The following is a 57250-nucleotide window of genomic DNA, read 5'->3' as shown; positions in this document are numbered from 1 at the left end:
GCCGACATCTTCGAGGGCCGATCGCAGTTGATCACCTACCACCACATGTGGCACCCGGGCGCCGAGTGGCAGTGTGGCGGCTGCACCGGGTTCACGTCCCAGTTCACGCGTCTGGACGCCCTGGCCGCCTACGACGCGCGCTTCGTCATCGTCACCCAGGGCCCGATCGACGACGCCCTCGCCTACCGCGAGAGGGTCGGCAACCGAATGGCGTGGTACTCGACCGCCGACAGTCCGTTCGGTGCCGACGTCGACGCGCCGGCAGGCGGCGGGTTCGCCGTCAATGTCTTCCTGCGCGACGGTGACACGGTCTACCGGACCTGGCACACGAACGGCCGCGGCACGGAGCAGCTCAGTCACTTCTTCCCGCTCCTCGACATCCTTCCGTGGGGACGGAAGGAGGAGTGGCAGGACTCACCGGAGGGCTGGCCGAAGGGCCCGGCCTACGCCGGCTGGCTCGACTCGCCGGACATCGCCCGGCTGTACGGCCCGGGGGCAGCGAGCCATTGAGCGGGGCCACCGAGTTCGGCCTGCGGCTCGAGCACCTGCGCGCGGACGGCAACCGGGTTCCGATGCGGGAGGTCTTCGCCCTGGCCAAGGCGTTCATCGACACCGATCCGGCCGAGATCGAGACCATGCTGGAGTCCCCCGACCACCTGATGCGCGTCGGCGCGGTCAGCATCATGGACTTCCAGGCCCGGAGTCGGCGCACGCCCCCGGAGCGCCGCCGGGAACTGTATGAGCTCTATCTGCGTCGCCATGACCGGATCAACACGTGGGACCTGGTCGACCGTGCCGCCCCGCACGTGGTGGGTGGCTACCTGGCCGACCGGCCGCGGTCGCCGCTGTACGCACTGGCCCGGTCGCAGGACTGGTGGGAGCGCCGCACCGCGATCGTCGCCACCTACTTCTTCATCCGCAACGACGACCTCGGCGATACCTTCGCGATCGCCGGCCTGCTCGCCGACGACCCCGAACCCCTGGTCCAGAAGGCGGTCGGTGGATGGGTCCGTGAGGCCGGCAAGCGGGACCCGGACCGGCTGCTCGCCTTCCTGGACGTGCACGCCGCGACCATGCCACGCGTGGCGCTGCGCTACGCGGTCGAGCGCCTGGACACCGGGACTCGGCAGCGCTACCTGGCCAGGGCCTGACCGCCGGCTGTGCCGTGCCCGCCCCGCATGGCGAGGCACGGCACGGCACGTCAGGCGGTGACGTGCGCCAGGTCGGTGATCTCCCGCAGGAAGCGTGCCCGCACCTGGGCCTTCTCGGCCTCCGGAAGCCAGCACGCGTCGACCCCGGCGAGGGCCATCGCGGTGAGCTGCTCCCGTGACACCCCCACCTGATCGGCCAGGATCCGGTACTCGCTGGCCAGGGTCGTCGGGAACAGGCCGGGGTCGTCCGAGGCGGGCACCAGGTTCAGTCCGGCGTCGAGCATGGCGCGGATCGAGGCGCGTCGCCACGGCCGCCAGGACCGGCGCGAGGTGGTGGAGGCCACCGTGAAGGCGATGCCCTCGTCCCTCATCCGGGCCACCACGGCGTCGTCCTCGAGGACGAAGTACCCGTGGTCCAGGCGGTCGCAGCCGAGGACGTCGAGACACGTGAGGGCGTTCTGGGCCGCGGGCACGTGCTCGGATGTGTGCGCGGTCCGCTTCAGATCGGCCTGCCCGGCCAGCGCGTAGGCCTCGGCGAACCGCTCCGGCGGGCCTGCCGTCTCCAGATTGTCCAGCCCGATGCCGGCGACGTACGGGTGCGGATTCGCCACGACGGTCCGGATCCACTCCAGCGCCTGCTCCCCCGTGCCGGACCGGTCGATCGCGGCGAGCATCCGTCCGGTCATGCCGAAGTCCCGCTCGGCCATCCGGATGCCCTCGGCGTACGCCTCGACGGTTCCTGCGTATCCCAGCGATGCCAGATGCTCCGGCACCATGTCGAAGGAGAACTCCAGGTGCCGGGTATTGCTCAGCCGATCCGCGTCCTCGAATGCCTCGTACACGATCCGGGTCAAGTCATCGGCGTCCCGCAGCACGTCCCGGATCCAGGTCGAGACCTGGAACAGCGAGTACGAGACCTCCGGCTCGTCCGGACTCGGCCCCTGGGGCATCGGGATCCGGGTGTGCCGGTACAGGTCCGGGTCCGGTGGCCGCGAGTTGATGTCGGCGAACACCCGCTCGGCCGGGACCGGCAGCTCGAGACCCTCCCGGCGGGCCAGTTCCGCGAACGTGGCGGAGCGGACCGTGCCGAGCAGGTGGCAGTGCAGGTCGACCTTGGGGAGGGCGTCGAGGTAGGCGTGCGGCACGAGGGCGTCAGCCACCAACGACCTCACGCGCGAAACGCTCGACCCACTCGTTGCGGTTCGGCACGATCTCGTTCGGGTCCAGCGTCTCGTAACCGGCGGCCGTCGGGTCCAGCGCGACGTCGCCGACCACGGCGGTCAGCTCCTCCGGGATCTCCACGGACAGGTTGACCGGCAGGTCACCGACCAGCGCCGCGGACGCCGTCTGCGCCTCGGCGGAGAGCAGATAGTCGATGAACTGGTGCGCGCCGTCGAGGTTCGGGGCGCCGGTGGGGATCATGGCGCGGTTGGTGGCCATGTACCGACCCTCGGCAGGCGGTGCCCAGCCTATCGGCTCCCCAGCCGCGATCAGGTCGGTGGCGAACCCGTTGAGGGCCGCCCCGGCCACGATCTCGCCCTGCGTCAGCAGGTTCGTCAGCTCGGTCGTGGAACTGTAGAACTGCAGGATGTTCGGTGCCCACCCGGCCATCGTCGCGAACGCAGTGTCGACGTCGAAGGGTCCGTCGCCGTACGTCGACGCCACGCCGGAGACGGTGAGCTGGCCCGCCGTCACCGCGATGTCCGGCAACGCGAGGCGGCCGGCGTAGTCGGTGTTCGCGTACAGCTCCCAGTCCGCGGCCTCGTCGGCGCTGAGCTCGTCGGTGTTGTACATGGTGCCGTTGAGCTGGTAGCTGTACGCCGGCCCCGAGTAGGCGTCCTCCACGGCGAACGGAGCGATCTCCTGCAGGTTCGGGACCGCCTCGGCGTCGACCTGCTGGAACAGGCCCTCGGCGTCCGCGATCGCGGCGTACGTGTCCGAGATCAGCATGACGTCCACCCCACCGTCGCCCTGATCCAGCTGGAGCTGGGAGAGCCGGTCGGCGTTCGACCCTGTATCGAGGACCACCTCGATGCCGGTGGCCTCGGTGAACGGGTCCACCACCGCCTCGGTGAACTCCTCGACCCCGAACGGGAAGGTGCTCACGACGATGCTCTGCGCATCACCGTCACCACCGCCGGCATCGTCGGAGCAGCCCGCCAGGACGAGCGCGACCGCGGTCAGGCCGGTGGTGGCGAGGAGGGTGCGGCGCCGCAGCGCCGAAGACTTCGGGTTCATGGTTGCCTCTCGTGGTGGGGATGGTCGACGGCGGAACTTCAGTCGCCGGTGAGCGGGACCAGGTGCGTGGTAGGCACGTGTACCCAGACGTGTGTGCCCTGGGTCAGGTCGGGGGCGGATTCGGCGCGCAGGTCGGCGAGCAGCTCGATCCGTGCACCCGAGGCGTCCGTGGCCGCGACGGTGACCAGCAGGTCCACGCCGCGGTAGGCCAGGTCCATGACCACACCGGACACGACCGCGCCGGCGGAGGCGGACGGCGCCTGCTCCCCCACGGTCAAGGAGAGGTGCTCCGGTCGGATCGTGGCAAGCCCACCGCCGGTGTCGGTGAGGAAGTTCTCGTAGCCGAGGAACTCCGCGACGAACCGGTTCGCGGGCGCGGGAAAGACCTCCTGCGGGGCTCCCTGCTGCTGGATCCTCCCATCCTTCATCAGCACCATCTCGTCGCTCATCTCGAGCGCCTCGTCCTGGTCATGGGTCACGAGCACCACCGCGAGACCGGTCTCGGCCTGGATCCGGCGGATCTCTGCGCGCATCTGGATCCGCAGCCGCGCGTCGAGATTGGACAAAGGCTCGTCCAGGAGCAGCAGCTTGGGCCGGATCGCGATGGCCCGGGCCAGGGCGACCCGTTGCTGCTGTCCGCCGGACAGTCTCTTCGGCTTGCTCGTCGACAGGTGCGCCAACCCGACCAGTTCCAGCGACTCGGCGACCCGGCGGGCCCGCTCGGCGGCCGGCACCCGGCGCATCTTGAGCCCGAAGCCGACGTTCTCGGCGACGCTCATGTGCGGGAACAGCGCGTAGGACTGGAACACCATGCCCAGGTCCCGTTTCTCCGGCGGGGTACGCGTGGAGTCCACCCCGGCGATGCTGATCGTGCCGCGCGAGGGGGCCAGGTAGCCGGCCAGCATCCGAAGGCTGGTGGTCTTGCCGCAGCCGCTGGGGCCGAGCAGGGTGGTCAGCTTGCCGTCGGGGATGGTCAGGTCGATGTTGTCGACGGCGGTGAAGTCACCGAAGACCTGGCTCACCCCGCGGAACTGCGCTGCGTCTGTCATCGGTTGATGCCTCCAAAGACCTTCGCGAAGCCGACGGTGCGCTCGGCGACCACGGCCACCAGCACGGTGGCGGCCAGGATCACCACGGAGATCGCCGCGACGATCGGGTCGTAGTTCTGCTGCACGTAGTCGAGCATCACCACGGGCAGGGTGCGGAAGTCGCGGCTCTGCAGGAGCAGGGACAGCGGCACGTTGTTGAACGAGGTGATGAAACTGAGCAGCGCCGCGGAGAACAGGCCCGGGCGCAGCAGCGGCAGGGTGATCGAGAAGAAGGTCCGGCCCGCCGAGGCGCCGAGACCGCGGGCGGCGTCCTCCACCGCGGGGTCGATGAGCGCCAGCGAGGCGCCGGTCACCCGGACCGCGTACGGGAACATCAGCACGGTGTGCCCGAACAGGAGGGTCTGGAAGTTGTCCAGACCGAAGCCGACCATGAGCTGCTGGTACAGGGCCAGGCCGACCACGAGTTCCGGCACGATCAGCGGAGACAGGAACAGACCCTCGACCAGGGCCTTGCCAGGGAGCTTCCCGCGGTGGATCGCCAGCGCCACCGGCACGCCGAGCGCGAGTGCCAGTGCCGCTGAGATCACCGCGAGGATCAGGCTGGAGACCAGTGAGCTCGTGAACGGGGTGTACGTGAGCGCCGCCTCGAACCACCGGAGCGAGAAGCCCTCCGGCGGGAACCGCAGCGTCGAGCCCGCCGTGAACGCGGTGATCACGACGAACAGGATCGGCACGAGCATGACGACGTAGCCGAGGACGGCAAGGCTCGCGGCGATCGGGTGGCGGGTCCTCATGAGGTCGCTCCACGACGTGCCGCGAGAGCGGACAGACCGGAGACGGTGAACACCAGCACCGTCATGATCAGCGCGGTCGCGCTGGCGGCGGCCCAGTCGATGGTGGTGGACGAGTACGTGTACAGCTGGGTGGAGAGCATCCGCTGCCGCGAGCCCCCGAGCAGGTACGGCGTGGTGTAGGCGGTCACGGCACCGGCGAACACCAGGGTCGCGGCCACTACGACGCCTGGCCCGGAGAGCGGCACCACCACGGCCCAGAACGTGCGGGTCCGGCTCGCGCCGAGCCCACGGGCCGCCTCGTCGAGCCCGGCGTCGACCTGAGCCAGCGCGGAGTACGAGGCCACCACGGCGAGCGGCAGGAAGATCTGGGTCAGACCCAGCACGATCGCGAGCGGGGTGTACAACAGCTGCGGCGCGGTGTCCACGAGACCCAGGCGCAGGAGCAGCTGCGGGATCGCTCCCTGCGATCCGAGCACCACCAGCCACCCGAACGTACGCACCACCGAGGACAGCAGCAACGGGAAGATCGCCAGCGCCAGCAGCACCCCGGCCCACCGCGACGTCGACCTGGAGAGCAGGTAGGCGATCGGATACCCGAGGCCGATACAGATGACGGTGACGATCAGTCCGAGCCCGAGCGTGCGCATCACGATGGCCTGGTCGTAGGGATCGGTCAGCATCCTTCCGAGCCGTTCGAACACCTCGCTCGGGCTGACGCCGGGCGGCGCGAAGAGCATGGCGACCGACGGGATCAGGAATCCGATCAGGAGCACGGCCAGACCCGGCAGGACGAGCAGTGCGGTGCGGCCACGCATGAGCACTCCTCCCGTCGTCCAGAGTCATCACAACCGGTTCCACAACCGGTTACATTGGGGAGTGTAAACGGGTGGATCCCCCGTTCGGCAACTTCGTCCGCAGATTGAACGTCAGAAGAACGGGAGGCACGGGTATGGCCACGCTCTCCGATGTCGCGGTCCGAGCGCAGGTGTCCAAGGCCACCGCCTCACGGGCCCTGAGCCGCCCAGAGCTCGTCGCCCCGGCCACCGTCGCCCGGGTCCGAGCCGCCGCGGCGGACCTCGACTTCGTGGCCAACCGGGCCGCGCAGCACCTCGCCCGCGGCCGAACCGGAATCCTCGGACTGCTGGTCCCGACCCTCAGCAACGCGTTCTTCGCGCCGATCATCGGCGGCGCCCAGATCCGGGCCGAGGAGGCCGACCTTCAGCTCTCCGTCGCTGTCCTGCCCCTTGAGGACCCAGCCGAGCTCGGCCGGTTCGACCGGCTCGCGACCGGCGTGGACGGGTTCCTCGTCGTGGCACCCCGGGGGCCGGACTCGCTGGTTGCAGAGGCTGCCGCACGCAAGCCCGTCGTCCTGGTCGACCGCGAGGTGGACGGGCTCGGGTCCGTGGTGGCGGACACGGCCGGTGCGTTCGCAGAACTACTGCGCGGCCTCGCAGCGGCGGGGCATCGCCGCATCCTGTACATCGGTGGCCCCGATCGTTCCTGGCAGAACGCCCAACGCACCGCGACCCTGCACCAGGCAGCGACCGCCGTCGGCGTCCTTCTCGATGTGCTCGGCCCGTATCCGGCGACGTTCGACGCCGGCGCCGGCCTGGTCGACCGCGTCGCCTCCTCCGACGCCGATGCGGTACTCCCCTATGCCAGCGACCTCGGCCTCGGCCTGCTCCTCGGTCTTGTCGGCCGAGGCCTCGCCCGGGTGGGCGACGGGGTGCCCACGGCCGGCGGCGACCGGTTGATCAGGGTGGTCGGCGTGCCCGGCACGCCGCGCGTGGACGTCGACGGCGAACGGCTCGGCGCGGCCGCCCTCGGCCAGTTGATCTCGGCGCCGGCGGGCACGGGCGAGCCGACCCGAGCGCGTCTGCACGTACCCATCTCGTGGGCCGGCGAGGGGCCTGGACAAGCCCGCTGACAGCACCGACCTCCGCCCCCGTGGCTCGACCACGCGGGGCCGTAGGTCGCGCCTGCTTGCACATTCATCGTGGGTACGTTTAATCTGACTCTCAGACAACACTGATGTTGAATATATCTAGAGGAGCACTGTGGCTCACCCTTCCCTGACCGAGACCACCGCACGGGTCCAGGAGATCATCGGATCGGACGCGATCACCCGGATCTTCCGCGATGCGATGTCACGGACGCTGCGCGACGCGTTCGTCCACTCGGACGGCGAGGAGGTGTTCGTCCTCACCGGTGATATCCCGGCGATGTGGCTGCGCGACTCCGCCGCACAGGTACGCCCCTACCTACCGCTCGCCGCCGACGATCCGGGCGTCGCGGACCTGCTCGTGTCGCTCGTCCGGCGGCAGGTCCGGGCGATCCTGCTCGACCCGTACGCGAACGCCTTCAACGCCCGGCCCGACGGCGCGGGGCACGCCGGCGACGAGACGCAGATGCACCCGGGCGTGTGGGAACGCAAGTACGAGGTCGACTCGTTGTGCTTCCCGCTGCAGCTCGCCCACCAGGTCTGGCGGATCACCGGGCGAACGGACCACCTGGACGCGGAGTTCGCCCGCGCCGCCGACCTCATCATCACCACCTGGCAGGTGGAACAGGACCACGCCGAGCGCTCGCCGTACCGCTTCCAACGTCACGACGGCCCGCCGACGGACACCCTCACGGATGGCGGGAACGGCTCACCGGTCGGCCGGACGGGTATGACCTGGAGCGGGTTCCGGCCGAGCGACGACGCGTGCGTCCTGAACTACAACGTGCCTGGCAACCTGTTCGCGATCCATGTCCTGGGCAACCTCGCCGAGCTGGCCACGGTGGTCCTGGACGATCCTGCCCTCGCGAGCCGGGCCCGGGATCTGGCCGCCGAGCTCGCCGCGGGCGTGCGCGAGTGGGGCATCGTCACGCACCCGGTCCACGGCCGGATCTACGCCTACGAGGTCGACGGACTCGGCGGCGCGGTCCTCATGGACGACGCGAACATGCCGAGCCTGCTCTCGCTGCCGCTCACCGGCGGCGACGCCATCGACGCCGAGATCTACCGCAACACCCGGGCGTTCGTCCTCTCCCCCGACAACCCGACCTACACGAGGGGCACCCACGCCGTCGGGCTCGGCAGCCCGCACACCCCACCCGACCATGTCTGGCCGATCGCCCTGGCCGTCCAGGGCCTCACTACCGACGACGACGCCGAGAAGCGACGGATCCTCGACCTGCTCGCCCGGACCCATGCCGACACGTTCCGCATGCACGAGTCGTTCCACGTCGACGATCCGGCGACCTTCACCCGCGAGTGGTTCTCCTGGGCCGACTCGATGTTCTGCGAACTGGTACTGGACGTGTGCGGCGCCGGCGTGCAATCCACCCTCGACGAAGAGCAGGTGCCCACACCATGACGACCATCCAGCCCACCGCCGTCAGTGCCGACGCGATGGACATCGCAACCGACAGGGTCACGAGTCCCGCACGGCGCCGGGACCGGCATTCGCGGCCGTTCCGCAAACCGCAGCCCCAGGAGATCTGGGGCTGGATCTTCGTCCTCGTGCCCATGCTCCTGTTCCTGACGTTCGTCATCATCCCCGTGGTGATGGCGGTCGTGCTGAGCTTCACCGACTACGCCGTCATCGGGGACGCCTCGTGGGTCGGGCTGGAGAACTACCAGCGCATCGCGGGCGATCCGATCTTCCTGCTCGCGTTGCGCAACACCGCGATCTACACCCTCATGTTCGTTCCCCTTGGGGTGGCCGTCGCGCTCGGTACCGCGCTGCTGCTCAACCGGAACAGCAGAGCCGTCAAGCTGTTCCGGACGTTCTTCTACATCCCGGTGGTCGCGTCCACGGTGGCGACCGCGACGATCTGGTACTGGCTGCTGAACCCGCAGTCTGGCCTGTTCAACATCGTCCTCGGCTGGTTCGGGATCAACGGGCCGGCCTGGCTCTACGACTCCAAGTGGGCGATGACGGCGATCGTGCTGATGTCCGTCTGGTCCGGGTTCGGCACCAACATGCTGATCTACCTCGGCGGCCTGCAGGGCATCGCCCGCGAGCTGTACGAGGCGGTCCGGATCGACGGGGCGAACGTCTGGCAGACGTTCCGGTACATCACGATCCCCGGGCTGTCCCGCACCACGTTCCTGATCTCGACGCTGCTGATCATCGGCGCGTTCCAGGTGTTCGACCAGGCCTACCTGCTCACGAAGGGTGGGCCCGGCAACTCCACCCTGACGGTCGTCTACTACATCTACAACCAGGGATTCGGCGGCCTGAAGATGGGCTACGCCTCGGCCCTGTCCTTCGTCCTGTTCCTGATCATCGCCGTGTTCTCGCTGATCAACTTCAAGCTCACGTCCAGGAGCCAGTCATGACCACCGCCGACCCGTACGTCCTGCGTCTGAAGCGTGCGAGCACACCCCGCCAGAAGGTCGGTACCACCGCCTGGTACATCGCGGTCATCGCGGTCTCGATCACCACGGTGTTCCCGCTGATCTGGACGATCGTCACCTCACTCAAGCCCGAGGGCGAGATCCTGTCCTCCTCGCTGCAGATCTGGCCGGACCAACCCACCCTCGAGAACTACGTGAAGGCGTGGACGTCGGTGCCGTTCGGGCGGTACTTCTTCAACTCGACCTTCCTGGCCATCGCCGGGGTGGTGCTGAACATCTTCTTCGGCTCCCTCGCCGGGTACGCGTTCGCGCGCCTGCGATTCCGCGGGAAGCGGGTCCTGTTCGGCACGCTGCTGTCCTCGTTGATGATCCCCGGGATCGTCACCATGGTGCCGACGTTCCTGGTTCTGCGCCGGTTCCCGTTCGCCGGTGGCAACGACTTCTTCGGCCAGGGCGGGATGGGCTTCATCAACTCGTACTGGGCGATCATCCTGCCCGGGGCCGCGGGTGCGTTCGCCGTGTTCTTCATGCGCCAGTTCTTCGCATCCATGCCGGAGGAACTCGCCGAGGCCGCCCGGATCGACGGCGCCTCCGAGTTCCGGATCTTCGCCCAGATCTACATGCCGCTCGCCAAGGCCGGCGCCGCGGTGCTCGGCATCCTCACGTTCCAGGCCGGCTGGAACAGCTTCATGTGGCCGCTGATCGTGCTCAGCGATCGCGACATGCTGACCGTCCAGGTCGGCCTGGCGGCCTTCAAGACCGAACACACGACGGACTACGGGCCGCTGATGGCCGGCACGGTCATCGTGAGTCTGCCGGTCCTGCTCATCTTCGTGCTCGCCCAGCGCTACATCATCGAGGGCGTCGCGCACGTCGGTTCCAAATAGCTCCCCCACCCAACAATAAGGAGACAGTTCGTCATGTCGACGAAGACACGAACCTCAACATTCATGAAGCTCTCGGCGGGACTCGCCGTCGGGGCGCTCGCCCTGGCCGCCTGCTCCTCGGGCGGCGGCGGCGGCGCTGGCGACGACGACGGCGGTGACGGCGGTCAGGAGGTCACCTTCTGGGGTAACTGGACCGGGGAGCAGGCCACCCAGATCGAGACCCAGGTCGAGGCGTTCAACGCCAGCCAGGATGACTACGTCGTCACCTACCAGCCCCAGGAGGAGGTCGAGGCCAAGCTCCTCACCGCGATCGCCGGCGGTGGCGTACCGGACGTCGTGCTCTGGGACCGGTTCGCGACCAGCGTCTACGCGAGCAAGGGAGCGCTGATGTCGCTCGAGGACCTGATCGCCGAGGACTCCGTCGACACCTCGATGTTCTACGAGGCCGCCCTGAACGAGCTCACCTACGACGGCACCGTCTACGGGATCCCGCTCACGGTGGACAACCGGTCGCTGTTCTACAACGAGGACCTGCTCACCGAGGCCGGCCTCGAGCCGCCCACGAACTGGGCCGAGCTCGCCGACGCGGCCGAGGCGCTGACCGTGCGCGAGGGTGGCACCCTGGCCCGGTCCGGCTTCGCGCTCTCCGACGTCGGCCTGTTCAGCATGTGGCTCGGCCAGGCCGGTGGCCAGATGGTCTCCGACGACGGCCAGGCGGCCTTCAACACCCCGGAGGGCCTCGCCGTCCTCGAGGAGTGGGACGACCTCATGAACAACCGCGGCGTGTACGACCTCGGTTTCGCCGAGGGCACCGATGGGTTCGCCGAAGGCACCGTGGCCATGGCCTACAACGGCCCGTGGACCCTGGCGACCTATGACGCGATCGAGGACCTCAACTACGGGATCGTCGCGGCGCCTGCGGGCCCGAACGGCGACCAGGCCTCCGGCCTTGGCGGCTTCGGCATGATCATCCCGGAGGGTGCCCCGAACGTCGAGGGTGCCTGGGAGTTCATCAAGTGGTGGACCACGCAGCCCGAGAACGGCGTGGCCTTCGCTGAGCTGAGCGGCAACATGCCAGCCAACCTCCAGGCCGCCGAGGACCCGTTCTTCACTGAGAACGAGGCCTACTCGGCGCTGCTGGAGACGATGGCGTTCGCGACCGCACGGCCCACGATCCCAGGCTACTCCGACGCCGAGGGGCAGGGGCTCATCCCCGAGCTCCAGCGCTTCATGGCCGGCGAGATCAGCGCCCAGGAGGCGCTCGACAACGCCGAGGAGTCCTTCAACCGGATCCTGGCCGAGAACGCCTGATCGATGACGCACACCGACTGGTCCGAACGAGCGGACCTCGCCCACCGCAGCCTCACGGTGCTCTACGGTGCTGCGGCGCCGCAACTGCTGAACAACTCCCATCCCGTCGATGAGAACGCCACGTTCAACTACTGGTGGCTCGCACATGCGATGGACGTCGCGATCGACGGCTGGGAACGCACCGGCGATCCGGCCCACCTGCGCACCGCCGTCGGGATCTTCGAGAACATCGTCGCCCGCAACTCCGGCAGCCTGTTCAATGACTACTTCGACGACATGCTCTGGCTCGCCCTCGCCCTGGAGCGCCTGTCCCGCGCTCCGGGGTACGAGGAGTACCTCGAGCCGGCGCGGGTGATCTGGCAGCACTGCCTCGACGACGGCTGGAACGAGGTGATGGGCGGCGGGATCGCGTGGCGCAAGTCGCAGACGTACTACAAGAACACGCCGGCGAACGGGCCGTTCATCATCCTCGGTGCCAGGCTGGCGTCCCGGTTCGGCAGTGACGGCTCGGGCGAGCCGTACCTGACCTGGGCCCGGCGCACGATGGACTGGCTCACCGAGCACCTGGTCCGCGAGGACGGCACCGTGGAGGACGGCGTGAACCGTGAGGGTGACGCCCAGGTCGACACGGACTGGCGTTACACCTACAACTACGGCCTGTTCATCGGTGCGTGCGTCGAGCTCTTCGCGCACGACGACGACCCTGCCTGGTTGGACCGGGCCCAGCTCAGTGCGCGCCGGGCCGTCGACCTCCTCGCCACGGACGGGGTGTTCCCGGAGACCGGTGGCGGCGACGTGGGGCTCTTCAAGGGCATCTTCTACCGGTATCTGGACCTGCTCCTGGACCTGCGCCCGTCCCCCGACCTGGTCGCGTTCGTGCGGTCCGGGACGGACCGGCTCTGGGACGTGAACCGGCTCGACGATGCCGAGGGCGTGCTCTGGGCCGGCGACGACTGGAGGGCCCGACCGCAGGGGCGGACGTCCATGTCCACCCAGCTCTCGGCCGTCATGGCGACCGAGACACGCGCACGGATCGAGGCTCGTGAGCTCGCGCAGACGCCGGCCTGAGTTCCGCCCGGTGCCAGCGACCCGGCCGGCGTTCACCCGCCGTCGGGCGTTGGCACTGGGCGGAGCCGGCGCCTTGAGCGCCACCCTGCTCGCCGCTTGCGGGCCGGATCAGGGCCCGCCACCCAAGGTGGTCGCTGCGGTCCCGCCACCGGATCCGCGGCGCGCGGCGCCTTGGCGGGCGGCGGTGACCCAGGCGAGCCTCGCCGAGTACTTCGGTGCGCCCTCGCCCCAACTGCTGCACTACGCCCAGCCGGTGGACCCGGCGGCGGACGCGCCGTTCCACTACTGGTGGAACGCCCACGCCATCGACGCGGCCATCGACGCCTGGGAGCGCACCGGCGCTGCCGACGATCTGGACCGCGCGCAGGAACTCCGGGAGAACCTGACCCTGCGCAACGGCGCCGACCTGTTCAACGACTTCTTCGACGATATGGGCTGGTTCGCGCTGGCCCTGTTGCGGCTCGCCGACGCGGCCGGTGACGACAGTGCGCTCGAGGACGCGATCGCCCTGCACGATCACATCTGGGATCTCGGCTGGAGCACGCAGGGCGGCGGGATCGTCTGGCAGAAGGGCCAGTACCACTACAAGAACACACCCGCGAACGGCCCGTTCGTGATCGCCGGACACCGGCTGCACCGGACCACGGGCGAGGCCCGGTTCCTCGACCGCGCCCGGGCGTCGCTGCAGTGGTGGGAGGACACGCTGGTCGAGCCGGGCGGCTTCGTTCACGACGGCATCAATCGCAACCGCGACGGCACCATCGACACCGACTGGCGGTTCACCTACAACCAGGGCCTGTACGTGGGGGCCTGCGTCGAGGAGTTCCGGACCGCCGGCGACCCGGCCCGGCTGGACCGGGCCGCCATGACGATCGACGTGAGTCTGGCCGAGCTGACGGACGGACCCGTGTTCACCCCCGACGGCGAGGGTGGCGACGCCGGCCTGTTCGCTGGGATCTTCTACCGGTACGCCGGTCAGTTCCTCGCCGAGGCCGAGCACACCGCGCTCAGTGAGTTCATCGTGACCAGCACGGACGCGCTGTTCGAGAACCAGTACGGCGGTGACGGCACGCTCCTGGCCGGGGACGACTGGTCCGCGCCCGCACCGACGCGCACCGACCTGTCCACGCAACTCACGGCGGTGATGGCGACCGAGGTCGTGGCGGCGCAGTACCGGACCTGACCCACGGGCGGCCGGTCCACTCAGACCCACCCGCGGCGGACGGCCTCCGCGCCGAGCTGGAACCGCGTCGCCACGCGCGTGAGCTCCATGAGCGCGCTGACGCGTCGCTGCACGGTGCGCGCGGAGATGCCGAGCTGGCTCGCGATGCGCGCGTCGGTCAGGCCCACCATGAGCAGCGTCAACATCGACCGGTCGAGGTCGGCCACCTCGTCGGTCACACCCGGTTCACCCTCGTCGGTGAGGCGCGCCGCCCGCGACCACGTCGACTCGAAGACCTCCACCAGCAAGTCCAGCAGGCTCGACGGATGGACGAGGATCGCGCCGTAGCGATCATCGGTCGTGCGGCGCATCGGCAGCAGAGCGAGGTCGTCGTCGATGATGAGCAGCCGGGTCGGCAGTGCCGGCGCCACCCGCACGTACTCGCCGTACGGCAGCGCCTCCCGCGCCGCGGCGTAGAAGTGGGCGTCGTCCATGACCCCGCGCTCGACGAGCACCCGGTACCGCACGCCCCGCAGCAGCGCGCGCTCCTCCTCGGCGTTCTCCTCCGCGGAGACGAACGGCACGTCCGCGCGCACGAAGGCGCGTACCTGTTGCTCCGCGGCCGCCTGCAACTGCGCGAACCGCTGTCGGACGGCGTCCGCACCGAGCACGACGTCGACGACATCCGCGGCCGTGCGTCCCGCGAGCGACTCCCGGTAGACGGCCTCGAGGTCGACGAGGTCGGATCGGACGATATCGAGGCGTCGCTCCTGCTCGGCCAGGAGCGCCCGGAGCGCGATGCCGGGCGGGGACGCGACCGCGCGCTCGGAGTCCGCTCCCTGCCGCGCGGCGAGTCCCATCGTCTCGAGAGCGGCGAGGAGCTCCGTGACGCGGCCCGCCGTGAGCGTGACTTCCGGCGCCAGCTCGGCAGCCGTCGCGGACGGTCGCGCCACGAGCGCTCGATAGACGCGAGCCGACTCCTCGTCCAACCCGATGCCGTCAAGCATGTACATCGCCCCATTCTGTCGAGCGTGAGGATCGCCTCGGGTGTCGAGAATCTGCCATGGCGCAAAGGCGCCACCCACGGCGTCACTCTATGTGGCACTTTGTCTCCACCCGACCTCTTTGTCCCCCGGAAGGCCACCCGTGCGCGCTCGACCTCCTCTCTCCTCCGCCCGTCGTCGTGGACGCCGTTCGGCGCTGGCCGGACTCGCCGCCGCCATCGTCCTGACGTCCGGATCGTTCGCGGCCGCCGCCCCCGGCGACCCCGGCGACGGCAGCGGCGGCAGCTCCGGCCCAGGAGCAGGAGCAGCCACCCCTGCGGACCGTCACACCGTCACGCTCCTCACCGGTGACGTCGTCACCCTGACCGACCTCGCCGACGGCAGCCGGACCGTCGACGTCGAGCCGGCCGACCCGGCCGCGCTCGTCCGGACCTACGTCGTCGACGGCCACATCCACGTCGTCCCCGAGGCCGCGCTGCCGTACCTCGCCTCCGGCGCTCTCGACGACGCACTGTTCGACGTCTCCCAGCTCGTCGAGTTCGGGTTCGACGACGCGTCCGTCGCGGCGACACCGATCATCGTCGAGTACTCCGACGGGCCGAGGCCGCGCACCGGCCCGGTCACCGGCCTCGACCTCGACGTCGCGCTGACCAGCATCGGCGGAGCAGCCGGTGGCGCCGACCGCGCGGTCGCCGAGCAGGCCTGGGCCGAACTCACCTCCTCCTCCGGTCGGTCTGCCGCTGCCGGCGCACTCTCGGCCGGGATCGAGACGATCCACCTGGACGCCCCCGTCGAGGCCTACCTCGACACCAGCGTCGGCTACATCGGTGCACCCCAGGCCTGGGCCGCCGGGTTCGACGGCACCGGCGTGCGCGTCGCCATCCTGGACAGCGGGGTCGACGCGGGTCACCCCGACCTGACCGAGTCCGTCATCGAGACCCAGAGCTTCGTACCCGGTGAGACCGTCGACGACGTCAACGGTCACGGCACCCACGTGGCATCGACGGTGGCAGGCTCGGGTGCGGCGTCCGGCGGCCTCTACGGCGGCGTCGCCCCCGGCGCGGACCTGCTCGTCGGCAAGGTGCTCAGCGACAACGGCGAGGGCCTCACCTCCTGGATCATCGAGGGCATGGAGTGGGGCGCTGCGAACGCCGACGTCGTCTCCATGAGCCTCGGCAGCCGCGAGGCGTCGGACGGCACCGACATCATGTCGGAGGCGCTGAACGAGATCACCGCCGAGACCGGCACGCTGTTCATCGTCGCCGCGGGCAACAGCGGCGCTCCCGGCACCATCGGGGCGCCCGCCGCGGCGTCGGGCTCGCTGGCGATCGGGTCGGTCGACGACACCACGGACGAGCTCTCCTGGTTCTCCAGCCAGGGCCCGCTCTACGGCTCCGGAGCGCTGAAGCCGGATGTCAGCGCGCCCGGCTCGGGCATCACTGCCGCGCGCTCGCAGTTCTCTGCCGGAGAGGGCTCGTACACGACCATGGACGGGACGTCGATGGCGACGCCGCACGTCTCCGGTGCCGCGGCGATCGCATTGCAGGCGGACCCGACGCTCACCGGTGTGCAACTCAGGGACCTCCTCGTCAGCTCCGCCCGCGATCTCGGCTTCACGCCGTACCAGGCCGGCAGCGGCGTGATCGACGTGCTGGCCGCCGTCGAGCGCGATGTGTTCGCAACCGGCAGCGCCGACTTCGGGATGCTCCCTTGGGGCGAGGCGTCCGGAACCGTCGACCGCGACGTGACCTTCACGAACCGGTCCGATACCGAGCTGACGCTCGACCTCGCGCTGTCCGTCGCCGTCGAGACCCCCGGCGGTGACGGCGGCGGAGGGATCGATCCGGGCATTGCGCCCGGCAGCACCACGCTCGCAGCCGATGACGCCGTCCTCCTGCCACAGACGCAGGTGACGGTGCCGGCCGGTGGCACCGCGACCGTCACGCTCGCCGGTGACCACGCAGCGCTCGCTCCTGGCGAGCAGCTCTCGGGGACCCTCGTCGGGTCCGTGGCCGGGGAGGCGCTCACGCGCACGTCGATCGGCATGATCACGGAGGCGGAGCGCTACGACCTGACCCTGCGCGCCACCGGGATCGACGGTCGGCCGGCCACGATGTACGCGATGTTCTTCAACCTCGACACGCAGAGCGCCGAGAGCATCATCGTCGACGGCGAGACGACGCTGCGCCTGCCGGCCGGCCGGTACAGCGCGATGGCGTACGCCGACGTCGAGACGGCGCCCGGCACGGACGCGATCGCGCTCGTCGGCGACCCGGACATCGTGCTCGAGGGGGACACGACCGTCGCCCTGGACGTCCGCACGGCGGATCCCGTCACGGTGGACGTCGGCCGCGACGACCTGTCCGCGGAGAACCGGCGGATGGACTACAGCGTCGAGGGGATGATGGGCTCGGCGATGATCCCACTCCTCGTCGATGAGCTGCTGGCCCAGCCCCTCGTCGCGGAGAGCGCGACCAGTTTCGCCTTCACGACGCGCTGGCGCCTGCGCGACCCGCGCATCACGCTCACGCTCGACGGTGCGGACCTCGGCGCCCGCGAGCAGCCCGCCGCGCCCTACCTCGACGGTGAGTTGTCCACGACCGCCACCGACCTGGGCGCCGGGAGCAGCGCCGATGTGGCGGGGGTCGCGCTCGACGGCGGGATCGCCGTCGTCCGCAGCTCCACCGAGGTGGGGCCGGTGGAGCGGGCTGCGAACGTCGCCGCCACCGGGGCCGCACTGCTGGTCGTCGTCCAGGGCGAGGAGTCCCTCGAGTGGTACGGCGACGACTTCGGCAACGACGCACCGCTGCCGGTGGCCGCGGTGAGCGGCCCGAACGGGCAGGCCCTGCTCGGCGCCCTCGCGGCCGGCGACGTGGAACTGAGCGCCGTCGGGCGGCCCGTGGCCGACGACGTATATGACGTCCTGCTGTACACCGACGGTGAGATCCCGGCGAACCCGACGAAGATCGCGGACGACCTCGCACTCGTCACGACGACCTACCACGGCGCCCAGAACACCCTCGTCGGCGAGTTCCGCTACGACTTCGCGCCGGGCGTCGACGTGGGTCAGGGCTTCCTGTTCGCCACCGAGCGGCCCGGGGTCCGTCGGGAGTGGGTGAGCACCACGGATGCCGAGTGGTACCAGGGAGCCACCGACATCGGCTCGACGTGGGAGGTCCGCGACGTCCGTCGCTCCTACACCACAGGCGAGGAGCTCGAGGCCTCGTACTTCTCGCCGATCGTGCGCCCGTACGTCGGGGCCGGGTACTGGGCTCCGTTCCGTCAGGCCGACGGCGTGCAGATCAACGTTCCCGGGTGGGCGGACGGCGGCGACGCGATGCGCACCGGGGCGCTGGACACCTACTCCGGGCTGCCGGGCTTATCACAGCTGGGTCAGTTGTACGTCGACGGCACGCTGGTGAGCGAGAGCGCCTACCAGGGCGTGACGGCTTGGGACCTACCGCCGGGCGAGGCGCGCCTGCGTTTCGTCAACACCACGTCGCACGACCCGACGATGATCCCGACGTCCACCTCGACGGTGACCCAGTGGGAGTTCGACTCCCGAGCTCCCGCGGCCTTCGACGAGGCCATCCTCCCGATGATGCAGGCGTTCTATGACGTCGAAGCCGCCATCGACGGCACCGTCGGTGCGGGCCGGACGGTCGGGGAGCCGGTGCCGCTCGCGGTCGAGGTCGGGCACCTCGCCGGGGCGACCGGTTCCGCGGAGCTGGCGTCGGTGACCGCCGAGTTCTCGACCGACGACGGTGCCGCGTGGCAGCAACTCGAGCTCACCGAGACTCCTGCCGTCGCGGGCGCCGTGTTGCCGCTGGCGACGTTCGTCCAGGAGCGCGAGTACGTGCGGTCGTTCGCCGCCGAGATCCCGATCCCGGATTCCGGCGGCACCGTCTCACTGCGGGTCAGCGCACAGGACGCGGCCGGGAACGCGTTCAGCCAGGAGATCACGTCGGCCTTCGTCGTGGTCCCCGCACTGGACCCCGGCGAGCCGACCGAGCCGCCGGCACCGACCGAGCCACCGTCCTCCGGTGGGCCCAGCAACCCCGGCGACGGCGGAGCCGGTGATCCCGGAGCAGGCGATCCGACGGACGCCGGCCCAGGAACGGGGAGCACCGGAGGCTCCCTGCCCAGCACGGGCGCGAGCATCGGCCTGCTGGTGCTCCTCGCGGCGGCAGCGGTCGGTGGCGGGCTCCTCCTGCGGCGCCGCTTCGCCGCGGCGCACCCCGGCCGCCCGTGAGACGGACGAGCGCGCGGCCCTCACCCCGGCCGCGCGCTCGTCACGCTCAGCGTCGTGGTGGCGCGGTGGTCTCGCCGACGACGAGCTCGGTGGGCAGCACCTGCTTGGCCACCCTGCCACGCTCGCTCAGCTGGGCCAGGACCGACTCAAGGGTCGCGCGTCCGAGTGCGTGCTCATGCTGGTCGATGTGGGTGAACCGCCGGACCTCGTCGTCGAACACGTGCTGTGGCGCGTCGAACGAGACGACCGAGATGTCGCTGGGCACCTCGAGCCCGAGTTCATGCAGCGCCCGGACCAGGAGCAGCCCGACGGCGTGCTCCGAGGCCACGAATCCGGTGAGGTGGGAGTTCGTGGTCAGGAACTCCTTGAGGCTGGCGAGGTCGTCGGCGACGCTCACCTCGTGGTCGGGCACCACCGAGGAGACCTTCCGATACTCGTGGGCCGACGTGAATGCGAGTCCGTGCTCGGCATGCGCGTAGACGAATCCGCGGTGCCGGTCGTCGAGGGTGGACACGGTCCCGGACGAGGTGACCAGACCGATGTTGCGGTGCCCTAGCCCGAACAGGTGCTCCGCTGCCGCACGGCCCGACGCCACGTTGTCCGAGCACACCGTCGAGACCGGGAGACCGTCGAGGTTGCGGTCGAGGATGACGAGCGGGAGTTGCGTCGAGACCAGGTCGAGGATCGCAGGCGCGATCCACTCCGAGGAGCCGGGCTGCAGGATCAACCCGTCCACACCGAGGTCGCGGTACTGGGCCAGGAGTCCTTGCTCCCGGTCGTGGAAGCCCTCGGTGCGGCCGACCACCACGTTGGCCCGGCCGAGGCTGGCGTCGAGGATGCCCCAGAGCACCCTGGTGCCGAAACTGTCGTCGAAGCTGGTCAGGACGCAACCGATGGTGGGCAGCGTGCTCGTCGAACGGGCGGCCCCCAGGCCGGCGGTCCGCGAGATCACCTCGGAGCCGAGGCGAGGCCGGCGCTTGATGTACCCGGCCCGGTCCAGCATGTCCAGGGCGTGCTTGATCGTGATCGTCGAGACACCGAACTCGTCGGCCAGCTGGCTCTGGGTGGGCAGCCGCTCCCCCACGTCGATCGCGCCCGACTCGATCCGCTCCTTGAGCGTGGAGAAGACCCGGGCGTACAGCGCGTCGTTCATGGCGGTCCTTTGGATGAATGAATATGCCCAGAGCCTAGCGCAGCAGGCACTGGGCGACCGGACCGCCGCGTGCGTGTCGTCGGCGTCCGTCCCGCAGGTAGCTCGGGTACCGGTCCACGAACTCGACCTCCCCGATCACCGATCCGGGCTCGGCTCGGAACCGGGGCAGGCTCGGTTCGGTGAGGTCGAGGTTCTCGTCGAACGTGCTCGCCATGAAGGCGTGGAGCTCGGCGAGCTCCGCGGCGTCGGGACGCCCCGGAACGTGCGCTCGATGAGCGTCCCGTACTCGGTGTGGTCATGGCCCGGCGCGAGCACGAGGTCGGGCATCGCTCGTACGAGTTCACGGACACGACCGACGGACTCCAGCTGGAGGCGCTGCGACCGCCGGCCCAGCATGATCGGCCGCAGCTGGTCGCTGGCGAGGTGCCGGACCGGGTAGAGGGTGTCTCCGGTACAGGGCACGTGTGTCAGGCGGTCGGGGTCTCGTCGTCGGGGTGCTCGGTGACCTCCTGCACGAAGACGACCTTGTTTCCCGCCGGATCAGCCCCCTCCGCGGTCCTGACGATTCCTTCCATCGGCTCGACATCCGGCCCTCGCCCGATCCATCGCCCGTACCAGGCGGTAGCGCCGGCGTGGTCGGTGACGGGCAGCACGCTGATCACGCTCGTCAGCATTGACTCGGGCATCGTCGATCGGTCCTCTCCGTGCTCGTGTCGGTTGACCCTGCCGTCATGCCGGCAGTCTCAGGGCCCGGATGGATGGCGTTCAGTGCGATTCCGACGAGGCTCCACTCGATGACCTCCGGTGCGTACGAACCCTGGCGGACCAGCGGGTCCCGGCCCGTCCAGGCCTCGGCCTCAGCTCGGGTCGACGTGTGCAGCAGGTAGGCCGCCCGCGCCCCCGCGACGGGCGGATCGAGGTCACCACCGAGGAGCACCGCGCCGTGCGAGACCATCTCGTCGATGAAGTGGACGTGCTCCTGCCATGGCGGCTCGGTCGCCGACGCATCCGGCACAGGGCGCAGCAGGACGAGGAAGTAGCTCACGGTCGGGATCACACCGGTCTGCGTCATGACCATCCCATCTCATCCGGGGGCCACCACGGTAGGACCAGGTCAGGCGCCGGGGCTTGGAGAAAATGGCCGGGTCAGTCGGCCACGGACGACGATGCCGGGAACCTGCTCGCCGCAAGGAACTGTCGCGGAGAGATGCCGGCGAACTCCCGGAAGTCCGCGTTCATGTGCGCCTGATCGTAGAAGCCGTGCGCGACCGCCGCCTCGCTCAAGGCCTCGTGCCTCCGGGGCAGATCGGCCACCAGGCCGCGGAACCGCACGATCCGGGAGAAGAGCTTGGGCTTCACCCCCACCTGCCGCTCGAACGTTCGCACAAATCGCTTCGGACTACTCCCGACGCGCTCGATGATGTCCGCGACCCGCACCCTGCCGCCCGTGCGCTCGATCGCCGCGACGGCGTGCCCGACACCCCGGTCGACGCCCACCGGGCCCGCAAGCCGGTCCGCGACCCATCGGGCCACGATCCGAAGCCGGTCGGCATCGGTCCCCGGCTCGTGGAGTCGGTCGGTGAGTCGACCGGCCTCCGCGCCGATCAGGTCGGCCAGATCCACGGCTGTGCCGGTGACCTCCTGCAGCGGGACATCGAAGAGCGAGGCAGCACCGGCCGGCTTGAGCCGTACCCCGATCATGCGTGAGGTCGCGGTGGGAGTCTCGACGACCATCGGCGCCACGAGCAGCCCGGCCAGGCACGACGGCGGACACGTCGCGGGCGAACTGCCATCGACGATCCGGAACGTCGGGGAGGACTCGTCCAGCTGGATCAGCAGGTCCAGGGTGCCCGTCGGGTAGTAGCGCTCGCGGCGCCGGAGGTTCCCGTCGAACAGCCACACGGACTCGACCCGTGCGGCGGCGGGCGCGGCGGGCCGGAGTTCGAGGTGCGTCCACGAGCCCAATTCAGACTCTTCTCGCCACGAGGTGAGAGCCATCCACTCAGGATACCGAGATGCCGCACGGCGTGGAGTCCCCGACGCGCGTTCGCCGCCGTGGGTCAGCGTTCGCCGACTACGCCGCGTCGAGCTGTCTGTGCGTGCCGGAGGCGTCCGCCCGCGCGAGCGCGGGGAACCAATTGTCCACCTCCGCCATCAGCCAGGCACGGGCCTCGTCGGCGGAGGCCAGCGGCACCGGGCTGCTCAGGTCAGTCGACCCGGTGCCGAGCACCTCGGGCTCGAACCAGCGCCCGGCCCGCACGACGGTGTCCAGGAGCCAGGCGTCGGCGGCGGCGCGAGCCAGTTCCCGCTGCGCCGGCGCCTCGTGGGCACCGAGTTCCGCGTGGGCGTACAGCCGCAGCAGGTCGTGCAGGAGATACCGGTCCCCCGTCGCGGGTTGCACGAGCCCGAGCTCCACGAGCTCGTCGAGCAGGACCTCGGCGCTCCAGACCTCAAGTCCGGAGACGGCGGCCGCGAGCCCGAGCCCGAAGGTCCGCCCGTCCACGAGTGCCAGCCGCCGGAACAGCCGCTGCGCGGCCTCGCCCAGCTGCCGGTAGGACAGCCCGACGGCGGTCCTGATGGCCAGGTCTCCGGCCGTCAGCGCGTCCAGGCGACGGTCGCGGACGGCCAGCCGGTCCGCGAACTTGGCGACGGTCCAGCCGCGGCGGCTGGCTAGCCGGTTCCCGGCGATCCGCAGCGCGAGCGGCACGCCGTCGCAGAGCCGGGCCAGCCGGGCGAGTTCGGGTGCCGAGGCCTGGCCCTGCGGCAGGATCGCGGCGAGCAGCGCCTGCGCGTCCGCGTCGGCGAGCCGGTCGAGCTGGACCCGCCGGACACCGTCGAGCCCGGTGAGCGCGCGGCGGCTCGTCACGAGCACGGCGGCGGGGCCGGCGCCGGGCAGTGCCGCCCGAACCTGCGCCTCGCTGTCGGCATCATCGAGGATCACGAGCACCCGGCGCCCGGCGAGCAGATCCCTCAGCCGGGCCGGGTCGGTCCGGCCCGCGGCGCCCTCGTGCCCCAGGGCGCGCATCAGCTCCACGACCACCTCGCCCGGCTCCAGGCTCGCCGGGGTCATGGCGCCCAGGTCGAGGAACACCTGCTCGGGGAAGCTCTCACGCAACAGGGTGGCCGCCCGGACCGCGAGGCTGGTCTTGCCGTAACCCGGCGGCCCGGTCACGACGACGACCGGAGCCACGGCCCCGTAGAGCCGGCGGGTGGCGTCGTCGTCACCGCCCGCTCCGGCGCTGCCATCGGTGCCACCCTCGCCGCCCAGTGCCGCCGCGACGACAGCCAGCTCGGCCGCCCGGCCCGTGAAGTCGGGAACCGCGCGCGGCAGCGGCAGGTGTGCGCCGCCGTCGGGCCCGGTGACCCGGGGATGCGGCGCCGCGGGCGGCGGTCCGCTCGGGACGCCACGGCGGCGCCCGGCCCGGGCGGCGGCGAGCAGCACCAACCGCTCCGGCTCCGGCAACTGCAGCCCTCCGGCGATCGCGAGCATGGTTCGGTGGTGCGGGCCGAGCGCGGCCCCGCGTTCGATGTCTCCGAGCGCCCGGTCGCTGACCCCGGACCGCTCGGCGAGCTGCTCGAGGGTCAGGTCGGCGGTCGTGCGCAGTCTACGCAGCAGGGTCCCGAGGGGTTCGGGCGCCATGGCGGCTCTCCAGGGTGGGTCACGGATGCGGACACCAACTCAGACCGGGCGGACCACCAGGGTGTGACACCTGCCTGACGTCGGTGGAACGCAGGAGGGAACGCACTTCCTGCCGGAGAACTTCCTGGTCCGCCGGGCACCTCCTTGCGAACCTCGATGAGGCAGCACGACTGCCACCCGAACTGAGACGACAGCCACCCGAACAGAGAAGGAGTAGACCCGTGAACGAGATCATCCTGGAGCCGGAGGCGCAGGCGGTCGCCGACGCATCGGCACAGCCACCGTTCCTGTACGAGCTTGGAACCGACGGTGCCCGCAAGGCCCTCGACGACATCCAGGCCGCGCCGATCGACAAGCCCGACGTCGACGAGCAGTGGCTGCGGGTGCCGGCCGAGGTGGGCGACGTGGACGTCCGGATCGTCAAGCCCGTCGGCGCGGACCGCCCGCTGCCGGTGGTGCTGTACGTGCACGGCGGCGGCTGGGTGCTCGGCAACGCCGGCACACACGACCGCCTGGTCCGCGAGCTGGCCGTCGGCGTCAACGCCGCGATCGTGTTCGTGGAGTACGCCCGCTCCCCCGAGGCCCGGTACCCCGTCGCCATCGAGCAGGCGTACGCGACCGCGCGCTGGATCACGACCGACGGTGCGGACCACGGCCTGGACGCGACCCGGCTCGCCGTCGCGGGCGACTCCGTCGGCGGGAACATGACCGCCGCGCTCACCCTGCTGGCCAAGGAGCGCGGGGACGTGACCTTCGTGCACCAGTCCCTGTACTACCCGGTCACCGACGCCGCGCAGGACACCCCGAGCTACCGCGACTTCGCCGACGGCCCGTTCCTCACCGCGAAGGGCATGGCCTGGTTCTGGGACGCCTACTCCCCCGACGCCGAAGGTCGCCGCGGCGAGATCACCGCCTCACCCCTGCGCGCCACCCTCGAGGAGCTGGCCGGTCTGCCGCCGGCCTTCGTGATCGTGGACGAGAACGACGTGCTCCGGGACGAGGGCGAGGCGTACGCCCGCCGCCTCGTCCAGGCCGGCGTGCCCACCACGAGCATCCGCTACAACGCGATCATCCACGACTTCATGATGCTCAACCCGGTGCGTTCCAGCCGGGCCAGCACGGCCGCCGTCGAACAGGCCGTCCACGTGCTCCGCACGGCACTCGGCACCCTCTGACCGACCCGATCAAGCCCATCCCCCGCAGTACCCATCCCAAGGAGAAGAACCATGTCCACCCCCACAGTGCTGCTCGTCCACGGCGCGTTCGCCGAGTCCGCGAGCTGGAACGGCGTCATCACCCGCCTCCAGAAGGAATCCATCCGGACCGTCGCGGTCGCGAACCCGCTCCGCTCGGTCGCCGGTGACGGTGCCTACGTGCGCGCGGTCGCCGACGCGATCGGCGGCCCGGTGCTGCTCGTCGGCCACTCCTACGGCGGCATGGTGGTCACCCACGCCGCCGCGGACAACCCGAACGTCGTCGGCCTCGTCTACGTCGGCGCGTTCATGCCCGAGACCGGCGAGTCCGCGCTCGAGCTGTCCGGCAAGTTCCCCGGCAGCACGCTCGGCGAGGCGCTGCTCGGCTACCCGGTACCCGGTGGTGACGTCGAGCTGCGCATCGACGGCGAGAAGTTCCACCAGCAGTTCGCCCACGACGTCCCGGCCGACCTGGCCGCGACCATGGCGGCGACGCAGCGCCCCGTCACGGAGGCGGCCCTGACGGAAGCACTGGCGGTCCCGCCGGCGTGGCGGTCCGTGCCGACGTGGTCGATCTGGGGCGAGCAGGATCTCAACATCCCGGCGGAGCTCCAGACGTTCCAGGCCGAGCGTGCCACGGCCCGCGTAGCCATCGAGCTCCCGGCCGCGTCGCACGCACTCTCGGTCTCGCAGCCCGAGGAGACGGCCCAGGCGATCCTGGACGCGGTCCGCGCCACGTCCTGAACAGGCGTGCCTGCCCGCCCCATCGGAGCACGGGCCGCCGGTGACGTTCCCCCGCCGGCGGCCCGTGCCGTTCCCATTGAGCGCCGCCCGCGCCGGGCGTAGGGTCGCGGTGACCGCGGACGCCACCACTGGAGGCAGGATGCCGACCGACCAGTACCACGAGCCACCGGAGGAACTCTCCGCCGAGACCCGTACGTTCGCCCGGATGTGCGCGAGCCTGGCCGAGGAGGCCGAGGCCATCGGCTGGTACGAGCAGCGCATCTCGGTGGAGCCGAACGAGGTCTCCCGGGCGATCATGCTCGACTCGCTCAAGGAGGAGTACAAGCACTTCTCCATGGAGCTGGAGTTCCTGTTCCGCGCCAAGCCGCTCTGGGCGGAGATCGCCCGCGGGGTGCTGTTCCAGGACGGCGACATCGTCGCGAACGGTGGCGCGGCCGAGGAGGGCGCCGGTTCCGGCCGAGCGCCCGACGGCGCAGGTACTTCCGACGCCCCGGGCACCTTGGGCATCGGGTCGCTGAAGGGTCAGGGACTATGAACCACCTCCTCCGATCGCACGCTCCGATCTCTTCGGCCGCCTGGGACCAGCTCGACGCGGAGGCCACCGAACGGCTGACCGTGGCGCTGGGTGCACGCAAGCTGGTGGACTTCTCCGGTCCGCTCGGCTGGTCGGCCTCGGCCACGAACCTGGGCCGGGTGGGGCCGGTCGCCGACTCGCCCGCGCCGGGCGTGATCGCGCGGGCGCGCACGGTGTTGGCCATGGTCGAGGTGCGGGCGGACTTCACCGTCTCCCGCGAGGAGCTCGCCGCGGCTGACCGCGGCGCACCGGATCCGGACCTGACCGCCCTGGACGAAGCTGCGGTGCGGATCGCCGAGGTGGAGAACGCCGCGATCATGCACGGCTGGTCCGAGGCCGGCCTCACCGGCATCACGCAGGCGAGCACGCATCGGGCCCTCCCGCACGACCCGGACGCCACGCACTACCCGCAGCAGGTGGCCGCCGCCGTCGCGACGCTGCTGCGCACGGGCATCGCGGGGCCGTACGGGCTGGCCCTCGGCCCGTCCGACTACACCGAGGTGATCGAGTCCGCCGAGAACGGCGGCTACCCGCTCTTCGACCACCTGCGCAAGATCCTGCAGGGCGGTCCTATCGTGTGGGTTCCCGGCCTCCGCGGTGGCACAGTGATGAGCATGCGCGGCGGCGACTTCCTGTTCACGGCCGGCCAGGATTTCGCGATCGGTTACGACCACCACGACGCGGACTCGGTGCACCTGTACCTGGAGGAGTCGTTCACGTTCCACGTGGCGACCCCGGAAGCGGCCGTCGAGCTGTCCGACGAATAGCCGGACTCCGCCGCCCGCCGTACTCCAACGCAACCCTGCAACGTTCCAACCTCAGGTTGGAACGTTGCAGGGTTGCGCTCGGCGGCCTGGCGTGGGTGGTGGGGTCGGGTGGGTCGTGGTGATGTGGGGCGCCGCGATCAGGTCGGCAAGGTCCGCGCCGGCCCGGAGCAGGGCGACGGTGCGGGTGCCGAGCTGCTCGAGACGTGCGTCGACGATGCCGGACGCCACCACGACGTCGTGCCCCAGCCGAGCCACCAGGTCGCGCACGGCGTCGACGCCGTAGCCGGCGCCGCGCAGTGCGGCGACGATCCGGGCCGTCCGAGTCGCCTGCAGGTCATAGCTGCGCACCCGCAGCGACGTCACCCGGTCCGGGCGCAGGAGACCCTCGTGCTCCCAGTGGCGCAGCGTCGAGGTGCGGACGTCGAGAGCCTGCGCGAGTTCGGTGATGCTCATCGCGTCGGTCGGAACCGGCACACCGCCGGCGGCCCCGGACGGCTCGGCCGCACCACGCTCGGCGAGCCCGTCGGAGGAAGCCCCCTCGGACTCCGCGGCGATGGCGCGCAGCGCATCCTGGGCCGCGAGCAGGTCACCACGCTCGCGGTGAAGTCGCGCATGCAGTGCGGAGATCGCGGCCGCGGCGTCGGAGACCGTGGACGACCTCAGGTCCCGCAGGAGCCGGCGTGCCGGGACCGGTCCCGCCGCGACCGCCAGTGCCCGGTAGGCCCGCAGCGCACTCACGTGCACCTGCGTGTAGCGCCGGTAGCCGTTCACGGATCGGGGCGCCGCAGGGATCACCCCGAGCCGCTCCAGGTCCCGGACCTGCTGCACCGAGTAACCGGAACGCCGAGCCACCTCGACCGTGCGCAGCGTGGCCTCCGAACCGTCATCCCGCATGAGTTCACCGCGTGCGTCCATGAAACCCCACATATGCACTTGAAGGTCAGACTTGAACCATGACTATGGAACAGATCATCGCCGCCGTGTATGCCCTGCCCGGATCCCTCGTGCTCGCCCCCGGGCCGGGGTCCGAGTTCCCGGAGCTGGCCTGGGGCGACACCTTCTTCTACTACGCACCGGACGGTCACGTGCCCACGAACACCCAGCCGTACGCGACCATCGTGACGAAGGACTACCCGGACGACACCGCCTCCGGTCTGGATCCGTCCGGGCGCTGGCGCCTGAACATCCACGTGGGCCGGTCCCGCTTCACCGAACTCACCGGCGAGACCCCCGGTGACGCCAGGCACGACCGGGACTTCGGTGCAACGGACGTGGTCCTGCCGCACCCCGTGTACTCCGCGCTCGGCTGGATCGCGATCGTGAACCCGGCGGACGACACCGGCGACCTCGCCCTCGAGCTGGTCCGTGACGCACACGAGGCTGCGGCGGCACGCCGGCGTCGCCGTCAGGACGACTGACTACGCCGGGACCACACCGACGGCGAACCGGAACCGGTTGACCAACCGGTACCCGTCGTCGGGCGTCCGGAACGCCCGCGCCGCCTCCAGGACCGTGGCCGTCCCCGCCGCCTGCGCGGCCGCGTCCTCGCCGAGCAGCACGCCACGAACGAGGGCGACGGCGTCCGGAACCACCCAGGGCACGTCGACCAGTCCGGCCTCGCGCACGCTCAAGCCCGCCTCGGAGAGCACCTCCTCGAGCCCGCCGGGCACGCGCAGGTCACCATCCGGACCCGGATCCTCGCCCGCCTCGGCCGCCAGCGCCGCTTCGATCGCGTCCAGGTCGCTGAGCGCACCCTCGGCCCAGTTCGCGATCGCGATCAGCCCACCGGGCCGGGAGACTCGGGCCGCCTCGGTGAGGGCGTCCACGGTGTCGTCCGCGAACTGCAGCGCATTCACGGCGGTGACCACGTCCTGGCTGTCGGCGGACCAGGGCAGGTCCTCGAACCCGGCCGGTCGCAGATCGGCCTCCGGCGCGCGGACCCGGGCGAGGTCGAGCATCGCCGGCGCCGGGTCGGCCCCGGCGACCACCGCGCCGGCCGCGCTCAGCGCGGCGAGGAACTCACCGCTGCCGCAGCCGACGTCGAGGACGCGCGTCCCCGGTCCGGTCCCGGTCGCCTCGATGAGCCGCTGGTGCACAGGTGCGGCCACGCCACCCCAGTGCGCCGCCCACTCCGGGGCGAGCTCGGACCACACCGCACCGGAACCCATCACCGCCCCTGTCAGGAACCGACGGCCAGGGTGACCGGCTCCGACGTACGGCCGGTGATGTAGACCCGCGGGCCGGTCAACGCATCCGTTCCACCGAGGAACGTGTACGCCTCCCCGGGGTGGTACTCCGCCGGACGGTCGGCGCCGGAGCCGTTGCCTGGACCGAACGTCAGGGTGTCGGACCCCACCGTGTAGCTGCCGGTGCCCGCGACCAGCTCGTAGGCGTCCGCACCGAGCTCCCGCGCGCCAGCCACCGTGCCCCCCGGGCGGAATGCGAGCTCGATCGCGAAGGCGGTGGTCAGGCCCTCGAAGCCGACCGTGAGCTCGAACCCGCCCGGACGAGGCCGCACCCGCACCAGGGTTCCCATCCGGACCCGGTCCCGGGCGCGCTCGGAGAAGCTCATCGCAGCGGCGAACCGGCCCTCGAACTCGAGGTCGTAGTGCCCGTCGGGATCGGCCAGCAACGGGTCGATCGGCTGGTAGTAGCCGGTGGTGAGGACGTCGGACAACTCCGCATCGCCGTCGGACAGGCGCAACCCGTGGCTGCGGAACGGCCCCATGCCGAAGAAATCCCGGGACAGGCGCACCGACTCCAGCACCGCCGCGCCCGAGCGCAGGCGCACGAAGGTCGGGTTGCAGGCGAGCCCGGACGCGACCCGCCCCATGTGCGGCACGTCCGAGCCGCCGTAGACGGTCAGGGTGCGCGCCACGGACCGCCACACGGCCAGGCCCGCGCCGCCGAAGACGAGCGGGGCGCCCCAGCCCGGGGTACGCCCTGGGCCGGAACCGGTGCCGGTCCCCGACTCGTCCACGAGCGGGACGTCCGGCAGCTCGCCCGCGAGGGCCGGCTCCGCCAGTACCTCGGCGAGTGCTCCGACGGCGTCCAGCCCGGTGCCGTCCTGCGCGAGCCGCGCGAAGTCGGCACAACCCGCACAGTCTCTGGCCAGCGCGAACCGCCTCGCCTGCATCGCAAAGGCTGCCGCGCCGAAGGTGGTCGTCTTCTGGTCCTGGCGCCGGGAGAACACCGTCTCGACGATCCCGTCCGGGTCGGTCAGGACCGCGTACGCGTGCAGGTTCCGGTGCACCACGTCGAGCAGGTCGGGAGCCTGGAGCACCCGCGCGATGGCGATCAGACACGGGTTGGAGACATGCGCCGCGTAGTTCGCGGACCGTTCGGAGTACAGCCCGTCGCCGTCGACATCGACCCCCTCGGCCAGCCAGGCACGCAACCGGGCGAGCACCTCGGCATTCGGTGAGAGCTCGTGCAGCCGGGCCAGCGCGGCGCCGATCTCCCACCGGTGGTTCGGGGTGTGCACGCCGCCCGCGACCAGGGCCGGTGCGATCCGGTCGCAGATCACGGCGAGCCGGTCGGCGAGGTTCGCCAGTGCGTGGACTGTCCCGTCGGGACCGTCCGTCGCCGCCTCGATCAGCGACCGGACCTGCGCCACGTCGTTGATCGTGAAGCTCGAGTCCGGCGGCGAGGCGAGGTTGTCGCCGGAACTGAACAGTCCGCCGTCGGCCTGCAGTGCCTCCAGCTCGGCGAGCCAGTCGTCCGCGGCGGCCAGGGCCACGGGGTCGCCGCGCCAGCGGGAGTCCGGGTTCAGATAGCAGACGACGGCGGTGCGCACCTTCGTCATGACGCCGCGGTGTCCCCCGTGGTGGGCTGGTGCGCCATCGAGCAATGTGGTGAGGACCTGGTCGGAACGTTCGGTGATGAGAGCGTGGAAGTCCAAGTCAGTCCTTCAGACCCGAGTTCATATCGGCGTTCATGATCTGCTTCTGGAACACGAAGAACAAGATAACCATAGGGACCAGCGAGATGACGGACGCGGACAGCAGCACAGACCAGTCGATGTTGTCCGCACCCACGATCGACCGCAGCGCGAGCTGCAGCGTGTAGCGGTTCGGGTCGTTCAGGACCAGCAGCGGCCAGATGTAGTCGTTCCAGCGCCACTGGAACGAGAAGATCGCCAGGGTCACCGCGATCGGCTTGGCCAGCGGCAGCATGATCGAGAAGAACGCCCGGATCTCCCCAACGCCGTCGATCCGGGCCGCCTCGAGCAGCTCGTCCGGCACGGTCTTGAAGTACTGCCGGAACATGAAGATCCCGGTCGCGGTGATGATCGACGGCACGATGATGCCGGCCAGCTGGTTGTACAGGCCGAGGTCCCGGATCACCACGAACGTCGACGGCATGATCACCTCGGTCGGCAGCATCGTGGTGGCCAGGATGCAGATGAAGAAGATGCTCAGCCACTTCGCCTTGTACTTCGCCAGGGCGTACCCGGTCATCGCCGAGACGAACACGGTGAGCACGGTGGTGACGACCGCGACCAGCCCGGTGTTGAAGAAGTACTGGGCGAAGTTGAACCGGTTCCATGCGGTGATGTAGCCGGAGAAGGTCCAGTTCTCGGGCAGGATCGACAGCGGCAGGCTGAACAGCTCACTGCCCGGCTTGAACGAGCTGAGGATGAACCAGGCCACCGGGAACAGGTAGATGAGCACGAGCACCCAGAGCAGCAGGGTGGCCGGCCCATAGGAACGGAGCTTGGTCATCATGATTGGTCACTGCCCTTGTCGAAGCGCAACTGGATGACGGCGACCACGATCAGGATCACCATCAGCACCATGGACGCGGCGCTCGCGTAGCCGATCTCGGAGCGCTCGAATCCGGTCCGGTAGATGTACTGCACCATCAGCATGTTCTCGGTGCCCGGGCCACCGCCGTTCAGCGCCTGGATCATCGCGAACTCCTTCATCGACCCGATCGTGGTGAGAAGGACGACCAGGAACGACGTCGGCGCCAGCAGCGGCAGCGTGATGTGCCGGAACCGCTGCCACCCGGTCGCACCGTCGATCTCGGCGGCCTCCAGGTAGGAGCGCGGGATGTTCTTCAGAGCGGCCATGAACAGCAGCATGTTGAACGCGGTGCCGCCCCACGAGGACGCGAACAGCACCACGGCCAGGGAGAGGTTGGCGTCGGTCTGCCACGGGACCGCATCGACGCCGACGAGACTGAGCAGGTAGTTGACGAAGCCGAAGTTCTCCCCGAACAGCCAGCGCCAGATCACCCCGTTGACGATCGGTGAGATCAGCCAGGGCATGAAGAACACGACCCGGGCCGGCACCTTCCCCTTCGCGTTCCGGGTGGTGACCAGCACCGCGATCCCGAGGGAGATCACGAAGTGCAGCGGCACCGAGAGCAGCGTGTAGAACGCCGTCCGGCCGAGCACCGAGTAGAACGTCGCGTCCTGGAACAGTGCCGCGTAGTTCTCGACGCCGATGAACTCGGGATCCCCGACGCCCCGGTAGTCGGTGAACGAGTACCACAGTCCGAGCGCGCCCGGCCAGACGAAGAACAGCGCGAACAGCACCACGGCGGCCGCGATGAATATCAGCGGCGCGATCGTCTGGCCGCGCCGGATCGAGGCAAGCCTGCGTCTGGGCGGGGTGGCCGTGGCCACTTCGGGGGTTTGGGTCGTGGCCGCCAAGGCGAGCCTCCTGGAGGAAGGTGTGGGTGATGCTCGACGGCGGTGCGCCCCGTTCGCAATGTGGCGCACCGCCCGTGTTCGCTGCTGCTCAGAGCGAGGCGTTCAGCAGCTCGATGATGTTCGCGATCGTGGTGTCCACGTCCTGCTCGTCGTTGAGGTACTTGACCGTCTCGTCGCGCAGCGGGTCGCCCTCGAGGGTCCGGCCCTCGATCTCGCCCTCGAGGTCCTGGGTCTTCAGCCGGGCCGCGACCTCGTCGGAGGCCTCGATCTCCTCGTTGTACAGCTCGAAGGCCTCGGCGTTGTCGGCGTAGGTGACGGTGATGCCGTTCACGGCCGGCAGGAAGCCGGACGTCTCGGACAGCTCGGTGTAGTTCTCCGGCGTGTAGAGCCAGTTCACGAAGTCCAGCGCGGCCTGCTCCTGACCGGTGCCCTCGAAGACCACGATCGAGGCGGCGTTGCCGTAGTTCGTCACCCGGACCGGCTGCTTCGGCATGTACACGCTGACCCACTCGAAGTCTGCGATGTTCACCGCGAAGTCGGCGATCTGCCAGGAACCCGAGCAGTACGCGACCACGTCGCCGCTCTTGAACAGGCCGTTCGGGTCGCCGTCGGACAGCCACACCGAGCGCGGCATGAACGAGTCGTCATTCAGTGCGTAGAAGTACTCCAGCGCGGGCTTGGTGTTCTCGTTCGTCTCGAACGCGCCGTCGACCAGCTCGAAGGTGTTGGAGCCGAACTCGTACAGGAACGCCTTCAGTCGGTGCGCCGAGCGGTCCATGACCATGCCGTAGGAGGCGCCGGTCGCGGTCTGGACGGACCGGATCGTCTCGGTGAACTCGTCCCAGGTCCACGGCTCCTCACCCACGGCCGGGTAGGTCGCGCCGGCCGCGTCGAAGAGGGTCTTGTTCAGGAACATCCCGACGGCGGTGATGTCGCTGGGCAGGGACAGCACCTTGCCGTCGGGGTCGATGGCGGCGAGTTCGGACTTGACGTCGTTGGTGTCCAGGATCTCCCGGAGGTCCATCGTGACGTCCTTCCAGGTGGCATCGATGCTGCCGACCCGGGCCAGCGCGGGCAGGTCGTTCGCCAGCGCCGCGTTCTTGAGCTTCGTGGTGAGGTCCTCGTTCGCGACGTCCACGATCTCGACCTCGATGCCGGTCTCCTCCTGGTACTTGGCGGCCATGTGGGCGTAGCCGCCGCCCTGGTTCGCGTCCCCGGAGAGGAAGAACTGCATGTGCGTCACCTCACCGCCCTCGCCGCCGCTGCCCGCACCATCGGAGCAGGCCGAGAGGCCGAGTCCCACGGCAGCCGTACCCGCGATCCCGCCGAGCATGAGCTGGCGGCGTCCCAGAACTGGATTCATCAATGATTCCTCTCTACCGCGGTCAACCCCGTGGTTGCCCGCACGACTCCTGTGTCCGTGGCCCGCCCCGAGGGCGCGTCCAGGGCAATCTAGTTAGCGCTCACATCGGCTGTCAACCTTTGTACGGACATACGCACATTCTTACCAGTCTGGGCTCGCGCTATCGAGCCACGACGGTGGTGTCGAACGTGTACCGCGACCCCCGGTACAGATGCGAACCGAACTCCACGACGGCGTTCACGTCGTCGAAGGCGATCCGCTCCATGGTGAGCAGGGCAGCCCTTGGCCGTTCGTCCAGGACACGTGCCTCGGCCGCGGTCGCGAGCCGGGCACCGATCGTCTGACGGGCCAGCCTCATCTGCACACCGGTGGCGCGCAGGGCAGCGTACAGGCCGACCTCGGCGAGCTCGGCCGCGCTCGGGGCGAGCTCCGCGCGGACGTGGTTCGTCATCAGGGCCAGCGGTTCGTCATCGGCGAACCGCAGCCGCTCGATCGTGACGACCTCGGCGCCCGGTTCGACGCCGAGACGCTCGGCGATGATGTGGTCGGCCGGGTGGGACTCGAGGCTGAGCACCTCGGTGCGGGGGGTTCGGCCCGCGGCCGCCAGGTCGTCGTACAGGCTGGTCAGCTCGACCGGGCGGCGGATCAGCTCCGACGCGACCTGCGTCCCGATGCCGCGCCGGCGGATCAGCAGACCCTGCTCGACGAGGTCCTGGAAGGCGCGCCGCGCGGTCGGGCGGGACACCCCGAGCCGGGCCGCCATCGCGAGCTCGTTCTCCACCCGGGTCCCGGCCGGCAGGTCACCGGAGGTGATCATGGCCTTCATGGCCTCGGCGATCTGGTGATACAACGGCACCGGGCTCGAGCGGTCCAGCGCGACCCGCGGCAGATGCACGGTCTGCCCCGTGCTTGCGGTGTCCATCTCCATGTCCCCCTCCTTGCAGCCATCGGCCGTCCCTCGTCGACCTCGATCGTCGACGGGGCGGCCACACCCATACGCTCCCTCACGCAGCGAACCTGCGGTCACGCTAACGCGTCGCAAAGCCTAAAGTCCATATGTCCGGACAAAGACTTGACGTGCCGCGCCGCGATGGGGCACGGTTGAGACCCGCCCCGGTGGCGGAGTACCGAGGTCGCCCGCGAGCAGTGGGTGAAGCCGCCCCAATGGTGGGCAGAGGGGTTGACAGAGACGATGACGGCGCCAACGACGCCCGCGGAGGTCCTCACGATGGGCCGGTCCGGGGTGGACATCTACCCGCTCCAGATCGGTGTGGGCCTGGAGGACGTGACCACCTTCGGCAAGTTCCTGGGCGGCAGCCCGATGAACGTGGCGGTGGCCTCGGCCCGGCACGGCCACAGCGCGGCCGTGCTCACCGGCGTGGGCAACGACCCGTTCGGGGTGTACGTGCGCCGGGAGATGCGCCGCCTCGGCGTCAGCGACGAGTTCGTGATCACGAGCGAGGTACTGAACACCCCGGTGACGTTCTGCGAGATGTTCCCGCCGGACCACTTCCCGATCTACTTCTACCGGCAGCCGAGCGCGCCGGACCTGCAGCTGACGCCGGGCGACCTCCCGGCCGATGCGGTGCGGGACGCCCGGATCATGTGGTTCTCCGTGACCGGGCTGTCCGAGGAGCCGAGCCGGTCCGCCCACCATGCCGCCCTGGCGCTGCGGGGGCGGCGCGAGCACACCATCCTCGACCTGGACTACCGGCCCATGTTCTGGGCGGACCCGGCCGAGGCGACCACCCAGGTCCGCGAGTTCCTGACCGGCGTCACGATCGCCGTCGGAAACCGCGAGGAGTGCGAGGTGGCCGTCGGCGAGTCCGACCCGGACCGGGCCGCGGACGCCCTGCTCGAGGCCGGCGTGGAACTGGCGATCGTCAAGCGCGGGCCCGAGGGCACCCTCGCCAAGACCCGCGAGGAGCGAGTGGAGGTCCCGCCGGTTCCGGTGGACGTCGTGAACGGGCTCGGTGCGGGAGACGCCTTCGGCGGCGCGCTGTGCCACGGCCTTCTGGCCGGCTGGTCGCTGGACCGGATCATCACGGCCGCCAGCGCGGCGGGCGCCATCGTCGCCGGCCGCCTGGAGTGCTCGACGGCGATGCCCAGCGAGGCCGAGGTGCTCGCCGTGATCGACGAGGGTCGCTCCCCCAACGACCTCGAGCGGGTCGCGTGAGCGCTCCGACGATCCGCCCCACGGCCCACGCGACTGGGATGGCGGCCGCCCTGGAGGAGATCCGGGAGTTGCGCACCCATCACCCGGAGCGCATCGCCGAGGTCCTCGCGGCCCGGCCACGCGGTGTGTTCCCGACCGACCCGAGCGCCCGGCTGATGATCATCGCCGCGGACCACCCGGCCCGCGGCTCCCTGGCTGCCGGCCCCGAGCCGCTGGCCATGGCGGACCGGCGAGACCTGCTCCTGCGATGCTCGGCTGCCCTGGCCCGCCCGGGGGTGCACGGTTTCCTCGGCACCGCGGAGATCGTCGAGGAGCTGGCTCTGCTCGGCGCCCTCGACGGCAAACTCGTGTACGGGTCGATGAACCGGGGAGGTCTCGCCGGTGCGGACTTCGAGCTGGATGACCGGTTCACGGGCTACGACGCCGACGGCATCGTCTCCTCCGGGCTCGATGGCGGCAAGATGCTCCTGCGCATCGACTACCGCGACCCGGCCTCCGTGGCCACCATGGAGTCGGCGGCCCGGGCGGTCGACGCGCTCGCCGACGCGGGGGTGATGGCCATGGTGGAGCCGTTCATCTCCACGCGGGTAGAGGGCAGGGTCCGCAACGACCTCTCGGTGGAGGCGGTCATCCGTTCGGTGACCATCGCCGCCGGCCTCGGACGGACGTCCGCCCGCACCTGGCTCAAGCTGCCGTACGTACCCGAGATGGAACGCGTGATGGCCGCGACGTCCCTGCCCGCCCTGATCCTCGGAGGCGAGGTCGACCCAGACCCGAATGCCGCAGCCGAGGGCTGGGCCCGGGCCGTGCGGGTGCCCGGAGTGAAGGGCCTGATCATCGGCCGGTCGCTGCTGTACCCGCCGGACGACGACGTCGAGGCCGCCGTGGACCGGGCGGTGTCGGTGCTGTGAGCGCAACGCACGAGACGAATGCAGCGAATACGGCCGGCACGCCTGCGCGGCTGCTCGTGCGGGCCGGCACCGGTGCCGCCGGGTCCTTCAGTGTCGATCTCGGTCCCGAGGACGCCGGCTGGGCGTTCAGCGGGCTGCGGATCCTGGACCTGCCAGCCGGCGGCAGCCAGGAGCTGAAGACGGGACCCGACGAACTGCTGGTGCTGCCACTGGCGGGAGCCTGCACGGTCACGGTGACCACGGACACCGAGGGAGAGCAGACCTTCGCCCTCCAGGGTCGACCTGACGTGTTCGGTGCCGTCACCGACCACCTCTACATCCCGATCGGCGCCACGGTGACGATCACGTCCGCAGCCGGTGGCCGGTTCGCGCTACCGAGCGCACGGGCGAGCCGTCGGCTCCCGGTCAGCCACCGCGGTGCCGATGAGGTCCGCGTCGAACTGCGTGGGGCCGGCACGTGCTCGCGGCAGGTGAACAACTACGCGCTCGGCAACGACCTGGACACCGACCACCTGCTCGTCTGCGAGGTTCTCACCCCAGGCGGCAACTGGTCCTCCTATCCCCCGCACAAGCACGACGAGCACACCGACGACGAGCGTGAGCTCGAGGAGATCTACTACTTCGAGGTCGCGCCCGGACCCGCCGGACCAGGTTTCGCGTTCCACCGCACCTACGGCACCGACGAGCGACCGCTCGAGCTGACCGAGGAAGTGCGTACCGGGGACGTGGTGCTCACCCCGCACGGCTACCACGGACCGTCGATGGCGGCCCCTGGCTACGACCTGTACTACCTGAACGTCATGGCCGGGCCGGCAAGCGACCAGCAGTGGCTGATGACCGACGACCCGGCCCACCACTGGATCCGCGACACCTGGAACGACCAGGACATCGATCCCCGGCTGCCGATGAACGGCACGCCGGCCGAGGGCCGGGAGGGCCACTCATGAGTGCTGCACCGGACGAGCGACCGAGCGACCGAACCGACCGGCAGCCTGGCGGCCAGCCACCCGGGTCCTCGACCGAGCGACTGACCGTCGGCCAGGCGCTGGTCCGGTTCCTCGCGGCTCAGTACACCGAGCGTGACGGCGTCGAGCAGGCCCTGTTCGCGGGCGTCTTCGGGATCTTCGGGCACGGGAACGTGGCCGGGATCGGCCAGGCGCTCGTTCAGAACGAGGTCGACCCCGCGCCCGGTGAGGACCGGCTGAAGTACTTCCACGCCCGCAACGAACAGGCCATGGTGCATGCCGCCGTCGCCTTCGCGCGGACGAAGAACCGCCTGCAGACGATGGCGTGCACGGCTTCGATCGGGCCGGGCTCGACGAACATGGTGACGGGTGCTGCACTGGCGACGATCGACCGGATCCCGGTGCTGTTGCTGCCCTCGGACATCTTCGCGACCCGGTTCCCGGACCCGGTGCTGCAGCAGCTGGAGGACCCGCGCAGCCTCGACGTCTCGGTGAACGACGCGTTCAAGCCGGTGTCGCGGTTCTGGGACCGGATCAACCGGCCGGAGCAGCTGATCCCGAGCGCGCTGGCCGCGATGCGGGTGCTCACCGACCCGGCGGAGACCGGCGCGGTGACGTTGTGCCTGCCGCAGGACGTGCAGGCCGAGGGCCACGACTGGCCGGTCGAGTTCTTCCGCAGGCGGGTCTGGCACGTGGCCCGGCCCGTCCCCGAGACCGCGGCGCTGGCTCGCGCCACCGCTGCCATCCGCGCGGCGAAGCGCCCGCTCCTCGTGGCCGGCGGCGGCGTCATCTATTCCGAGGCGAGCGCCGAACTGGCCGCCTTCGCCGACGCGACCGGGATCCCGGTCGCGGACACGCAGGCCGGCAAGGGCGCGATCGCGTTCGACCACCCGAGTGCCGTCGGCGGGGTCGGGGCCACCGGCACCGCGGCTGCGAACGCCCTCGCCGCCGAGGCGGACCTGGTGATCGGGGTGGGCACCCGGTACACGGACTTCACCACCGCCAGTCACACCGTGTTCGCTGACCGCGACGTCGCCTTCGTGAACGTCAACGTGCTCGCGTTCGACGCGGCAAAGCACGCCGCGGACATGGTCGTGGCCGATGCCCGGGAAGGCTTGCGCGCGCTCACCGAGGCCCTCGCCGGGCACCGCGTGGATCCCGCCTATGAGACCCGGTCCACCCGGCTCGCCGCCGAGTGGGCCGCCGTCACGGACGAGTGCTACCACCGCGGCCACGGCCCGCTGCCTGCCCAGACCGAGGTGTTCGGCGCCCTGAACGAACTCATGGGCGACGAGGACATCCTGATCAACGCGGCCGGGTCGATGCCCGGTGACCTGCAGGCCCTCTGGCGGGCCAGGAGCCCGCACCAGTACCACCTGGAGTACGGCTACTCGTGCATGGGCTACGAGATCCCGGCCGCGATGGGCGCCAAGCTGGCCGCGCCCGAGCGTGAGGTCGTCGCGATCGTGGGCGACGGGACCTACCAGATGATGCCGGCCGAGCTCGCGACGATCGTCGCCGAGAACCTCAAGGTGATCGTGGTGCTCCTGCAGAACCATGGGTACGCCTCGATCGGGGCATTGTCGGAGTCGGTGGGTTCGCAGCGGTTCGGCACCCGGTACCGGATGCGTACGGACGACACCGACCTGCTGGACGGCCCGCCCGTGCCGCTGGACCTGGTCGCGAACGCCCGCAGCTTCGGCCTCGACGTGATCGAGACCGCGACGATCGAGGAGTTCCGGGACGCCTACGCCACGGCCGCAGCCGCGCCGCGGGCCACCGTGATCCACATCGAGACCGACCTGCAGGGCCCGAACCCGCCGTCGTCGGCCTGGTGGGATGTCCCCGTGGCCGCCGAGTCCCGGCTGGCCAGCACCCGCATCGCCCATGAGGCCTACCTCGAGGCGAAGAAGAACCAGCGCCACTACCTGTGAGCGAACCGTACCGAGGAGGAAGTCCCCAGATGAGGACCATCAAGCACTGGATCGACGGCACCGAGGTCGACGGAGCGGGCCCGTTCACGCCCGTCCATGACCCGGCCACCGGTGCGGTCATCGCCGAACTGGCCACGGCCGATCAGGGCGTGGTCGACGCCGCCGTCGCCGCGGCGCGCACCGCCCAGCGGGCATGGGCGGCGACCTCGCTGGCCCGGCGCACCGAGATCCTGTTCCGGATGCGCGAGCTGGTGGTCGCCAACACCGATGAACTCGCCCGGGTCATCTCGGCCGAACACGGCAAGACGGTGGACGACGCCATCGGCGAGATCGGCCGTGGCCGCGAGACGCTGGACTTCGCGTGTGGGATCAACCAGGCGAACAAGGGTGAGTTCAGCGCCGACGCCTCCACTGGCGTCGACGTGCACAGCCTGCGGCAGCCGGTCGGGGTGGTGGCCGGGATCACCCCGTTCAACTTCCCGGTGATGGTCCCGATGTGGATGCACCCGGTCGCGATCGGATGCGGTAATGCGTTCATCCTCAAGCCCTCCGAGCGGGACCCCTCCGCCGCGAACTTCGTCGCGCGCCTGTACGCCGAGGCCGGGCTGCCCGACGGCGTGTTCCAGGTGGTGCACGGCGGCAAGGACACGGTCGACGCGCTACTGGCGCACCCTGGTGTCGGAGCCGTCTCGTTCGTGGGCTCCACCCCGATCGCCCGGTACGTGCAGCAGGTCGGGATCGCGAACGGCAAGCGGGTGCAAGCCCTCGGCGGTGCGAACAACCATGCCGTGGTGATGCCGGACGCGGACTTCGAGTTCGCGGCGGCGCAGATCTCCTCGGGTGCGTTCGGGTCCGCCGGCCAGCGGTGCATGGCCGTGCCGGTGGCCGTGGCCGTCGGTGGTGCCGCGGAACCGCTCGTCGCTGCGCTGAAGGCCGAGGCCGAGAAGATCACCGTCGGCCCCGGCTCCGATCCCGCCACGGACATGGGACCGGTCATCACCGCGCAGGCGCGCGAACGCGTGATCCGCAGCGCCACCGACGCGATCGAGGCCGGTGCCGGCGTTGTGGTGGACGGCCGTGACCTCACCGTGCGCGGCCACGAGAACGGCTACTTCGTGGGGCCCACCCTGCTGGACAACGTCACCCCCGAGATGTCCGCCTACCGCGACGAGATCTTCGGCCCGCTGCTGACCGTGCTCCGGGTGGCCGACCTCGACGAGGCGCTCGAACTGGTGAACTCCTCCCCCTTCGGCAACGGCTCGGCGATCTTCACGAACTCCGGTGAAGCCGCGCGTCGCTACAGCCACGGCGTGGAGGCCGGCATGGTCGGCGTGAACGTGCCGATCCCGACCCCGGTTGCCTACTACTCGTTCGGTGGGTGGAAGGATTCCCTGTTCGGCGACCACCACGCCCACGGCCCGGAGGCCGTGCGGTTCTACACCCGCAACAAGGTCATCACCACCCGCTGGCCGCACCGGGACAGCCAGGTGGAGGCCAGCATGAGTTTCCCGAGCACCACCGACTGACCCCGACCGAACCAACGGCCGGCTCACGACCCGGCCCGGCTGCGGACCGCAGCCGCCGCACCCGACCTGACCTCCGCCGTCGTCCATCACAGAAGGCCCGACCCATGACCCAGCCGAGCAAGGCCAACAACCCCGACCCGCGCTACAACAAGCTCACCGTCGGCGTGTGCCCCGACCAGTGGGGCGTGTGGTTCCCGGAGGACGAGCAGCAGATCCCGTGGGCCACGGCCCTGGACGAGATGGCGCAGGCGCAGTTCTCGGTGATGGAGACCGGCCCGTTCGGCTACTTCCCCACCGACCCCGGGCGGCTGCAGGAGGAGATGGACGCCCGCGGGTTCCGGGTCGTCGCCGGCACCGGCTGGGGCATCCTGCACAAGGAGGAGGCCTGGGCGGAGACGGAACGAACGTTCCGGGCGATCGCGGCCACGCACGCGGAGGTCGGCGCGGAGTACATCGTGCACCTGCCGCCGCTGTTCCGGGACGACAAGACCTGGGAGTTCATCGACGATCGGGAGCTCACCCCGGCGGCGTGGGACCTGTACGTGCGGAACGCGAACCGGCTCGGCAAGCTCCTCAAGTCCGACTACGGGCTGAAGATGGTGCTGCACCCGCACGGCGACTCCCACATCGAGACGCCCAAGGACATCGAGCGGGTGTTCGCGGCGACGGACCCGGAGTATGTGAACTTCTGCCTGGACACCGGCCACATCGTCTACGGCGAGGGTGATCCGATCGAGATGATCCGGACCTACCCGGAGCGGATCGCGTACGTGCACATCAAGGCCTTCGACCCGGAGCTCGTGCGGCAGGCCCACGAGCTGGACTGGCCGTTCGGCGAGGCGGTGGCGCGAGGTGCGTCGGTGCGGCCGCCGGCCGGTGAGCCGGACATGCCGCAGCTGATCGACGCGCTGGCAGACCTGGACAAGGACCTGTACGTGATCCTCGAACAGGACCTGTACCCCGCCGATCCGGCCATGCCGCTGCCGAACGCCATCAAGACCCGCGAGTACCTGGCCGAGTGCGGGCTCGGCCTGCTCTGAACCCATCTGAACGTCACGCACCACAGCACGCGACCACGAGGACCATCACATGAGCGTTCGTATCGGCATCATCGGACCCGGCGGCATCGGCCGCTCCCACATCGCCCGGATCACCGACAAGCTGGCCCGCGGGCGGGTGGTCGCGGTCACCGACATCGATCCGGCCCACGCGCAACGGGTGGCGGATCCGATCGGTGCGACGGTGTACGCCGACGACGCGGCGCTGATCGAAGCCGAGGACGTGGACGCGGTCATCGTCACCAGCTTCGGTCCCGCACACGAGGGCTCCGTGGTCCGCGCGATCGAGGCCGGCAAGCCGGTGTTCTGCGAGAAGCCGCTGGCGCCCACCGCCGCGGAGTGCCTACGCATCATGGCAGCCGAGCAGCGTGGCGGCCGGCGCCTCGTGCAGGTGGGGTTCATGCGCCGGTACGACGCCGGATACCGGGAGCTCAAGGCCGTCCTGGACAGCGGCGACGTCGGCGAGGCGCTGATGGTGCACAACCGGCACCGGAACCCGAGCTCGCCCGAGAACTATCTCGAGGGGATGTCCATCACGGACACCGCCATCCACGAGATCGACGTGATGCGGTTCCTGCTCGGCGAGGAGATCGTGTCCGCACGAGTCGACAAGCCGAAGCGGACCACGAATCGCTTCCCGCACCTGTCCGACCCGCTGGTGCTGGTGTTACGGACCACCTCCGATGTGCTCATCGACGTCGAGATCTTCGTCAACAACACCTACGGCTACGACATCGGTTGCGAGGTCGTGGCCGAGCGCGGTGCGGTCGCGCTCGGCGACCAGAACGCGATCGTGCGCACCGGCACGGCCGGGCGCAGCAACCGGATCGCCGCGGACTACAACGAGCGGTTCGAGGCGGCGTTCAACACCGAGCTGCAGGAGTGGATCAACTCCGTGCAGGCCGGCGAGATCGTCGGGCCGTCGAGCTGGGACGGGTACGCCGCGGCCGTGGTCTGCGACGCGGGCGTGCGGTCTCTGCGTGCGGACGGGTCGCAGGAGTTCGCCGTCGAGCTGATCGAGAAGCCGGCCTTCTACGCCTGAGGTGCCGGGCCGCCGTCGGGGGGTTGCCTACGAGACGGGACTGGCCGCCGTCGGGCCCTTGCTCATGAGGCAGGGGTGGCACCGCCTGCCCACGTCTTCGCGAACTCCCCCGGCGTCACGGCCGTGACCCGGGTGAAGTCGCGGCTGAAGTGGGCCTGGTCCGCGTACCCGAGCACGGCTGCGACCTCGGCGAGGCTGCTCGGCTGCTCGCGTAGCCGCTGCGCCGCCTCCTGCAGCCGGCGCCGCTGGATCAGCCACTTCGGACTCAGCCCGACCCGGCGCCGCACCAGCCGCTGCAGGGAGCGCTCGGTCAGGTCGAACTCCGCGCAGACCTGAGCCACCCGAAGCACGTCCGGGTTCCGCTCGACGAACGCGACGACGGCGTTGATCAGCAGGCCGTCCTCGTCCACCGGCAGGTAGCCACGCAGCACGTCGGTGTAGGCCGCCATGGCCTCGCCGTGAGCCGTGGGCGCAGCCGGTTCGGACGCCATCGCCGCCCGGACCCGTTCGACGAGCGGCTCTCCCGTGGCTCCGAGCACGTCGGCGATGGGGACGTAGGCGTCCGTGTACTCCGAGATCGACCGACCCGTGAGCAGGTGGCCGGCCGACGGTGCGCACATGACGCCGACGGCCCATCCGTTCCCCGTGAGTGTGGTTGTCGACAGCCCCGAGACCACGCCATAGAACCGGGCGTAGGTGTTCGTGATGACGAACAGGCAGTGCGGGTACTGGAGCACGCGCTGGGGCGCCTCGTGCCCGGGCGGCACTGACCACACCGGGATCCAGAACCGCTCCACGAGGCCGCGCAGGTCCGGCTCCGGCTCGTACCGGAACATGGTGTGGGAGGCGTCCCCGGGCTCCTTCAGATGCGCCCGCTCGATCGCGTCGATGGGTCGCAAGCTGCCGCTGTCGGATTTCATCAAGACCCAGCCTGCCTCATGGCCCTAGCGTCGTCGGCATCAGAGTTCACCAGCGCGGCCGTAGCTGCGCAGGTCGCCAACCAGTTCGGAGTGTCCCGATGAGTACGACCAATACGACCGACAGCACCACCGATACGACCAGTACGACGGCCGCGACCGGCGCCGCCAGCGCGCCTGGCATCGCGGCGGCCCACCGTCGGGTCGGCGAGCCGTTGCTCGCGCTCCTCGGCTCGGTCCCGAGCGACGGCTGGTCCGCCAGCTCGCCGTGCGAGGGTTGGTCGGCCAGGGACGTGGTCCGCCACCTGATCGAGACGCAGCGCGAGTTCCTCACTGGACAGGAACTGCACCTCGGCCCGGCGCCGGACGTCGATGCGGATCCCGCGGCCGCCTGGCGCGTGCACTCCGCGCGAGTCTCGGCACTGCTCGCCGACCCCGCGATCTCCGCACAGGGGTTCGACGGCTTCTTCGGTCCGACCACCATCGGTGCGACGTTCGAGCGGTTCTACGTCTGGGACATGGTGGTGCACCGCTGGGACATCGCGCGGGCCACCGGGGGCGACGAGGCACTCACCGAGTACGAACTCGACATGATCGAAGCCGGCGCGGACAGTTTCGGCCCGACCCTCTACATGGACGGCATCTGTGGGCAGGCCGTCGACCCGCCCGACGGCGCCGATCGCCAGACCCGCCTGCTCGCCCGCCTGGGTCGCGCCGCCTGAGGGCCGGGACCTCCAGCCTTCTGTCAGTGAGTCCATGGCTCAGAAGGGTGGTGGTTCGTCGGGGTCGGGTGCGGTGCGGTAGGTGGGGCCGTGGCCAGCGCTGGAGGGCCGGGTTCTGGGGAGTTCGGTGATGGTGCCGTCGGGGGTGCGCATGTAGACGTGGCCGGTGGGGGTGCGCCAGAACCGGTTGCCGTGTTCGTCGACCTCGTCTTCGAAGTCGCCGTGGGTCTTCAGGACGTGGCAGCGTCGGCACTTAGGGTCGAGATTGTCGTCGCTGGTGGGTCCGAGAGGGAACGGGACGCGGTGGTCGAGTTCGGTCATCCGGGCGGTGGCCGAGCAGCCGGGCGCGGTGCAGTACGGCTCGTTCTCCTTGATCCGGTCACTCATGTTCTGCGGGGGTTCATAGCGGGTGGTGCCGTAGTCCAGGACCCGGTCGGAGATGGGGTCGGTGACCAGGCGCCGCCAGGTGCCGCCGGCGGCGAACGCGCGGGCGACGTCGGCGGGGATGGGGCCGAGTCCTTCGACGTCACCGGGGTCGTCGCCGCCCATCAGGGTCGTCAGGGAGACGCGGATGAGGATCTGGGCGCGGCGTCCACCGAGGACTCCGACGGGCCAGACCCGGGGCAGCCCTTGCCCCCGGGCGGGTGGGAAGACCCGGGGGTCGGTCCCGGTATCGGCGCCGTGCCAGGACCCCAGGAACGCACCCTGCGAGCCGGCACCAGTCCCAGCACCTGCGGGAGCGACGGGCGCACTCGTTCCCTCGGCCTCGTTCGCCGGGCCGGTCGTGGACGCAGCTGTCCCCTCCGACTCGCCGCTCGAAGCAGTGCTGGGCGCACTCGTTCCCTCGGTCTCGCCCGCCGGACCGGTCGTGGACGCAGCTGTCCCCTCCGACTCGCCGCTCGAAGCGGTCCTGGGCGCACTCGTTCCCTCGGACCCGCCCGCCGGACCGGCGGTGGAAGTTCCGGTTTCTGAATCCGCGCCCGCGTCAGCGGCGCCGTGGCCATGACCGTCGTGGTCGTGGGTGCAGGCGCCGGTCTGGAGTTGGAAGGTGAAGCCGGTCAGGTCGCCGACCTGGCCCGTGTTCAGCCCGTGGGCGACGATGTCGGCCATGACATCGGCACGCAACTGCTCCAGGGTCCGGAGGTCCCCGGCGGCCTTCGCCGAGGACGCCGCACTATCCAGCAGCAGATCCAGGCCGAGGGCGTCCGCGGCGGGCCAGTACACGGTGTGGGAGGCCATCCCGTCGACATCGATCCGGGCCCGGCCCACATACCGGCGGGTGCTGGCCTGGGCGGCGCGTTGGGTGAACTGCGCCGGGTCAGCGGCAGCGACCAGTTTTGCGACCTCCTGGCTGACCCGGTGCCTGGTCCACAACACCGCCTTCGGCAACAGCTCGTCCTGGACCTCGAACGCGGCCTCGGCCTCCAACACCGAGACCGCGACCGCGATCACATCGGCCTTAGCCGCATCGATCTCACCCCGAAGGAGCGCCTGCCCGGTGGGGGCGGCGATCCCGCCCAGGAACTGCCCGACCCGGACCAACCGGTTCGCTTCCTGCTTCGAACACCCGACCTTCGCCGCGATCTCGTCCGCGGCCAACGACTCCCGGAACACCACCCGCCGCCCGACCGCCCGCGGCCGGGGCATCACCATCGACGCCCGCGAGGCAAGCTCCGCGGCGACCTCCCGCACCCCCGCCGCGGCCACGGATTCCAGGCGCCGGTAACATCCCAGGGCGTCGACGAGTTCGTAGTCGTCGAGGCCGGTCAGGTCCGCGCGCGTGAGCTCATCGACCAAGAACCCGTCGACCGGGCGAGACGACAACGCCTGCGCATCCACCCGCGGCAGACCGTCACCACCCAGATCCACCGGCACCTCGGCCGGGAACACCCCAGGACTGCCCGTGCTGGGAGCCCGGACCGGTCCAGCGCCCGGGGCGGCAGACCCGTCACCCTGGCTCTCCTCGGGTCCGACCACGCCGCCGAGATCACCCTCACCGATCAGATCCTCGGGCGTACCGACGAACTCCGAGAACCAGTCCTGATACTCCAGCTCCCGCTCGAATGCGGCCACCTCAGCCAACTCCGACGGTGACAACGACGCCAACGCGGCCTCATCCAGCGTGTCGTAATCGATCACGCGTACCGCGCCACCAACTGCCTCGGCACAGTGCTCACAGCACCCCCGTAGGCGCGTCATAGCCTGCGGAGAGGCATCCTCACTATCGACCTCGAACATGTGTTCCATCCTACGCCTGCCCGCCGACAAACAGAAGACCACCACCGGCCCTGTGGACAACCCGATCAACCACGATCCGACCATGGTCCAACCCCGGGTTCAATCACGGTCCGGGCGATTGCAGGCTCGTCGCGAGGCGCGCACATAGGCTTCATCCAGTGCCGCGCATCCGACTCCAGACCCTCGTACCGGCGCCCGTCGAGGCGTGCTTCGATCTGAGTCTCTCCATCGACGCGCACACCGCTTCGATGGCGCGCTCGGATGAGCGTGCGATCGGTGCCGTGACCTCCGGGTTGCTCGGACCTGGCGATTCCGTGACGTGGCGGGCCCGGCACTTCGGCATCCCGTTCACGATGACGTCGCGGATCGTCGAGCACGAATTCCCGCACCGGTTCGTCGATGAGCAGGTCTCCGGTCCGTTCGGGCGCTGGTGGCACGAGCACCTGTTCGAGGCCCGCAAGAGAGGAACGCTGATGACCGACGTGGTCGAGTTCGCCTCACCCCTGGGACCGTTGGGTCGCATCGTCGACCGGTGGGTCCTGACGTCCTACCTGACCCGCTTGCTCACGGTTCGGAACGAGTGGCTCGCAGGCAACTTCGGCCGGGAACCGGACTGAGTCACTCCTCGATGCGGAACCCCAGCTTGATCGTGACCTGCCAGTCGGCGACCGCGTTGTCCTCGATGTGCCCACGGATCTCGCTGACCGTGAACCAGTCGAGATTGCGGACACTCCCAGCAGCCTTGGCGACGCCGTTCGAGATCGCCGCGTCGATGCCGTCGGTCGACGTGCCGACGATCTCCGAGACACCGTACGTGTGGTTGGCCATGTTGGTTCCTCCTCGAACCTGCCGGGCGCGGGGATACGACCCGATCACAGCACGGTAGCCCCGCCAAGACGCCGGCGCGCGGCGCCACCAGGAGTGCGCCGCGGACCCTACTCGAGCACCGCCCAGCCGCACGCGTCCACGCGCACCCAGGCTCCGCCGTCGCCCAGTTCGGCCGGCCCGGCCACCACGTCGGTGACACCGACGCCGTCCACCCGGGCCGCGGCGTCGGCGACGTTCAGCACCACGACCAGCCGGCCGCCTTCGCCGACCGCCTCGTAGGCGTACGTCTCGTTCGACAGGTTCAGCGCACGCGTGCGCGCGCGGTGCAGCCATGGGTGCCGGCGTCGCACCGAGATCAGTTCCTGGTGCAGGTGGTAGACATCCCAGCCGGACTCGGGCAGGTCGGCGGGCGAGTCGGGGAACGCGGGCCGGATCGCGTCATCACCACCGAATCGCTCCTCCTTGACCGCCTCGAAGCCCTGCTCGTCGCCGTAGTAGATGGACGGCGTCCCACCCAGCGTCATCAGCAGCACCAGAGCGTGCGCTCGCAGCCGCGGGTCGGGGATCTGGGTCGCGATCCGCGTCACGTCGTGGTTGCCGACGAAGGTCAGCGGCACGAACGCCTCGAGCATGTCGTTGTGCCGCCCGAGCGCGTGGTCGAGCTCGTAGAAGTTCCGCTCCCGGATCGAGTTCCAGATCGCCTTCCACAGCTCGTACTGGGTGACCGCATCCATCCCGGACTCCGCAACGATCTGCGCGTAGTCGCCGTGGATCACCTCGCCCACCACGTAGGCCTCGCCGAACTCGGCGCGCACGGCCGGCAGCACCTGCTGCCAGAACTGCGTCGGCACCGCGTACGCTGCGTCCAGGCGCCACGCGTCGGCGCCAGCGCGAAGCCAGTACCGCATCACCTCGCTGACGAGGTCGACCACGCCGTCGTCACCGTGGTTCAGCGCGACCAGGGAATCATGCCCCTCGAAGTTGCCAACCGTCGGCGCCGCGCCCGGCCCGTTCCAGGTGAGATCGAACAGGCGGGCCTCGGCGTTGTCCGGGCCGTTCTCGACGGCGGCCCGGAACGCTGGATGCTCGCGCCCGACGTGGTTGAAGACACCGTCGAGCATGATCCTGAGGCCGCGTTCGTGCGCGGCCGCCACGAGAGCGTCGAAATCGGCCCGGTCCCCGAGCCGGGGGTCGATGCCGAAGTGGTCGACGGTGTCGTAGCCGTGCGTGCTCGCTGTGAAGATCGGGCCGAGCGCGATCCCGGAAACGCCCAGCCCGACGGCGTAGTCGAGCCAGTCGATCAGCGCACGCAGGGTTCGGGCCGGCTCGGGTGGCGCGTCCGCCAGCGCCTTGGGCGCAGCGGCGAACCCGAGCGGGTAGACCTGCCACCAGATCGCATGCTCCTGCCAGGACGTCATGACCTCAGTCTCGCAGCCCGGACGGACGACAACCGGCTGGGACGCACGGTTGACCCTGACGCAGGGTCAAGCTCGCAGCATGGGAGGCAACCGATCCACGGTAAGGGCCGAGAGAGACGAGAGCACGATGCAGACCTTCACGATCCACCACCACGGCGTCAGGGTCGCGGTGTCCCGAGGCGGCCGCGGACAGCTGATGGTCCTGTGCCCCGGGCTGAACTCGACGCAGGCCGATCTGCACGAACTGGCCGAATCGCTGCGGGAGGATTACGACGTAGTGACGTTCGACCTGCGTGGCCATGGCCTCTCCTCGGCGGCCGACGACTACACCTTCGAAGCGTTCCTAAGCGATCTGGCCGCCGTCATGCTGGACCTCGGGCGCCTCGACCTGGCTGCCGCATCGGTGCTCGTCGGCTACTCGCTCGGCGCGGACCTGGCCGTCCACTTCGCCTCCGAACACCCGGACACCGTGGCCGCCCTTGTACTCATCGACGGGGCGAACCCCGTGCCCGAACCGTTGATCAGCGACGCCCTCCTGCCGCAGTTCCGAGCCATGTGGGAGGCGATGGCGGCGCAGCAGGTGTCCGAGCGGGACACCTCCCAACAGGTACGGCTCACCGGTCAGGAGATTCTCGACCTGAACGTGGAAGTCGATGTGATCCGGTCCGGGATCCTTGACCGGTACCGGAGGATCGACCTCCCCACGAGCATGATCATGTCGACCTCAATGGCAGGCACCGGCAACGAAGGACCTGCACCGCGGCTCAACCGGGCCTGGCGCGCCGGCGTCGAGCGGCTGCTGCGCGACCAGCCACACATCGTCACGTCCTGGATCGACGCAGACCACGGACTGCCGTTCACTCACGCACGGGAGATCGCTCGGATCATCCGGAGCACACCTGGATCCGCCGCCCGCGGCGGTCCCTCTAACGCGAGGTAGGAGACTGGTGCGATGCTGACTATCGGTGAACTGGCGTCGTACTCCGGGGTCACCATTCGCGCGGTGCGGCACTATCACGCCACGGGACTGCTGCCGGAACCGGAGCGGGACCACTCCGGCTACCGCCGGTACGACGCCGCCGCAGTGATCGAGGTGATCAAGATCCGGACCCTCGCCCAGGCCGGGGTCCCACTATCGCAAGTGCGGGGTTTGCAACGGGCCGACCAGTCGGAGTTCGCCGTCGCGGTGGCGGACATCGACCGGCGGCTGGCGGCCGAGATTCGAGAGCGTCAGCGGCACCGGCAGCAGATCGCCAAGCTCGCCGCCGGGGACCACCTCGCGCTGCCATCGGAGGTGGTCGAGCACCTCGACCAATTACGGGCGCTCGGGATCCACGAGCGGATCGTCCAGGTCGAGCGCGACGGCTGGATCCTGCTGGCGGCGCGCTCACCGGGACGGGTCACGGAGTGGATGGCACGAAAGCGTGAGCAGAGGGCCGACCGGCAGTTCGTCGAGTTCTACCGCACGCTGGGCCACGCTCTCGATGGAGCCGCCGATGACCTACAGCTGGTCGAGCTGGCCGACGAGGTCTCCGGGTACCTGACGCGGATGGCCGATGCGCAGGGCGATGACTACGTCGACGACACCGAGATCGAGGCACCGTTGGTCGCGTTGATGGACAGGCTCGTGGTCGACAACGTGCCGCCCGCTCGCCGCCTGATCGAACTGCTGACGAAGCGAGGCTGGGCCGGCTGGACGAAGCTCGAGCGCCAGGCAGAGCACCGGTAGATGTGAACGGACCATCTAGGCTCACCAGCATGCCGACGACGTCACCCACGCAGACCGAGACCGCCCGAGCGCTCCTCCCCCGCGCCACGCCCGCCGAGGCGGGAATCTCGGCAGCCGGGATCGCCGCGTTCCTCGACGCGGTCGAGGCCCGTGGGATCGAGCTGCACAGCCTGATGGTGGTCCACGCCGGCCGGGTGGCCGCGGAGGGCTGGTGGGCGCCGTACGCACCGGACCGGCCGCACCTGCTCTACTCCCTGAGCAAGTCGTTCACGTCCACGGCGGCGGGTTTCGCGATCGCCGAGGGCCTGTTCTCCCTCGACGACAAGATCGTCGACCTGCTCCCCGCGCACGTCCCGGACGACGTCGACCCCGCGGTCGCGTCGCTGACCGTGCACCACGTCCTCTCGATGTCCACGGGCCACACGGCCGACACCCTCGAGAAGGCGCACGAGCTCGAGCCGGACGACGTGGTCCGCGGCTTCCTGCGCCAGCCGCCGCAGGACCCGGTGGGCTCACGACACGTCTACAACAACAGCTGCACGTACGTGGTCGCCACCCTGGTGGCCGAGCTCAGCGGCACGCACCTGATCGACTACCTGCGCCCGCGCCTGTTCGAACCGCTCGGCATCACCCCGGGGCACTGGGACACCGACGGCCAGGGCAACGCACTCGGCTTCTCAGGACTGCACCTGACCACCGAGTCGATCGCCGCGTTCGGGCAGTTGCTGCTCGCCGGCGGCCGCTGGCAGGGCGCCCAGGTGCTGCCCGAGGGTTGGGCGGAGCTCGCGACCAGCTCGCACGTGCGGACCGACTCCGATCCTGCGACCAGCATCGACTGGGCCCAGGGCTACGGGTACCAGTTCTGGATGGCCACCCACGGCTTCCGCGGTGACGGTGCCTACGGCCAGTTCTGCGTGGTGGTCCCCGACTGCGACCTGGTGCTCGCCACCACCTCCGCCACCGACAACATGCAGGGCATCCTCACTGCCGCGTGGACCCATCTGCTGCCGGCCGTGGGCGCCCCTGATGCCGACCCGGCCGCCGCGGCGCGCCTGGCGGAACGGCTCGCGGGGCTCGCTCTCCCCGTGGTCGAGGCGGACGCGGGCGCCTCACCCGAGGTGCCGGTCGCCTTCGTGGTGGCCGACGGCGCAGAGCCGGGTCCGCTCCCGGCCGGCACCCGGGTGCAGGTCGCCCCGACCGCCGACGGCTGGCAGGCGACGTTCGCGTTCTCCGGCGGCACGGTACGGATCGACGGCGGGCCCACGGCATGGGTCGAGACCGAGGTGACCACCGCCGTCGGGCTGGTGCGTAGTTCGCGCCGCGGACGCTCCCGGTCCTCGACCACGGTGCTCGCCCGCGGCGGCTGGCATGCCGACGGCGCCTTCGAGGCGGACGTGCTGCTCGCCGAGCTCCCGCACCGGTTCCGGTTGCGCGGCGCGGACGGCGTGGCCACGGCCGCCTGGAACGCGGTGCCGCTGGCCGGGATGCGGTTCGAGGCACACCTGCCCTGAGGACGTCCTAGGTGGGCAGCTCGGTCGCCAGGAGTTCGGCGGCCTCGGCCAGCTCTGCGGCGAGCAGATCACGCTCGGCCTCGGTCAGGTCGACGGCCAGCACCAGCGCGAGGCTCTCGCGTGCGCCCGTGGCGTCACCGGCGCGGACCAGAAGCTCCGCGAGGTACACCAGGGCCGGGATCTGCTCGACCATGGGTGCGTCGGTGTGCCGCGCCAGCCCGGTGCGCAGCACCCGCACACCCGCGTCGACGTCGCCGTGGGAGTCCGCCTGCCGCGCGGCGGCGGCGACCACCCGACCCAGCCGGCCACCCTCGACCGGGTCCTGCGCGGCCTGGTCCGGGACCGAGGTGATCCGCAGCCAGTTGCCCCCGGGATCCACGACCGAGAAGCCGGCGCTCGTGCCCTGTTTCACCCGTGGCCGGGTGATCCGCGGGATCCCGCTGATCGGCACCTTGCCGTACTCCGCGCGCAGCCCGGCCGCGAACGCCGCGTAGAGGGCGCCCGTGTCCGGCACGATGACCACGACGCTGCCCATGGAGTCCTGCGGGTCGAACGTCGGGACGCCGAAGAAGTGCAGCTCGATGCCGCCGCGGCGCACGGCTGCGTACGGGTTCGGCCGGAGCTGGCGATAGGTGACGTCGAACCCGAGGGCCTCGTAGAACGGAAGGACGTCGTCCAGGTCTCGGCAGGGCAGCCCGGGGATCACGTACTCGGAGCTCATGCCCACGACTCTAGGCGTGCAGCGAATCACCCGATACCGGCTCGTCAATCACCCGCGGACCACCCGATCAGACCTCTGGCCACCCGCCTCCTCGCGATCGACCATGAAACGTCCGGCAACGACGCCGGACCGGCACCTGGAGCGAACCATGACCGAGTACGACGAGAGTTCGGGCTGCTGCGGAGACGACGGCACCCTGTACTACGACGAGCAGGGCGACCTGATGGATGTCAGAGGACCGGGGCCGGTCCTCGGGCCGCCGATCCCGGTCGGGCCGCGGCCGGTACCCATCGACCCGCGCATCCCGATCGACCCGCGCATCCCACTCGAGCCGCAGATCCCTCCGTTCATCCTCGACCGGCCCTGTTCGCTGCCTGTCGTGAACGGGTCCTGGCTCATCGAGTTCACGTCGCGGCTGCCGGTCCCGGTCTTCCTGCGCCAGCAGATCCGGGGGCCGATGCGGATCGAGGTCCGGGACACCTCATTGCGGATCAGCGGCGACGTCTACGTGAAGCGGTCACCGATCTTCGGCCCGATCGAGAACCTGCCCATCTTCATCGGTGGCGACACCGAGGCGGAGGCCATGGCTGGGCCTGCCGAGGCCGACATCGACCCGAACCTGCTCGGCACGGCCGTCACCGAACTCCCGGGCGCGAGCGTGAGCCTGCTCTCGGGCGTCAACGGGGCGCCACCGTTCCCGCACTACCCGCAGCTGCCGAAGAACGAGTACTCCTGGTACTTCCGCTCCACCGGGGTCACCTACTCGAGCGGCACCCTCTCCTTCAACCTGCGCCGCCACCTCTGGAACCGCACCAGCCAGGAGTTCGTGTCCACCGACACCGGCTCGATGCGACTGACCTGCCGCCGCTCGATCCTCATCGGCCGCAACCGCGTCGCCACCATGACCGGCACCGCCACCATCGGCGGCACGACGTATGACGTGAAGGCCACCAAGACGGCCAACCTGTACCGCGGCTGCGCCATCGAGGTGGACGTGATGACCGGTCGGGACTGGCCGGCGTCGGCGTTCAACCACGGCGCCGTGCGCACGTTCCAGAACGTGTACGCGTCGGCCGGATGGGACACCAGGGTGCGGGTCGATGACCTGAACATCCCCAGTGACGCCTCCCTGACGATGGCGGAACTGCAGACGCTGCTGACGACCCATCGTGACCCCGGCGCCGCCGACCCATGGCGTCTGTGGCTGCTCGTCGGATCCGCGCAGGGCGGCCTGCTCGGCGTCATGTTCGACGACGACTCGGTCCCTCGCGAAGGTTCGGTCGGATTCGCCGACGCCACCCTCGGTGGGCAGAACTTCATCGAACCCGCCGCCCGGAACCAGCCGCTGAACAATGTCCCCGCGGCGTTCCTGCGCACGATGATCCACGAGGCCGGGCACGCATTGAACCTGTTCCACCCCAAGCACGACGTGCACGTGCCGCCGATCGGCACCGAGATCATGAACCAGACCGGGGACGTGATGGGCTTCGCCAGCACCACGAACCAGTACCCGGGCAACGCCACCTTCGCGTTCGCCCAACACGACCTGGACTCCCTCATCCACTCCCCCGACCCGCAGGTACGCCCCGGATGGAAGAACTTCGGCTGGGGCCACGGCTCGCTGTCCTCCGGGCTGCCCGTGCCCGTGGACGCCACCGGCTATACCACCGGGGACGACACCGACGGCCTCAGCCTCGACCTGGTGCTGCCCGCGGAGGTGTACGTCGGCGAGTACGTGACGGCCGAGGTCACGCTCACGAACACGGGCGACGACCCACGCGAGGTCACCGCACGCCTGAACCTCGCCGAGGGGTACCTGCGGCTGCACCATGTGCTGCCGGACGGCAGCGTGGAGCAGGTCCGCGACGTCGTGGTCGCCTGTGGCACCCGCCCGACGGCGGTGCTCGCCCCGGGCGAGTCCGTCACGGCCCGCATGCAGGTCTTCTTCACGAGCGAGGGCGTCACGTTCGAACAGCCCGGTACCCACGTGGTCCGCGCCGAGTTCGACGTAGACATGTTCACGACGGCCCGCAGCCAGCGGTCGACCGTGTACGTGCGCACGGCCGCGACCGAGACGGAGGTGGACATCGCCGCCCAGACCCTGGACACCGCCGTCGGGCGTGCGTTCGCCCTGGGCGACTTCGGCACCGACACGACCGCCCGCGACCGCCTGGCCACGGTGGCGCAGGCACACAACGACGTCGACACCGGCGCCGCGGCTGCCCTGGTCCTGGCGAACTCCTTCGCGCGTGGCCACGCCGACCACCGCTCGGACTCCCGCGCGGCGGACGACGGCGGGCGCGCCACCACCCGGGCGGCGGCACCGGACGAGGTGAAGCGCTACCTGGACCTGGCCATGCAGGGCCGGTCGGCCGAGGAGATCGTGCGGCTCGCCGCGACCGTGGCAAGTCCCGTGGAGTCCGAGGCCCCCGTGGTCACGGACGCACTCGGCCGGGCCAAGCGGGCCCGCAAGGGCAAGGCGGACCTGGCGGCCGCCGAGGCCATCGCGGCCGACTTCGTGGCAGCATCACCCGCATGAGTGCGACGCTGACCCTGACCCTGACCGTGCCCGCACGGTCAGGGTCGGACCAGGCCCTGCTCGGCGTCGTCACCCTGGCGAACACCGGGACCGAGCCGGTCACCGTGAACGCCCGCCTGAACCTGCCGGACGGTGACCTGGTCATCGACGTGGCCGGGCCGACCGGCACGCTCCGGGCCGGCTGGCCGTGGCCGGCGGACAGCCTGCCTCGCGAGGCGGAGCTCAGCCCTGACGAGGCCCTCGAGGCGGGCGTCCTGCTGGTCTGCACCGCAGCGTCCCAGCCGCTGTTCCCGGGCGCCGGCTCATACACCTTGACTGCCTCCTACGCCGCGGGTCCGACCACGCTCGGGGCCGAACCGGTCCGGGTGGTACGCACTCCTGCCACCGGCGCAGCAGTGGCGGCCTTGCGCGACCGGGACGTGATCCAGTCCCTGGCGTCCGCGGCCGTCCTGGGCCAGGCGGCAGATGGACTCGCCGCCCTGGCCGCCGAAGGCGGGACGAACGCCATCCTCGCCGCACTGGCCACCGACGCCGGAACGGGTGCGGCGGACCTGACGGCCGCGGCCGGTGGCCCGGTATCCGTGGCGACCGCGGCGAGCGCAGTGCTGCCGGCGATGGACCCGCGGCACGCGGAGATCACCCGGGCCGTGAGCGGCGA

The 57250-nt window shown here is 70.3% G+C and carries 53 protein-coding genes (2 of these 53 cut by a window edge); 29 read left to right on the top strand and 24 right to left on the bottom strand.

Annotated features, from left to right (window positions below):
- Both HALOF300_RS25060 and HALOF300_RS25055 read left to right on the top strand, forming a co-directional pair.
- Positions 1-510 carry the 3' portion of a DUF899 domain-containing protein gene (locus HALOF300_RS25060; RefSeq protein ID WP_156743589.1) on the top strand. Its footprint begins 204 nt before the window's first position, so the window shows 510 of its 714 coding nt (coding positions 205-714); the start codon falls outside the window, past its left edge; the stop codon is at positions 508-510.
- The gene (locus HALOF300_RS25055) at positions 507-1151 is read left to right on the top strand and encodes a DNA alkylation repair protein (RefSeq protein ID WP_231955748.1); all 645 of its coding nucleotides are present in this window, start codon (positions 507-509) and stop codon (positions 1149-1151) included. Before HALOF300_RS25060 ends, HALOF300_RS25055 begins: the two co-directional genes overlap by 4 nt.
- Before the next feature lie 50 nt (positions 1152-1201).
- On the opposite strand, the gene HALOF300_RS25050 is transcribed toward HALOF300_RS25055, so the two are convergent.
- The 5 genes from HALOF300_RS25050 to HALOF300_RS25030 are packed head-to-tail and all read right to left on the bottom strand — an operon-like array spanning position 1202 to position 6047.
- Complete coding sequence (locus HALOF300_RS25050) at positions 1202-2311, bottom strand: adenosine deaminase family protein (RefSeq protein ID WP_231955747.1); 1110 nt, start codon at positions 2309-2311, stop codon at positions 1202-1204.
- Positions 2304-3389 carry an ABC transporter substrate-binding protein gene (locus HALOF300_RS25045; protein WP_156743588.1) on the bottom strand — a complete coding sequence of 362 codons (1086 nt, stop codon included), beginning with the start codon at positions 3387-3389 and terminating at the stop codon, positions 2304-2306. Before HALOF300_RS25045 ends, HALOF300_RS25050 begins: the two co-directional genes overlap by 8 nt.
- Before the next feature lie 38 nt (positions 3390-3427).
- On the bottom strand, positions 3428-4438 hold the full coding sequence (locus tag HALOF300_RS25040) for an ABC transporter ATP-binding protein (RefSeq protein WP_156743587.1): 1011 nt from the start codon (positions 4436-4438) through the stop codon (positions 3428-3430).
- Positions 4435-5232 carry an ABC transporter permease gene (locus tag HALOF300_RS25035; protein ID WP_156743586.1) on the bottom strand — a complete coding sequence of 266 codons (798 nt, stop codon included), beginning with the start codon at positions 5230-5232 and terminating at the stop codon, positions 4435-4437. Before HALOF300_RS25035 ends, HALOF300_RS25040 begins: the two co-directional genes overlap by 4 nt.
- Complete coding sequence (locus tag HALOF300_RS25030; RefSeq protein ID WP_156743585.1) at positions 5229-6047, bottom strand: ABC transporter permease; 819 nt, start codon at positions 6045-6047, stop codon at positions 5229-5231. The genes HALOF300_RS25035 and HALOF300_RS25030 overlap by 4 nt, the downstream gene beginning before the upstream one ends.
- Before the next feature lie 134 nt (positions 6048-6181).
- Between HALOF300_RS25030 and HALOF300_RS25025 the strand changes: the two genes are divergently transcribed.
- The 7 genes from HALOF300_RS25025 (at position 6182) to HALOF300_RS24995 (ending at position 14029) form a co-directional block, all read left to right on the top strand.
- Positions 6182-7159, top strand: a complete 978-nt coding sequence (locus HALOF300_RS25025; protein WP_156743584.1) for a LacI family DNA-binding transcriptional regulator — start codon at positions 6182-6184, stop codon at positions 7157-7159.
- A gap of 130 nt (positions 7160-7289) precedes the next feature.
- A complete protein-coding gene (locus tag HALOF300_RS25020) occupies positions 7290-8594 on the top strand; it encodes a glycoside hydrolase family 125 protein (protein ID WP_156743583.1) in 1305 nt (434 codons plus the stop codon).
- Positions 8591-9562 carry a carbohydrate ABC transporter permease gene (locus HALOF300_RS25015; protein WP_154794094.1) on the top strand — a complete coding sequence of 324 codons (972 nt, stop codon included), beginning with the start codon at positions 8591-8593 and terminating at the stop codon, positions 9560-9562. The genes HALOF300_RS25020 and HALOF300_RS25015 overlap by 4 nt, the downstream gene beginning before the upstream one ends.
- Complete coding sequence (locus HALOF300_RS25010) at positions 9559-10467, top strand: carbohydrate ABC transporter permease (RefSeq protein WP_156743582.1); 909 nt, start codon at positions 9559-9561, stop codon at positions 10465-10467. The genes HALOF300_RS25015 and HALOF300_RS25010 overlap by 4 nt, the downstream gene beginning before the upstream one ends.
- Before the next feature lie 33 nt (positions 10468-10500).
- The gene (locus tag HALOF300_RS25005; protein WP_231955746.1) at positions 10501-11778 is read left to right on the top strand and encodes an ABC transporter substrate-binding protein; all 1278 of its coding nucleotides are present in this window, start codon (positions 10501-10503) and stop codon (positions 11776-11778) included.
- A 3-nt stretch (positions 11779-11781) separates the two neighbouring features.
- Complete coding sequence (locus HALOF300_RS25000; protein ID WP_156743581.1) at positions 11782-12846, top strand: glycoside hydrolase family 76 protein; 1065 nt, start codon at positions 11782-11784, stop codon at positions 12844-12846.
- Positions 12847-13030: 184 nt separating this feature from the next.
- Complete coding sequence (locus tag HALOF300_RS24995) at positions 13031-14029, top strand: glycoside hydrolase family 76 protein (RefSeq protein ID WP_197522825.1); 999 nt, start codon at positions 13031-13033, stop codon at positions 14027-14029.
- Between the two features lie 20 nt (positions 14030-14049).
- On the opposite strand, the gene HALOF300_RS24990 is transcribed toward HALOF300_RS24995, so the two are convergent.
- A complete protein-coding gene (locus HALOF300_RS24990; protein ID WP_231955745.1) occupies positions 14050-15021 on the bottom strand; it encodes a helix-turn-helix domain-containing protein in 972 nt (323 codons plus the stop codon).
- Between the two features lie 133 nt (positions 15022-15154).
- Here HALOF300_RS24990 and HALOF300_RS24985 point away from each other — a divergent pair, with 133 nt between their 5' ends.
- Entirely contained in the window at positions 15155-19264 is a 4110-nt protein-coding gene (locus tag HALOF300_RS24985) for a S8 family serine peptidase (protein WP_156743579.1), read from the top strand.
- A gap of 46 nt (positions 19265-19310) precedes the next feature.
- Here HALOF300_RS24985 and HALOF300_RS24980 read toward each other — a convergent pair whose 3' ends face one another.
- The 6 genes from HALOF300_RS24980 to HALOF300_RS24955 all read right to left on the bottom strand — a co-directional run bounded on the left by HALOF300_RS24980 (position 19311) and on the right by HALOF300_RS24955 (position 24057).
- Positions 19311-20417: a LacI family DNA-binding transcriptional regulator gene (locus tag HALOF300_RS24980; RefSeq protein WP_156743578.1), complete on the bottom strand. Its 1107-nt coding sequence runs from the start codon at positions 20415-20417 to the stop codon at positions 19311-19313.
- A gap of 34 nt (positions 20418-20451) precedes the next feature.
- On the bottom strand, positions 20452-20631 hold the full coding sequence (locus HALOF300_RS24975; RefSeq protein ID WP_156743577.1) for a hypothetical protein: 180 nt from the start codon (positions 20629-20631) through the stop codon (positions 20452-20454).
- A gap of 253 nt (positions 20632-20884) precedes the next feature.
- Positions 20885-21103 (bottom strand): hypothetical protein, encoded by a 219-nt coding sequence (locus HALOF300_RS24970; protein WP_156743576.1) that lies wholly within the window; start codon positions 21101-21103, stop codon positions 20885-20887.
- Complete coding sequence (locus HALOF300_RS24965; RefSeq protein ID WP_156743575.1) at positions 21085-21489, bottom strand: YciI family protein; 405 nt, start codon at positions 21487-21489, stop codon at positions 21085-21087. The genes HALOF300_RS24970 and HALOF300_RS24965 overlap by 19 nt, the downstream gene beginning before the upstream one ends.
- Before the next feature lie 74 nt (positions 21490-21563).
- Complete coding sequence (locus tag HALOF300_RS24960; protein WP_156743574.1) at positions 21564-22415, bottom strand: helix-turn-helix domain-containing protein; 852 nt, start codon at positions 22413-22415, stop codon at positions 21564-21566.
- Between the two features lie 76 nt (positions 22416-22491).
- On the bottom strand, positions 22492-24057 hold the full coding sequence (locus tag HALOF300_RS24955) for a helix-turn-helix domain-containing protein (RefSeq protein ID WP_156743573.1): 1566 nt from the start codon (positions 24055-24057) through the stop codon (positions 22492-22494).
- A gap of 221 nt (positions 24058-24278) precedes the next feature.
- On the opposite strand from HALOF300_RS24955, the gene HALOF300_RS24950 reads away from it, so the two are divergent.
- The 4 genes from HALOF300_RS24950 to HALOF300_RS24935 all read left to right on the top strand — a co-directional run bounded on the left by HALOF300_RS24950 (position 24279) and on the right by HALOF300_RS24935 (position 27335).
- Positions 24279-25232, top strand: a complete 954-nt coding sequence (locus tag HALOF300_RS24950) for an alpha/beta hydrolase (protein ID WP_156743572.1) — start codon at positions 24279-24281, stop codon at positions 25230-25232.
- 51 nt (positions 25233-25283) lie between these two features.
- The gene (locus tag HALOF300_RS24945; protein ID WP_156743571.1) at positions 25284-25994 is read left to right on the top strand and encodes an alpha/beta fold hydrolase; all 711 of its coding nucleotides are present in this window, start codon (positions 25284-25286) and stop codon (positions 25992-25994) included.
- A gap of 139 nt (positions 25995-26133) precedes the next feature.
- A complete protein-coding gene (locus HALOF300_RS24940; protein WP_231955744.1) occupies positions 26134-26529 on the top strand; it encodes a ferritin family protein in 396 nt (131 codons plus the stop codon).
- Positions 26526-27335, top strand: coding sequence for a family 1 encapsulin nanocompartment shell protein (locus HALOF300_RS24935; protein ID WP_156743570.1), 810 nt, complete (start codon positions 26526-26528; stop codon positions 27333-27335). Before HALOF300_RS24940 ends, HALOF300_RS24935 begins: the two co-directional genes overlap by 4 nt.
- A gap of 51 nt (positions 27336-27386) precedes the next feature.
- On the opposite strand, the gene HALOF300_RS24930 is transcribed toward HALOF300_RS24935, so the two are convergent.
- Positions 27387-28250, bottom strand: coding sequence for a MerR family transcriptional regulator (locus tag HALOF300_RS24930; protein WP_231955743.1), 864 nt, complete (start codon positions 28248-28250; stop codon positions 27387-27389).
- Positions 28251-28288: 38 nt separating this feature from the next.
- Here HALOF300_RS24930 and HALOF300_RS24925 point away from each other — a divergent pair, with 38 nt between their 5' ends.
- Entirely contained in the window at positions 28289-28753 is a 465-nt protein-coding gene (locus HALOF300_RS24925; protein ID WP_197522824.1) for a DUF6194 family protein, read from the top strand.
- Here the strand turns inward: HALOF300_RS24925 and HALOF300_RS24920 are convergent, their stop codons facing one another.
- The 6 genes from HALOF300_RS24920 to HALOF300_RS24895 form a co-directional block, all read right to left on the bottom strand.
- Positions 28754-29503 (bottom strand): class I SAM-dependent methyltransferase, encoded by a 750-nt coding sequence (locus HALOF300_RS24920; protein WP_156743569.1) that lies wholly within the window; start codon positions 29501-29503, stop codon positions 28754-28756.
- A gap of 11 nt (positions 29504-29514) precedes the next feature.
- Positions 29515-31236: a hypothetical protein gene (locus HALOF300_RS24915; RefSeq protein WP_156743568.1), complete on the bottom strand. Its 1722-nt coding sequence runs from the start codon at positions 31234-31236 to the stop codon at positions 29515-29517.
- Position 31237: 1 nt separating this feature from the next.
- The gene (locus HALOF300_RS24910; protein ID WP_156743567.1) at positions 31238-32062 is read right to left on the bottom strand and encodes a carbohydrate ABC transporter permease; all 825 of its coding nucleotides are present in this window, start codon (positions 32060-32062) and stop codon (positions 31238-31240) included.
- Positions 32059-32994 (bottom strand): carbohydrate ABC transporter permease, encoded by a 936-nt coding sequence (locus tag HALOF300_RS24905; RefSeq protein WP_231955742.1) that lies wholly within the window; start codon positions 32992-32994, stop codon positions 32059-32061. The genes HALOF300_RS24910 and HALOF300_RS24905 overlap by 4 nt, the downstream gene beginning before the upstream one ends.
- Before the next feature lie 88 nt (positions 32995-33082).
- Positions 33083-34357, bottom strand: coding sequence for an ABC transporter substrate-binding protein (locus HALOF300_RS24900; RefSeq protein WP_156743566.1), 1275 nt, complete (start codon positions 34355-34357; stop codon positions 33083-33085).
- A 160-nt stretch (positions 34358-34517) separates the two neighbouring features.
- A complete protein-coding gene (locus HALOF300_RS24895) occupies positions 34518-35285 on the bottom strand; it encodes a GntR family transcriptional regulator (protein WP_231955741.1) in 768 nt (255 codons plus the stop codon).
- A 264-nt stretch (positions 35286-35549) separates the two neighbouring features.
- Between HALOF300_RS24895 and iolC the strand changes: the two genes are divergently transcribed.
- From iolC to HALOF300_RS24860, 7 genes are all read left to right on the top strand, one after another.
- Positions 35550-36533, top strand: a complete 984-nt coding sequence (gene iolC, locus HALOF300_RS24890; protein ID WP_156743565.1) for a 5-dehydro-2-deoxygluconokinase — start codon at positions 35550-35552, stop codon at positions 36531-36533.
- A 38-nt stretch (positions 36534-36571) separates the two neighbouring features.
- A complete protein-coding gene (locus HALOF300_RS24885) occupies positions 36572-37444 on the top strand; it encodes a Cgl0159 family (beta/alpha)8-fold protein (protein ID WP_156743616.1) in 873 nt (290 codons plus the stop codon).
- Positions 37441-38391 (top strand): 5-deoxy-glucuronate isomerase, encoded by a 951-nt coding sequence (iolB, locus tag HALOF300_RS24880; protein ID WP_231955739.1) that lies wholly within the window; start codon positions 37441-37443, stop codon positions 38389-38391. The genes HALOF300_RS24885 and iolB overlap by 4 nt, the downstream gene beginning before the upstream one ends.
- Positions 38388-40343 carry a 3D-(3,5/4)-trihydroxycyclohexane-1,2-dione acylhydrolase (decyclizing) gene (gene iolD / locus HALOF300_RS24875; RefSeq protein WP_156743564.1) on the top strand — a complete coding sequence of 652 codons (1956 nt, stop codon included), beginning with the start codon at positions 38388-38390 and terminating at the stop codon, positions 40341-40343. Before iolB ends, iolD begins: the two co-directional genes overlap by 4 nt.
- Positions 40344-40372: 29 nt before the next feature.
- Positions 40373-41869: a CoA-acylating methylmalonate-semialdehyde dehydrogenase gene (locus tag HALOF300_RS24870; RefSeq protein ID WP_156743563.1), complete on the top strand. Its 1497-nt coding sequence runs from the start codon at positions 40373-40375 to the stop codon at positions 41867-41869.
- Positions 41870-41973: 104 nt separating this feature from the next.
- Positions 41974-42909: a TIM barrel protein gene (locus HALOF300_RS24865; RefSeq protein WP_156743562.1), complete on the top strand. Its 936-nt coding sequence runs from the start codon at positions 41974-41976 to the stop codon at positions 42907-42909.
- 49 nt (positions 42910-42958) lie between these two features.
- Positions 42959-43969, top strand: a complete 1011-nt coding sequence (locus HALOF300_RS24860) for a Gfo/Idh/MocA family oxidoreductase (RefSeq protein ID WP_156743561.1) — start codon at positions 42959-42961, stop codon at positions 43967-43969.
- 62 nt (positions 43970-44031) lie between these two features.
- Here the strand turns inward: HALOF300_RS24860 and HALOF300_RS24855 are convergent, their stop codons facing one another.
- Positions 44032-44889 (bottom strand): helix-turn-helix domain-containing protein, encoded by an 858-nt coding sequence (locus HALOF300_RS24855; RefSeq protein WP_156743560.1) that lies wholly within the window; start codon positions 44887-44889, stop codon positions 44032-44034.
- A gap of 98 nt (positions 44890-44987) precedes the next feature.
- Here HALOF300_RS24855 and HALOF300_RS24850 point away from each other — a divergent pair, with 98 nt between their 5' ends.
- Positions 44988-45608, top strand: coding sequence for a TIGR03086 family metal-binding protein (locus HALOF300_RS24850; RefSeq protein WP_156743559.1), 621 nt, complete (start codon positions 44988-44990; stop codon positions 45606-45608).
- Between the two features lie 39 nt (positions 45609-45647).
- On the opposite strand, the gene HALOF300_RS24845 is transcribed toward HALOF300_RS24850, so the two are convergent.
- Positions 45648-47747 (bottom strand): DUF222 domain-containing protein, encoded by a 2100-nt coding sequence (locus HALOF300_RS24845; protein WP_197522823.1) that lies wholly within the window; start codon positions 47745-47747, stop codon positions 45648-45650.
- 257 nt (positions 47748-48004) lie between these two features.
- Here HALOF300_RS24845 and HALOF300_RS24840 point away from each other — a divergent pair, with 257 nt between their 5' ends.
- Positions 48005-48463, top strand: coding sequence for an SRPBCC family protein (locus HALOF300_RS24840; protein WP_156743557.1), 459 nt, complete (start codon positions 48005-48007; stop codon positions 48461-48463).
- 1 nt (position 48464) lies between these two features.
- On the opposite strand, the gene HALOF300_RS24835 is transcribed toward HALOF300_RS24840, so the two are convergent.
- Both HALOF300_RS24835 and HALOF300_RS24830 read right to left on the bottom strand, forming a co-directional pair.
- Positions 48465-48674: a dodecin gene (locus HALOF300_RS24835; RefSeq protein ID WP_156743556.1), complete on the bottom strand. Its 210-nt coding sequence runs from the start codon at positions 48672-48674 to the stop codon at positions 48465-48467.
- Between the two features lie 107 nt (positions 48675-48781).
- Positions 48782-50092 carry an alpha-amylase family protein gene (locus tag HALOF300_RS24830; RefSeq protein ID WP_156743555.1) on the bottom strand — a complete coding sequence of 437 codons (1311 nt, stop codon included), beginning with the start codon at positions 50090-50092 and terminating at the stop codon, positions 48782-48784.
- A 127-nt stretch (positions 50093-50219) separates the two neighbouring features.
- Here HALOF300_RS24830 and HALOF300_RS24825 point away from each other — a divergent pair, with 127 nt between their 5' ends.
- Genes HALOF300_RS24825 through HALOF300_RS24815 form a run of 3 tightly spaced genes read left to right on the top strand, consistent with a single transcriptional unit; the run spans position 50220 to position 53332 of the window.
- On the top strand, positions 50220-51032 hold the full coding sequence (locus tag HALOF300_RS24825; protein ID WP_156743554.1) for an alpha/beta fold hydrolase: 813 nt from the start codon (positions 50220-50222) through the stop codon (positions 51030-51032).
- A 12-nt stretch (positions 51033-51044) separates the two neighbouring features.
- Complete coding sequence (locus HALOF300_RS24820) at positions 51045-51821, top strand: MerR family transcriptional regulator (protein ID WP_156743553.1); 777 nt, start codon at positions 51045-51047, stop codon at positions 51819-51821.
- 29 nt (positions 51822-51850) lie between these two features.
- Positions 51851-53332, top strand: coding sequence for a serine hydrolase domain-containing protein (locus HALOF300_RS24815; RefSeq protein WP_156743552.1), 1482 nt, complete (start codon positions 51851-51853; stop codon positions 53330-53332).
- 7 nt (positions 53333-53339) lie between these two features.
- Here HALOF300_RS24815 and HALOF300_RS24810 read toward each other — a convergent pair whose 3' ends face one another.
- A complete protein-coding gene (locus HALOF300_RS24810) occupies positions 53340-54053 on the bottom strand; it encodes a bleomycin resistance protein (RefSeq protein ID WP_156743551.1) in 714 nt (237 codons plus the stop codon).
- 148 nt (positions 54054-54201) lie between these two features.
- Here HALOF300_RS24810 and HALOF300_RS24805 point away from each other — a divergent pair, with 148 nt between their 5' ends.
- On the top strand, positions 54202-56592 hold the full coding sequence (locus tag HALOF300_RS24805) for a hypothetical protein (RefSeq protein WP_156743550.1): 2391 nt from the start codon (positions 54202-54204) through the stop codon (positions 56590-56592).
- Positions 56589-57250: the 5' end (the start) of a sensor histidine kinase gene (locus tag HALOF300_RS24800; RefSeq protein WP_156743549.1), read on the top strand. 1483 nt of this gene lie beyond the right edge of the window; only the first 662 of its 2145 coding nucleotides appear in the window; it begins with the start codon at positions 56589-56591; its stop codon lies beyond the right edge, outside the window. Before HALOF300_RS24805 ends, HALOF300_RS24800 begins: the two co-directional genes overlap by 4 nt.

The organism is Occultella aeris (assembly GCF_902703175.1).
Taxonomy (GTDB): domain Bacteria; phylum Actinomycetota; class Actinomycetes; order Actinomycetales; family Beutenbergiaceae; genus Occultella; species Occultella aeris.
Note: the sequence above shows the minus strand (reverse complement) of the source record. Positions and strands in the feature narration are given on the sequence as shown.

Bases quoted from the DNA above. Each gene is read 5' to 3' on its own strand.
- HALOF300_RS25045 (WP_156743588.1), bottom strand. From the start codon at position 3,389: ATGAACCCGAAGTCTTCGGCGCTGCGGCGCCGCACCCTCCTCGCCACC.
- HALOF300_RS25040 (WP_156743587.1), bottom strand. From the start codon at position 4,438: ATGACAGACGCAGCGCAGTTCCGCGGGGTGAGCCAGGTCTTCGGTGAC.
- HALOF300_RS25035 (WP_156743586.1), bottom strand. From the start codon at position 5,232: ATGAGGACCCGCCACCCGATCGCCGCGAGCCTTGCCGTCCTCGGCTAC.
- HALOF300_RS25030 (WP_156743585.1), bottom strand. From the start codon at position 6,047: ATGCGTGGCCGCACCGCACTGCTCGTCCTGCCGGGTCTGGCCGTGCTC.
- HALOF300_RS25025 (WP_156743584.1), top strand. From the start codon at position 6,182: ATGGCCACGCTCTCCGATGTCGCGGTCCGAGCGCAGGTGTCCAAGGCC.
- HALOF300_RS25015 (WP_154794094.1), top strand. From the start codon at position 8,591: ATGACGACCATCCAGCCCACCGCCGTCAGTGCCGACGCGATGGACATC.
- HALOF300_RS25010 (WP_156743582.1), top strand. From the start codon at position 9,559: ATGACCACCGCCGACCCGTACGTCCTGCGTCTGAAGCGTGCGAGCACA.
- HALOF300_RS25005 (WP_231955746.1), top strand. From the start codon at position 10,501: ATGTCGACGAAGACACGAACCTCAACATTCATGAAGCTCTCGGCGGGA.
- HALOF300_RS25000 (WP_156743581.1), top strand. From the start codon at position 11,782: ATGACGCACACCGACTGGTCCGAACGAGCGGACCTCGCCCACCGCAGC.
- HALOF300_RS24990 (WP_231955745.1), bottom strand. From the start codon at position 15,021: ATGTACATGCTTGACGGCATCGGGTTGGACGAGGAGTCGGCTCGCGTC.
- HALOF300_RS24980 (WP_156743578.1), bottom strand. From the start codon at position 20,417: ATGAACGACGCGCTGTACGCCCGGGTCTTCTCCACGCTCAAGGAGCGG.
- HALOF300_RS24975 (WP_156743577.1), bottom strand. From the start codon at position 20,631: ATGGCGAGCACGTTCGACGAGAACCTCGACCTCACCGAACCGAGCCTG.
- HALOF300_RS24970 (WP_156743576.1), bottom strand. From the start codon at position 21,103: ATGCCCGAGTCAATGCTGACGAGCGTGATCAGCGTGCTGCCCGTCACC.
- HALOF300_RS24965 (WP_156743575.1), bottom strand. From the start codon at position 21,489: ATGACGCAGACCGGTGTGATCCCGACCGTGAGCTACTTCCTCGTCCTG.
- HALOF300_RS24960 (WP_156743574.1), bottom strand. From the start codon at position 22,415: ATGGCTCTCACCTCGTGGCGAGAAGAGTCTGAATTGGGCTCGTGGACG.
- HALOF300_RS24955 (WP_156743573.1), bottom strand. From the start codon at position 24,057: ATGGCGCCCGAACCCCTCGGGACCCTGCTGCGTAGACTGCGCACGACC.
- HALOF300_RS24945 (WP_156743571.1), top strand. From the start codon at position 25,284: ATGTCCACCCCCACAGTGCTGCTCGTCCACGGCGCGTTCGCCGAGTCC.
- HALOF300_RS24940 (WP_231955744.1), top strand. From the start codon at position 26,134: ATGCCGACCGACCAGTACCACGAGCCACCGGAGGAACTCTCCGCCGAG.
- HALOF300_RS24935 (WP_156743570.1), top strand. From the start codon at position 26,526: ATGAACCACCTCCTCCGATCGCACGCTCCGATCTCTTCGGCCGCCTGG.
- HALOF300_RS24930 (WP_231955743.1), bottom strand. From the start codon at position 28,250: ATGGACGCACGCGGTGAACTCATGCGGGATGACGGTTCGGAGGCCACG.
- HALOF300_RS24925 (WP_197522824.1), top strand. From the start codon at position 28,289: ATGACTATGGAACAGATCATCGCCGCCGTGTATGCCCTGCCCGGATCC.
- HALOF300_RS24920 (WP_156743569.1), bottom strand. From the start codon at position 29,503: ATGGGTTCCGGTGCGGTGTGGTCCGAGCTCGCCCCGGAGTGGGCGGCG.
- HALOF300_RS24910 (WP_156743567.1), bottom strand. From the start codon at position 32,062: ATGATGACCAAGCTCCGTTCCTATGGGCCGGCCACCCTGCTGCTCTGG.
- HALOF300_RS24900 (WP_156743566.1), bottom strand. From the start codon at position 34,357: ATGAATCCAGTTCTGGGACGCCGCCAGCTCATGCTCGGCGGGATCGCG.
- HALOF300_RS24895 (WP_231955741.1), bottom strand. From the start codon at position 35,285: ATGGAGATGGACACCGCAAGCACGGGGCAGACCGTGCATCTGCCGCGG.
- iolC (WP_156743565.1), top strand. From the start codon at position 35,550: ATGACGGCGCCAACGACGCCCGCGGAGGTCCTCACGATGGGCCGGTCC.
- HALOF300_RS24885 (WP_156743616.1), top strand. From the start codon at position 36,572: ATGGCGGCCGCCCTGGAGGAGATCCGGGAGTTGCGCACCCATCACCCG.
- iolD (WP_156743564.1), top strand. From the start codon at position 38,388: ATGAGTGCTGCACCGGACGAGCGACCGAGCGACCGAACCGACCGGCAG.
- HALOF300_RS24870 (WP_156743563.1), top strand. From the start codon at position 40,373: ATGAGGACCATCAAGCACTGGATCGACGGCACCGAGGTCGACGGAGCG.
- HALOF300_RS24865 (WP_156743562.1), top strand. From the start codon at position 41,974: ATGACCCAGCCGAGCAAGGCCAACAACCCCGACCCGCGCTACAACAAG.
- HALOF300_RS24860 (WP_156743561.1), top strand. From the start codon at position 42,959: ATGAGCGTTCGTATCGGCATCATCGGACCCGGCGGCATCGGCCGCTCC.
- HALOF300_RS24855 (WP_156743560.1), bottom strand. From the start codon at position 44,889: ATGAAATCCGACAGCGGCAGCTTGCGACCCATCGACGCGATCGAGCGG.
- HALOF300_RS24850 (WP_156743559.1), top strand. From the start codon at position 44,988: ATGAGTACGACCAATACGACCGACAGCACCACCGATACGACCAGTACG.
- HALOF300_RS24835 (WP_156743556.1), bottom strand. From the start codon at position 48,674: ATGGCCAACCACACGTACGGTGTCTCGGAGATCGTCGGCACGTCGACC.
- HALOF300_RS24830 (WP_156743555.1), bottom strand. From the start codon at position 50,092: ATGACGTCCTGGCAGGAGCATGCGATCTGGTGGCAGGTCTACCCGCTC.
- HALOF300_RS24825 (WP_156743554.1), top strand. From the start codon at position 50,220: ATGCAGACCTTCACGATCCACCACCACGGCGTCAGGGTCGCGGTGTCC.
- HALOF300_RS24820 (WP_156743553.1), top strand. From the start codon at position 51,045: ATGCTGACTATCGGTGAACTGGCGTCGTACTCCGGGGTCACCATTCGC.
- HALOF300_RS24815 (WP_156743552.1), top strand. From the start codon at position 51,851: ATGCCGACGACGTCACCCACGCAGACCGAGACCGCCCGAGCGCTCCTC.
- HALOF300_RS24810 (WP_156743551.1), bottom strand. From the start codon at position 54,053: ATGAGCTCCGAGTACGTGATCCCCGGGCTGCCCTGCCGAGACCTGGAC.
- HALOF300_RS24805 (WP_156743550.1), top strand. From the start codon at position 54,202: ATGACCGAGTACGACGAGAGTTCGGGCTGCTGCGGAGACGACGGCACC.